Origin of the sequence: Rhizobium lentis (assembly GCF_017352135.1) — a bacterium.
Taxonomy (GTDB): Bacteria; Pseudomonadota; Alphaproteobacteria; order Rhizobiales; family Rhizobiaceae; genus Rhizobium; species Rhizobium lentis.
The window spans coordinates 285,965-343,509 of the sequence record NZ_CP071456.1 but is presented as its reverse complement, the minus strand read 5'-3'; the positions used below and the strand labels follow the sequence as shown (position 1 = coordinate 343,509).

At 61.0% G+C, this 57,545-nt stretch carries 50 protein-coding genes and 4 pseudogenes (2 of these 54 running past the window's edge); 32 read left to right on the top strand and 22 right to left on the bottom strand.

Annotated elements, in window-relative coordinates; genetic code table 11:
• The 3 genes and pseudogenes from J0663_RS27935 to J0663_RS27925 form a co-directional block, all read left to right on the top strand.
• On the top strand, positions 1-2,544 hold the end of the coding sequence (locus J0663_RS27935; RefSeq protein ID WP_207245668.1) for a toxin TcdB middle/N-terminal domain-containing protein. It extends 2,955 nt beyond the left edge of the window; 2,544 of the gene's 5,499 nt are visible here — the last part of the coding sequence; its start codon lies off the left edge, out of view; its stop codon occupies positions 2,542-2,544.
• Entirely contained in the window at positions 2,541-3,488 is a 948-nt protein-coding gene (locus tag J0663_RS27930; RefSeq protein ID WP_207245666.1) for a transglutaminase family protein, read from the top strand. The genes J0663_RS27935 and J0663_RS27930 overlap by 4 nt, the downstream gene beginning before the upstream one ends.
• A gap of 1,287 nt (positions 3,489-4,775) precedes the next feature.
• Positions 4,776-4,919, top strand: a pseudogene (locus J0663_RS27925) (IS3 family transposase); the annotation flags it as partial.
• 11 nt (positions 4,920-4,930) lie between these two features.
• Here J0663_RS27925 and J0663_RS27920 read toward each other — a convergent pair.
• A protein-coding gene (locus J0663_RS27920; RefSeq protein ID WP_207245665.1) for an IS3 family transposase occupies positions 4,931-6,119 on the bottom strand; the annotation gives its coding sequence in 2 pieces (ribosomal slippage) (positions 4,931-5,864 and positions 5,863-6,119; 1,191 coding nt in all).
• Positions 6,120-7,006: 887 nt separating this feature from the next.
• Here J0663_RS27920 and J0663_RS31460 point away from each other — a divergent pair.
• From J0663_RS31460 to J0663_RS31850, 3 genes and pseudogenes are all read left to right on the top strand, one after another.
• Positions 7,007-7,284, top strand: a pseudogene (locus J0663_RS31460) (HlyD family type I secretion periplasmic adaptor subunit); the annotation flags it as partial.
• A 111-nt stretch (positions 7,285-7,395) separates the two neighbouring features.
• A complete protein-coding gene (locus J0663_RS27915) occupies positions 7,396-7,557 on the top strand; it encodes a hypothetical protein (RefSeq protein ID WP_207245663.1) in 162 nt (53 codons plus the stop codon).
• Between the two features lie 44 nt (positions 7,558-7,601).
• Positions 7,602-7,718, top strand: a pseudogene (locus J0663_RS31850) (acyltransferase family protein); the annotation flags it as partial.
• 150 nt (positions 7,719-7,868) lie between these two features.
• Here the strand turns inward: J0663_RS31850 and J0663_RS27910 are convergent.
• Positions 7,869-8,627: an IclR family transcriptional regulator domain-containing protein gene (locus J0663_RS27910; RefSeq protein WP_207245662.1), complete on the bottom strand. Its 759-nt coding sequence runs from the start codon at positions 8,625-8,627 to the stop codon at positions 7,869-7,871.
• A 160-nt stretch (positions 8,628-8,787) separates the two neighbouring features.
• Here J0663_RS27910 and J0663_RS27905 point away from each other — a divergent pair, with 160 nt between their 5' ends.
• From J0663_RS27905 to pcaF, 3 genes are read left to right on the top strand one after another with little or no spacing between them, the layout of a single operon-like run.
• Complete coding sequence (locus J0663_RS27905; RefSeq protein ID WP_207245660.1) at positions 8,788-9,495, top strand: 3-oxoacid CoA-transferase subunit A; 708 nt, start codon at positions 8,788-8,790, stop codon at positions 9,493-9,495.
• Positions 9,492-10,181, top strand: a complete 690-nt coding sequence (locus tag J0663_RS27900) for a CoA transferase subunit B (RefSeq protein ID WP_207245659.1) — start codon at positions 9,492-9,494, stop codon at positions 10,179-10,181. The genes J0663_RS27905 and J0663_RS27900 overlap by 4 nt, the downstream gene beginning before the upstream one ends.
• Before the next feature lie 10 nt (positions 10,182-10,191).
• Positions 10,192-11,397, top strand: coding sequence for a 3-oxoadipyl-CoA thiolase (gene pcaF, locus J0663_RS27895; protein ID WP_207245657.1), 1,206 nt, complete (start codon positions 10,192-10,194; stop codon positions 11,395-11,397).
• A gap of 59 nt (positions 11,398-11,456) precedes the next feature.
• On the opposite strand, the gene J0663_RS27890 is transcribed toward pcaF, so the two are convergent.
• Positions 11,457-12,677: a transglutaminase-like domain-containing protein gene (locus J0663_RS27890; protein WP_246590466.1), complete on the bottom strand. Its 1,221-nt coding sequence runs from the start codon at positions 12,675-12,677 to the stop codon at positions 11,457-11,459.
• Here J0663_RS27890 and J0663_RS27885 point away from each other — a divergent pair.
• From J0663_RS27885 to ligD (J0663_RS27865), 5 genes are all read left to right on the top strand, one after another.
• Positions 12,676-13,890, top strand: a complete 1,215-nt coding sequence (locus J0663_RS27885; RefSeq protein WP_207245656.1) for an MFS transporter — start codon at positions 12,676-12,678, stop codon at positions 13,888-13,890. The genes J0663_RS27890 and J0663_RS27885 overlap by 2 nt on opposite strands.
• A gap of 175 nt (positions 13,891-14,065) precedes the next feature.
• Positions 14,066-14,860 (top strand): SDR family NAD(P)-dependent oxidoreductase, encoded by a 795-nt coding sequence (locus J0663_RS27880; RefSeq protein ID WP_207245655.1) that lies wholly within the window; start codon positions 14,066-14,068, stop codon positions 14,858-14,860.
• A 100-nt stretch (positions 14,861-14,960) separates the two neighbouring features.
• Complete coding sequence (gene glgX / locus J0663_RS27875; RefSeq protein ID WP_207245654.1) at positions 14,961-17,117, top strand: glycogen debranching protein GlgX; 2,157 nt, start codon at positions 14,961-14,963, stop codon at positions 17,115-17,117.
• Positions 17,118-17,132: 15 nt separating this feature from the next.
• Complete coding sequence (locus J0663_RS27870) at positions 17,133-18,140, top strand: DNA topoisomerase IB (protein ID WP_207245653.1); 1,008 nt, start codon at positions 17,133-17,135, stop codon at positions 18,138-18,140.
• Entirely contained in the window at positions 18,137-19,015 is an 879-nt protein-coding gene (ligD, locus tag J0663_RS27865) for a non-homologous end-joining DNA ligase (protein WP_207245652.1), read from the top strand. The genes J0663_RS27870 and ligD (J0663_RS27865) overlap by 4 nt, the downstream gene beginning before the upstream one ends.
• A 12-nt stretch (positions 19,016-19,027) precedes the next feature.
• Here the strand turns inward: ligD (J0663_RS27865) and J0663_RS27860 are convergent, their stop codons facing one another.
• The 3 genes from J0663_RS27860 to J0663_RS27850 form a co-directional block, all read right to left on the bottom strand.
• Entirely contained in the window at positions 19,028-19,750 is a 723-nt protein-coding gene (locus J0663_RS27860) for a glutathione S-transferase (protein WP_207245651.1), read from the bottom strand.
• A gap of 2 nt (positions 19,751-19,752) precedes the next feature.
• Positions 19,753-20,043, bottom strand: a complete 291-nt coding sequence (locus tag J0663_RS27855; RefSeq protein WP_207245650.1) for a DUF3175 domain-containing protein — start codon at positions 20,041-20,043, stop codon at positions 19,753-19,755.
• Positions 20,044-20,160: 117 nt separating this feature from the next.
• Entirely contained in the window at positions 20,161-20,475 is a 315-nt protein-coding gene (locus tag J0663_RS27850) for a plasmid stabilization protein (RefSeq protein ID WP_207245645.1), read from the bottom strand.
• Between the two features lie 174 nt (positions 20,476-20,649).
• On the opposite strand from J0663_RS27850, the gene J0663_RS27845 reads away from it, so the two are divergent.
• On the top strand, positions 20,650-21,021 hold the full coding sequence (locus tag J0663_RS27845; RefSeq protein WP_207245644.1) for a hypothetical protein: 372 nt from the start codon (positions 20,650-20,652) through the stop codon (positions 21,019-21,021).
• 101 nt (positions 21,022-21,122) lie between these two features.
• On the opposite strand, the gene J0663_RS27840 is transcribed toward J0663_RS27845, so the two are convergent.
• From J0663_RS27840 to J0663_RS27820, 5 genes are all read right to left on the bottom strand, one after another.
• On the bottom strand, positions 21,123-23,867 hold the full coding sequence (locus tag J0663_RS27840; RefSeq protein WP_207245643.1) for a hybrid sensor histidine kinase/response regulator: 2,745 nt from the start codon (positions 23,865-23,867) through the stop codon (positions 21,123-21,125).
• Between the two features lie 212 nt (positions 23,868-24,079).
• Positions 24,080-24,253 carry a hypothetical protein gene (locus J0663_RS27835; RefSeq protein WP_207245642.1) on the bottom strand — a complete coding sequence of 58 codons (174 nt, stop codon included), beginning with the start codon at positions 24,251-24,253 and terminating at the stop codon, positions 24,080-24,082.
• Positions 24,254-24,262: 9 nt separating this feature from the next.
• Complete coding sequence (locus J0663_RS27830) at positions 24,263-24,442, bottom strand: hypothetical protein (RefSeq protein WP_207245641.1); 180 nt, start codon at positions 24,440-24,442, stop codon at positions 24,263-24,265.
• A gap of 139 nt (positions 24,443-24,581) precedes the next feature.
• Entirely contained in the window at positions 24,582-24,857 is a 276-nt protein-coding gene (locus tag J0663_RS27825) for a DUF2934 domain-containing protein (protein WP_207245640.1), read from the bottom strand.
• A gap of 142 nt (positions 24,858-24,999) precedes the next feature.
• Positions 25,000-25,641: a UdgX family uracil-DNA binding protein gene (locus J0663_RS27820; protein WP_207245639.1), complete on the bottom strand. Its 642-nt coding sequence runs from the start codon at positions 25,639-25,641 to the stop codon at positions 25,000-25,002.
• A gap of 163 nt (positions 25,642-25,804) precedes the next feature.
• Here J0663_RS27820 and J0663_RS27815 point away from each other — a divergent pair, with 163 nt between their 5' ends.
• Both J0663_RS27815 and J0663_RS27810 read left to right on the top strand, forming a co-directional pair.
• Positions 25,805-27,268 (top strand): phospholipase D-like domain-containing protein, encoded by a 1,464-nt coding sequence (locus tag J0663_RS27815; RefSeq protein WP_207245637.1) that lies wholly within the window; start codon positions 25,805-25,807, stop codon positions 27,266-27,268.
• Between the two features lie 186 nt (positions 27,269-27,454).
• The gene (locus J0663_RS27810) at positions 27,455-28,270 is read left to right on the top strand and encodes an endonuclease/exonuclease/phosphatase family protein (RefSeq protein WP_207245636.1); all 816 of its coding nucleotides are present in this window, start codon (positions 27,455-27,457) and stop codon (positions 28,268-28,270) included.
• A gap of 6 nt (positions 28,271-28,276) precedes the next feature.
• Here the strand turns inward: J0663_RS27810 and J0663_RS27805 are convergent, their stop codons facing one another.
• Positions 28,277-28,855, bottom strand: coding sequence for a hypothetical protein (locus tag J0663_RS27805; protein WP_207245635.1), 579 nt, complete (start codon positions 28,853-28,855; stop codon positions 28,277-28,279).
• Between the two features lie 355 nt (positions 28,856-29,210).
• Between J0663_RS27805 and J0663_RS27800 the strand changes: the two genes are divergently transcribed.
• From J0663_RS27800 to ligD (J0663_RS27745), 12 genes are all read left to right on the top strand, one after another.
• Positions 29,211-30,242, top strand: coding sequence for an ABC transporter ATP-binding protein (locus tag J0663_RS27800; RefSeq protein WP_207245634.1), 1,032 nt, complete (start codon positions 29,211-29,213; stop codon positions 30,240-30,242).
• 163 nt (positions 30,243-30,405) lie between these two features.
• Positions 30,406-31,401, top strand: a complete 996-nt coding sequence (locus J0663_RS27795; RefSeq protein ID WP_375337263.1) for a Fe(3+) ABC transporter substrate-binding protein — start codon at positions 30,406-30,408, stop codon at positions 31,399-31,401.
• Positions 31,402-31,455: 54 nt separating this feature from the next.
• Complete coding sequence (locus J0663_RS27790) at positions 31,456-33,114, top strand: ABC transporter permease (protein ID WP_207245632.1); 1,659 nt, start codon at positions 31,456-31,458, stop codon at positions 33,112-33,114.
• Between the two features lie 176 nt (positions 33,115-33,290).
• Entirely contained in the window at positions 33,291-34,013 is a 723-nt protein-coding gene (locus J0663_RS27785; RefSeq protein ID WP_207245631.1) for a FadR/GntR family transcriptional regulator, read from the top strand.
• Positions 34,010-35,182 carry a PLP-dependent transferase gene (locus J0663_RS27780; protein WP_207245630.1) on the top strand — a complete coding sequence of 391 codons (1,173 nt, stop codon included), beginning with the start codon at positions 34,010-34,012 and terminating at the stop codon, positions 35,180-35,182. The genes J0663_RS27785 and J0663_RS27780 overlap by 4 nt, the downstream gene beginning before the upstream one ends.
• A gap of 35 nt (positions 35,183-35,217) precedes the next feature.
• Positions 35,218-36,477, top strand: coding sequence for an ABC transporter substrate-binding protein (locus J0663_RS27775; protein ID WP_207245629.1), 1,260 nt, complete (start codon positions 35,218-35,220; stop codon positions 36,475-36,477).
• Positions 36,478-36,689: 212 nt separating this feature from the next.
• Complete coding sequence (locus tag J0663_RS27770) at positions 36,690-37,625, top strand: carbohydrate ABC transporter permease (RefSeq protein WP_207245627.1); 936 nt, start codon at positions 36,690-36,692, stop codon at positions 37,623-37,625.
• 3 nt (positions 37,626-37,628) lie between these two features.
• Complete coding sequence (locus J0663_RS27765; protein ID WP_207245626.1) at positions 37,629-38,459, top strand: carbohydrate ABC transporter permease; 831 nt, start codon at positions 37,629-37,631, stop codon at positions 38,457-38,459.
• Positions 38,460-38,464: 5 nt separating this feature from the next.
• Positions 38,465-39,523 carry an ABC transporter ATP-binding protein gene (locus tag J0663_RS27760; protein WP_207245624.1) on the top strand — a complete coding sequence of 353 codons (1,059 nt, stop codon included), beginning with the start codon at positions 38,465-38,467 and terminating at the stop codon, positions 39,521-39,523.
• A 225-nt stretch (positions 39,524-39,748) separates the two neighbouring features.
• The gene (ku, locus tag J0663_RS27755; RefSeq protein ID WP_207245623.1) at positions 39,749-40,648 is read left to right on the top strand and encodes a non-homologous end joining protein Ku; all 900 of its coding nucleotides are present in this window, start codon (positions 39,749-39,751) and stop codon (positions 40,646-40,648) included.
• 12 nt (positions 40,649-40,660) lie between these two features.
• Entirely contained in the window at positions 40,661-41,479 is an 819-nt protein-coding gene (ku, locus tag J0663_RS27750; RefSeq protein WP_207245617.1) for a non-homologous end joining protein Ku, read from the top strand.
• A gap of 3 nt (positions 41,480-41,482) precedes the next feature.
• Positions 41,483-42,544 carry a non-homologous end-joining DNA ligase gene (gene ligD, locus J0663_RS27745; protein ID WP_207245614.1) on the top strand — a complete coding sequence of 354 codons (1,062 nt, stop codon included), beginning with the start codon at positions 41,483-41,485 and terminating at the stop codon, positions 42,542-42,544.
• Between the two features lie 65 nt (positions 42,545-42,609).
• Here the strand turns inward: ligD (J0663_RS27745) and ligD (J0663_RS27740) are convergent, their stop codons facing one another.
• A complete protein-coding gene (gene ligD / locus J0663_RS27740) occupies positions 42,610-45,258 on the bottom strand; it encodes a DNA ligase D (protein WP_207245613.1) in 2,649 nt (882 codons plus the stop codon).
• Between the two features lie 263 nt (positions 45,259-45,521).
• On the opposite strand from ligD (J0663_RS27740), the pseudogene J0663_RS31845 reads away from it, so the two are divergent.
• Positions 45,522-45,639, top strand: a pseudogene (locus J0663_RS31845) (alpha/beta fold hydrolase); the annotation flags it as partial.
• 81 nt (positions 45,640-45,720) lie between these two features.
• Here the strand turns inward: J0663_RS31845 and J0663_RS27735 are convergent.
• On the bottom strand, positions 45,721-46,035 hold the full coding sequence (locus J0663_RS27735) for a DUF982 domain-containing protein (protein WP_207245929.1): 315 nt from the start codon (positions 46,033-46,035) through the stop codon (positions 45,721-45,723).
• Positions 46,036-46,254: 219 nt separating this feature from the next.
• On the opposite strand from J0663_RS27735, the gene pepT reads away from it, so the two are divergent.
• A complete protein-coding gene (gene pepT / locus J0663_RS27730) occupies positions 46,255-47,487 on the top strand; it encodes a peptidase T (protein WP_207245609.1) in 1,233 nt (410 codons plus the stop codon).
• 139 nt (positions 47,488-47,626) lie between these two features.
• Here the strand turns inward: pepT and J0663_RS27725 are convergent, their stop codons facing one another.
• The 5 genes from J0663_RS27725 to J0663_RS27705 all read right to left on the bottom strand — a co-directional run bounded on the left by J0663_RS27725 (position 47,627) and on the right by J0663_RS27705 (position 52,501).
• A complete protein-coding gene (locus tag J0663_RS27725) occupies positions 47,627-48,448 on the bottom strand; it encodes a cell wall hydrolase (protein WP_207245605.1) in 822 nt (273 codons plus the stop codon).
• Between the two features lie 248 nt (positions 48,449-48,696).
• Complete coding sequence (locus J0663_RS27720; RefSeq protein WP_207245600.1) at positions 48,697-49,737, bottom strand: sulfate/molybdate ABC transporter ATP-binding protein; 1,041 nt, start codon at positions 49,735-49,737, stop codon at positions 48,697-48,699.
• Positions 49,738-49,747: 10 nt separating this feature from the next.
• Positions 49,748-50,620, bottom strand: coding sequence for a sulfate ABC transporter permease subunit CysW (gene cysW, locus J0663_RS27715; RefSeq protein ID WP_207245598.1), 873 nt, complete (start codon positions 50,618-50,620; stop codon positions 49,748-49,750).
• On the bottom strand, positions 50,610-51,467 hold the full coding sequence (gene cysT, locus J0663_RS27710) for a sulfate ABC transporter permease subunit CysT (RefSeq protein WP_207245597.1): 858 nt from the start codon (positions 51,465-51,467) through the stop codon (positions 50,610-50,612). Before cysT ends, cysW begins: the two co-directional genes overlap by 11 nt.
• 8 nt (positions 51,468-51,475) lie before the next feature.
• Positions 51,476-52,501, bottom strand: a complete 1,026-nt coding sequence (locus tag J0663_RS27705) for a sulfate ABC transporter substrate-binding protein (protein ID WP_207245596.1) — start codon at positions 52,499-52,501, stop codon at positions 51,476-51,478.
• 357 nt (positions 52,502-52,858) lie between these two features.
• On the opposite strand from J0663_RS27705, the gene J0663_RS27700 reads away from it, so the two are divergent.
• On the top strand, positions 52,859-53,875 hold the full coding sequence (locus tag J0663_RS27700; protein WP_207245594.1) for a porin: 1,017 nt from the start codon (positions 52,859-52,861) through the stop codon (positions 53,873-53,875).
• Between the two features lie 46 nt (positions 53,876-53,921).
• Here the strand turns inward: J0663_RS27700 and J0663_RS27695 are convergent, their stop codons facing one another.
• The 3 genes in view from J0663_RS27695 to J0663_RS27685 are tightly spaced (at most 44 nt apart) and all read right to left on the bottom strand, a layout consistent with a single transcriptional unit that may run on beyond the window.
• Positions 53,922-54,377 (bottom strand): PTS sugar transporter subunit IIA, encoded by a 456-nt coding sequence (locus J0663_RS27695; RefSeq protein ID WP_207245593.1) that lies wholly within the window; start codon positions 54,375-54,377, stop codon positions 53,922-53,924.
• A gap of 44 nt (positions 54,378-54,421) precedes the next feature.
• Positions 54,422-55,114 (bottom strand): response regulator transcription factor, encoded by a 693-nt coding sequence (locus J0663_RS27690; RefSeq protein ID WP_207245591.1) that lies wholly within the window; start codon positions 55,112-55,114, stop codon positions 54,422-54,424.
• Positions 55,111-57,545 carry the 3' portion of a sensor histidine kinase gene (locus tag J0663_RS27685; protein WP_207245590.1) on the bottom strand. Its footprint extends 274 nt past the window's final position, so 2,435 of the gene's 2,709 nt are visible here — the last part of the coding sequence; its start codon lies beyond the right edge, outside the window; it ends in the stop codon at positions 55,111-55,113. Before J0663_RS27685 ends, J0663_RS27690 begins: the two co-directional genes overlap by 4 nt.

The window sequence follows — 57,545 nt, the reverse complement described above, 5'->3', positions numbered from 1 at the left end:
GTGAACACCAGCGGCGACGAGAAGACGACGACATTTACCTTTGCGCCGAACACCTCTGCTTACATCGTCGCGCTGCCGTCTTCGAAGACCGTTCGTCTCGGCGTCGATGCGGCGTCACCGGTCGGCAGTAAAGAGGAGTACCTCTATGACGATGCGACGGCTGTTGCGACACCGCCGGTCAAGGGCAACCTGACGCAGAAGCTTGCCTATATGAGCGTCGGCAGCACACCGCGGGTGTCGCCGACCAGCTATGCTTATGATGCCTATGGCAACCGGATTGCCGAGACCGATGCGCTCGGCAACCGCACAGAATGGGACTACGACGCCACCTATCACCTCTACCCGGTTGCGGAACGGGCGCCGCGCTACTTCGCCAATGGCGCCCTACCGGGTGACAGCCGCTTCGTCAGCACGACCAGCTACGATCTGGTCTGCGGCCTGCCGGCCACGAAGACCGACTGGAACGGCATCGTCGAGACCTACACCTACGACGCCTATTGCCGCCCCTATGGCTATGTGAATGCCGGATCGGGCAATTACCTCAACACCCGCTATGAGAACGAAGGCAACCCGACGACGCAGGCGGTGGTCACCACTTCGCCGCGGACCAACGGGACAGGCGAGGTCTTCAGCCGCACTTATTATGACGGTCTCGGCCGGCCTTGGCAGGTGGAGACGCCCGGGGCGTCTGCCACCGGACCGGTTCGCATCACCGAAACCGCCTATGATGCGCGTGGGAACGTGCAGAAGACGTCACTTGTCCGCTTCAACGCCGAGAGCGAAACGGTACAATGGACGACCAACAGCTATGACTGGCAGGACCGGGTGATCAAGACGGTCAATCCGGACAGCAGCCAGAAGCTCTACCAATATGCGGCGCAGTCGGCACTTGTGACCGACGTCACCAGGCTGCCGGTGTCGCTGACTGTCATGACCGACGAGGAAAACCATCCGCATCGCAGCTATGCCGACGCAGACGGCAATGTCATCGCCCTGCAGTCGCAGCTCGGCGCGAACTGGGTCACGGAAAACCGCACCTACGATCCACTCGGCCGTCTGCTGGGAGTGCGTGATCCCAAGGGCGCGCAATGGACCTACACCTACGACCTGCTCGGCAACCGGCTGACGGCAAGCGATCCGGATCTCGGCAACTGGTCCTATGACTATGACGATGCCGGCCGGTTGATCCGCCAGACGGATGCCCGCGGTGCGGTGACGACGATGGCCTATGACCAGATGGGACGGGTGCTCCGCAAGGAGGTGACGGAGCCGGGGGCGACGGTGCCGACACTGCTGGCTGAGAACCGCTATGACGAGCCTGCCGCCACCGGCCAGTCGCATAATGCCGGGATGCTGACCACGGCGGAGAACGCCAATGCGACGATGACCTACACCCGTTTCTATAACGGCGCCGGCGACAAAGTCATCACCCGGGCGGTCATCGATGGGGTGGCGAGCACGACCAGCGTCGAGCACGGACCGACCGGCAAGACCACGGCGATCGGTCATCAGCCTGCCAACATCGTCGTCGGCAAAAGGACCTTGCCCTGGCTCTACAACGACGCCGATCTGCTTTCCAGGATCCCCGGGCTGATTGACTCGACGATCTACGAAGCCGACGGCCAGACGCAGAGGATCAATTACGTCAATGGCGTGACGACCAGCTTCAGCTATTCGCCGACCCGGCGCTGGCTGGATCGGGTGACGACGGCGAAGGGCACGACGGTGCTGATGGACAATCAGTACACTCGCGACCGGCTTGGCCGGATCACGAAGATCGTCGGGCCCGTCCAGACACCAACCGACAGCTGGGAATATAGCTATGACGATCTCTCTCGCCTGACCAAAGCCGACAATGCCGGTGACAATACGCTCGACGAAGACTATAGCTACGATACCAATCACAATCTTCTCTCACGCACCCGGATCGGCACCTATGTCTATCCGACGACGGCATCGGCGATCCGTCCGCATGCGGCAACGCAGATCGCTGCCAAGGCGATCAGCTATGACGCCAACGGCAACATGGTCTCGGACGGCAGCCGCACGCTGACTTGGGACGGCGCCAACCGGCTGTCGAGCGTCACCCAGAACGGCGCCACGGTGAGCTTCGCCTGTGGACCGGACGGAGCCCGGGTGAAGAAGAGCTGGGGCTTCGGCACGACGCTCTATCCCGACGCCAATGTCGAGATCGACCGCTCGACCCCAGGCACCGACATCTACACCCTCTATCCGCATCCCGACGCCAGGATCGTCGTCACATCAGGCTCGACCACCCAGACCAAGTCCTACCTGCACCGCGATCATCTCGCTTCGGTGCGGCAGGTGACCAACGAGAGCGGCTACCGTGTCGAGCAGACCGGCTATGCCGCCTATGGCGAAGCCACCAATACCAGCTTCCAGACCAAGAAGAGCTATATCGGCGAACGCTTCGATCCTGAAACCGGGCTGATGTATCTCAATGCCAGGTACTACGATCCGGCATTCGGGCGGTTTGTTCCCAAGGACGACCAGGGCCGCGCGGGGGCATCTGAACCACGATGAGAAGGCTTTTTATCCTCGTTGTCGTTGCGCTCACAGCGCTGCATCTGTGCCGGTCGGCGTCGCAGGCGAACTCTGTTGGTCCGCCCGTTACCGATGTCGAGGCGTTGTTCATGCCTGAACGTGACCTCGCTGATATAAAGCTAACTGTGGATCACATGATCGATGCGTCCGTCAGCATCGAGGCGAGTATTGGCCAGATTGATCGGATGGCCGCAGACGTGAGGGCCATGCTTCCCGACAATGCCACCGGTGCGGAGACCCTGGCAACCTTGCTCCGCTATCTCTACGAACCAGGAGATTGGAACGGCGGCTCGGCGTTCAGCTATGACCAGACCGATCCACTCGGCACAAGGCCGATAAACCGCAGGCTGTCGACCTATCTCGAAACCCGACGCGGCAACTGCATTACCATGCCGATGCTGATGATGTTTCTTGGCAAACGGCTTGGCCTGAACATGACACTGGCGCAGGCGCCTCTGCATGTGTTCATCAAATACACCGACGATGACGGCAAGACCTGGAATCTGGAGGCGACAAGCGGCGGTGGCTTTACCCGCGATCTCTGGTATCGGCAAAAACTGCAGATGTCGGACGAAGCCGTGGCGAACGGTGTCTATCTCACGCCTCTATCGCACGATGAAGAGGTAGCGCTGATCGCCTCCACGTTAGTTGAACACGCGCTCGAGAAGGGTGACTTTGAAAGCGCCATCGCGATCTGCGAAGTGCTTCTCAGCCATTATCCCAACTTCGCCTATCTGCTTGCCAAACTAGGCAATGCTTATGGGGGACTGCTGCAGCGTGAGTTGGCGGGTAAATATAACCGCATGCAAGACATTCCCACTGCTCTCCGGGCCAAGGCTGACGAATGGTATCGGCTGAACGGCGAAGCATTTGCCAAAGCCGAGGCCCTCGGCTGGCGGCCGGAAGATGGGCAGTTTCAATAGAGAATGATTTAAGCGAGGCTTTAGTGAGATACCTTTTCAACGGGTTTCTGAGCCGTGTTCTCAGTTTGCTTCTTGTCTGCAGCATTATCGGTGTCTCGTTAGGATCGGTGGCAAATGCCAAATTTGTCTCGCCAGATACCATGGACCCAACTCAGGCTGGTGTGGGTACCAATCGGTATGCTTATGCAGACAATGATCCGATTAACAAGAGCGATTCAAATGGCCACATCTGGGGGGCTGTTGCAGTCGGCATAGGCGCTTTTATAGGATGGCTGGCTGGTGCAAAACCTGCAAACGCTCCCGCTGATCGCTCGCAAGAGCGGCACATGAGCGAAGGGCAGTCGATTGCAAACTCGGCGGCGGCTATAGGGACTGCAAATGTCGGCGGCGGGGTGCTTGGGCGCGCGTGGTCAAGATATAATACAGAAAAGGATCCTGTAACAGCAAAAGATGCCGAACGGTTACAGCAATCAAGTGCAGACCAACCCGCAGTGGGTTCCAACTCAACACCGGGATGGCGAACGCTCACGCCAGCTGGGGCCGGAGCGGCAGAAGGAGCACTTCCGAGCGGTTATCGCACCGTGTCACGATGGGCAAGCCCAGAGGAAGCAGCTGGGTGGATGGCGGAACGAGGAACTGGTATTCCTCGAATTAGGGATACGGATCGTATGTACGTAACAGAGTTGGGCGCTGCAAAGCCCGGTGGCACCGGACCGGTGCGAATAGATTTCGCGGTTCCAGAGCGCGCGCTCCAAGCCGGCGGCAAACCTGAGTGGAGCCAGATATTTCAACCGTCACCGAGCAGTCCAGTTTATAATGTACAGATTCATGTGCCTGAGGGCGTGAGAATTCCGGGGTATTAAAATGAGTTATATAGCTGCAGCGCCTGAATTCGGTCTGATAATTCGGAAAGCTGCGTTGACCGAAAAGGACATCTCCGGTCGAACGCTTACCGAAGCGGTGCACGATATTGATCTAATCGCAGAAAATGATGACCTTCTAACATTCGGGCCTTTATTCGGAGACGAGGCCTTTCAGACAATCATGAGACGTCTGGAGCTTATTGGTCTTACTTATGTCGACGATTATTTTGGACTAGATGTTCTAGTCCCACCCTGGGTAGGGTTGGGCGTTTCGTTGGTTAGATAACTGTGTTCATGATCGCTACCACTCTTCCCAGACCACGAAGCTGAACCGCTTTTCGGCATGCAGTACTTAGCAATGCGGTTTTGAAAACCTTTGGCGCGGGGGCAGAGTGGCAAGCCATCCTGCATCTGATGGACCAGCATAGATGACGGGCGGGCGTGTAAAGCCATCGGCTTATGCCGGATGACGATCCGTTACGAAACCAGGCGCAGCGATGACCAAGAACTTCGCGAGCGAATGAAGGCGCTGGCGCATAAACGCCGCCGCTTCGGATATCGTGACCTGCCACTGAACTTTCATCCAGCGGCGATTAGAGCCCCGGCGGTTTTCGATACGCCATTTGGCGCGGTGGGAGCAACCGGCGGAAACGCGTAGCCTTCATCTTGCGCAGCGTTGGAGCCGGTTGCGGCGATGGTCCCGGCATAGTTGGCCGGGGTCTGATATCCGAGCGATGAGTGCGGCCGGAAGTTGTTGTAATCCTCCGCCCATTCGGAAATGGCGCTGCGGGCGTGGCCGAGACCGAAGAACAGGCTCTCGTTCAGCAGTTCGTCGCACATGCGGCCGTTGAAGGATTCGACGTAGCCGTTCTGCATCGGCTTTCCCGGCGCGATGTAGTGCCATTCGACCTTGTGCTCCTTTGACCAGGCGAGGATCGCGTTCGACGTGAGCTCCGTGCCATGGTCGGAGACGATCATGCCGGGCTTGCCGCGCCGTTCGATAAGCGCCGTCAGTTCGCGGGCGACCCGACGCCCGGAGATCGAGGTGTCGGGGATTGCCGCCAGGCATTCGCGCGTCACGTCATCGACGATGTTGAGCACGCGAAACCTCCGTCCGCAGGCAAACTGGTCGTGGACGAAATCCAGCGACCAGCGGGCATTGGCCTTCGCTTCGACCAGTATCGGCGCACGCGTGCCGACGGCACGCCGTCTGGCTTTCCGCTTGCGGACCGACAGCCCTTCCTCGCGATACAGCCGGTAGATGCGATTGACGCCGGACGGCTCTCCGTCTCGCTTGAGCAGGACGAACAGTCGCCGGTAGCCGAAACGCCGTCGCTCGTTGGCGAGGTCGCGAAGCTTTTTCCGCAGTTCGGCCTCTGACGGTCGGCGCGACCGATAGCGCACCATCTTCCGGTCAGCGGAGATGATCTGGCAGGCCCGCCGCTCCGAGAGGCCCATGACGGCCTTCAGATGCGCGACGGCTTCACGCTGGGCGGCGGGCCCTACCATTTTTTGCAAGAAGCTCGCGGAGTGCGGCGGCATCCAGCATCTGCTCGGCGAGCAGCTTTTTCAGCTTGGCGTTCTCCTCTTCGAGCGCCTTCAGACGCTTCGCCTCAGAAACCTCCATGCCGCCGTATTTGGCTTTCCAATTGTAAAATGTCGCGTCCGAAATCCCATGCTTGCGGCAGAGGTCCGCCACCTTCGCGCCAGCCTCCTGCTCCTTCAGTACCGCAATAATCTGCTCTTCCGTAAATCTCTGCTTCTTCATGCGTCCGTCCTTCAAAGGGCCGGACTCTAATCCAAACTGGAGGAAATTACCCGTGGCAGGTCAAAATCGTTGTCACGCGCGCGCACTTGCAGTGCAAGGGCAGCAAGGTTTATTGCCGATGTTAAGTACGCAGTTCTAAGACCGCATTCGGGTTTCATGCGACCTTCTGAGTGGTCACTCACGGATTTATCATCTCCCGGAATACACCCGTGTAAAATGGTCTTTTTCGCTTCATTTTTTCTGGTAGGTGTAATCGAGAGACATTCGCAGGAGTAGAGCTTTTTCGAGGCTTGCAGGATCAGAAATTTATCAAAAGATACAGCAGCCATATCAGCGGCCCACCTCTGGACATGGTGATATTTTCTGTACTGATCCTGTTTTCTTATGTAGTTGCGCCACATGTACTTGAGGTTGCCAGTCTTATATCGAGATCTGTTCTGGCTTTTTTTCCGAAATACTACTTCGAGCTGCGTGGCTTGCAGAGAATCACCCGGCCAAGTCTCTCTGTATGTGTGCCTTTCATTCGTCTTGATTATGTATACGAGCTTGAAGACGTTGTTCTTCTCGTTTTACATCATCTTGATTCCGATGAGCCGCGAAGTTTTAGTTTACGATCGAAGAGAGGTAGTAAAAACAATTGCAATCTACCTACTAGTCTTCTTTGCCTTTGTTTTTCTGGTTCCGATGCCGATCTATGGCGCCGGCGCCTCGACAACAGTTTTAGGAAATGCGTATTTTCTAACATTTTTCAACATAGTTCTTCTAAAGATGCTGAGTGGTGGAATCTCGGCGACTGTTTTGCTGTGCAAGAGAATCAAGAAACGGGATCAGGAGCTACAAAGTGAATAAGTCGGGTAGAGTAGGAACTTACAAAACTATGCCCGATTGGGACCGACGCCATTCCAGAGCCCGACGCAGAGCAGCTCGAGGGTCGGCCGGCGAAGGAGCTGCAGAGCATCATTCCAACGCCCAACGCTTCCAGAATCTGGTTTTCCCAGTTATCATCAGACCAGATGAGACAGGCATCAATGTTGACGGAACGCGCGTCCCACTCTCCCCCGGCATGTCCGTCACCGTAGAGGTCAAGACTGGCAGCCGCCGCAAACTCGAATGTCTCAACTCACCGCACGCTGAAATCAGTTCCGAGGCGATGCAAGAGCGATGAACGAAAGCAGCATTATGGGCGGTGCTCGACCGTCATTATAGGGAAATCTTCGGGTCTAGAATGAGGCCACTCGCTATTTGAGTCACATCACATTTTTGGTTAGAGGGTAAGGTGGACGTCAACAACGGCGACGCGGCGACCACCATTCCCGTTATGGCAAGCGTGGTCCTTGCCGTGTTCGCGCTGATGTGGTGGTTCCTGCCGCTCATCAGATGGCGGGGCCAGATGATGTATGATCCGTTCGCCGGCTGCTTCCTGGCTCCAGCGCCTTGAATTGTTTCGCGGCTGGAGTCCCAATCCCAAACGGGCTTCGGCCGCAAGCGCTAGGGCTGGCGACGTGGATCGGATACATCTTCTATCCCGTGTACATCCTGCACCACGGTGTGATTGGTGTCTTCAAGCCGCTTGCGGCATCTATTGGTCTGAACGGCCCCTCGCGTTGCTGTTGCCAGTTGGCGCAGTGGTCCGCTTCGCTACATGACCGCAGGTCTCCTAGCCAAAGCCACGGCCATCAGTCGCGTCGGGCCGCATAGTTCGATCACATGCAACGGTAAGAGACCCTCACGCGCAGTTACCCGCCGCTGTCACCGGCGCAGCAGCGGCCGCAACGCCGCCTGCGTTTCCTTCAAGAGCGGCAGATAGCGCTCCTTCATCTCGGCGGCCGGAACGAGGGCGGCCGGCGCGCCGATATTGATCGCCGCGACCGTGTCGCCGCGGTCGTTTTCCACAGGCACGGCGATCGAGCAGAGGCCGATCTCCAGCTCCTGGTCGATGATGGCGTAGCCTTGGGCGCGCACGCGGCGGAATTCGGCAATGAGCTCCTCCGGGTCGGTCCTTGTATTGACCGTGTTCTGCCTGAGTTCGCTGCGGGCAAGGATGGCGCGTGCCTCGCTCTCGGAAAGCGCGGCGAGCAGCACCCGGCCCATCGAGGCGCAATAGGCGGACAGGCGGCTGCCGGGGGTGAGATTGATCGACATGACCCGGCGCTGCGCGGCGCGGGCGATATAGACGATCTCGGTGCCGTCGAGCACCGAGGCCGAGGCGCTCTGGCCGGCGCGTTCCGAGAGAAGATCAAGATGCGGCTGCAACAGCGCCGGCAGCGGGGTGGCTGCAAGATAGGCATGGCCGAGCCGCAGGATCTTCGGCGTCAGCGTGAAGAACTTGCCGTCGTAATCGGCATAGCCGAGCTCGGCGAGCGTCAGCAGCGAGCGGCGCACGGTGGCGCGGTCGAGGTCCGTCAGCTTGGACGCCTCGGCGATGGAAAGCCGCTGGCGCGTTTCGCCGAAAGCTTCGATGACTTTCAGGCCGCGGGCAAAGCCGCTGACGAAATCCGTTTCGCGCATCAGGTCAAGTCTCCAATTCTGAACTCAGTTTGTGCGATATATGAACAAATGTCAAATATCGCACAAAATGCTTGCCGCCGACCCCTGGGAAGCTTTATTTCTGCAGCAGGAGGACGGGAGGTCGGTTTCCCGGGCCTGATCAAGCCAGGAGAGATCCAGCATGGACAAGACAATCGGGAGCACGGCGGAAGCCGTCTCTGAGATCGGTGACGGCGCGACCGTCATGATTGGTGGTTTCGGCGGCTCCGGCGCGCCGATCGAGTTGATCCATGCCCTGATCGACAAGGGGCCGAAGAACCTCACTGTCATCAACAACAATGCCGGCAACGGCCGCATCGGCATCGCCGCAATGATCGACGCCGGCCTGGTCCGGAAAATGATCTGCTCCTTCCCGCGCTCGTCCGATCCACGCGCCTTCACCGACAAATACCTCGCCGGCGAAATCGAGCTCGAGCTCGTGCCGCAGGGCACGCTTGCCGAGCGCATCCGCGCCGGCGGCGCCGGCATTCCGGCCTTCTATACGCCGACCGGCTACGGCACCGAGCTGGCGGAAGGAAAGGTCATCGCCGAATTCGACGGCCGCCATTATGTGCAGGAGCGCTGGCTGAAGGCCGATTTCGCGATCGTCAAGGCGGCGGTCGGCGATGTCCACGGCAACCTCACCTACAACAAGGCCGGCCGCAACTTCAATCCGCTGATGTGCATGGCGGCGGCCAAGACCATCGCCCAGGTCTCCTCCATCGTGCCGGCCGGCGGCATCGATCCCGAGCATGTGGTGACGCCAGGCATCTTCGTCGACCGCCTCGTCGCGGTTCCCAATCCCCAGCAGGAAGAAGAGCTCATCCGAGCCGGAGTGGCCTACGTATGACCGTCGACACCAGAGAAGATATCAAGCTTTCCAACGCGCAGATCGCCTGGCGCGCCGCGCAGGACATTGCCGACGGCGCCTATGTCAATCTCGGCATCGGCTTTCCCGAAATGGTCGCCCGCTACCAGCCGCCCGGCCGCCAGGCAATCTTCCACACCGAAAACGGCATCCTGAATTTCGGCGAGCCGCCGGCGGCAGGCGAGGAGGACTGGGATCTGATCAATGCCGGCAAGAAGGCGGTGACGCTGAAGCCGGGTGCCGCCTTCTTCCACCACGCCGACAGCTTCGCCATGGTACGCGGCGGTCATCTCGACGTCGCCATCCTCGGCGCCTATCAGGTGGCGGAAAACGGCGACCTCGCCAACTGGCGGGTGGGCAGTAAAGGCGTGCCGGCCGTCGGCGGCGCCATGGACCTGGTGCATGGCGCCAAGCAGGTCTGCGTCATCACCGAGCACGTCACCAAGACGGGCGAGCCGAAGCTGGTGGAGAAATGCACCTTCCCGCTGACCGGCGTCGCCTGCATCACCCGCATCTATACGAGCCACGCCGTCATCGACATCGTCGATGGGCGCTTCGTCCTGCGGGAGAAGTTGGCCGCCATGTCGCTGGAGGAGTTGCAGGCCATGACCGGCGCACGACTGCACGTCGAGGGGCCGGTGGCCGATCTCGTCGTCCCCCACCTCTAAAGGACAAGCCATGACTGAAGCCTATATCTGCGATTATATCCGGACGCCGATCGGCCGCTTCGCCGGCTCGCTCTCGCAGGTGCGCGCCGATGACCTCGGCGCCGTCCCGCTGAAAGCGCTGGTGGAGCGCAATGGCGCCGTCGACTGGGAAGCCGTCGACGACGTCATTTTCGGCTGCGCCAACCAGGCAGGCGAGGACAACCGCAATGTCGCGCGCATGTCGGCGCTCTTGGCCGGCCTGCCGATCGCGGTTCCAGGCACGACGATCAACCGGCTCTGCGGTTCCGGCATGGACGCGGTGATGTCAGCGGCGCGCGCCATCCGCGCGGGCGAGGCCGAATTGATGGTCGCAGGCGGCGTCGAAAGCATGTCGCGCGCACCCTTCGTCATGCCGAAGGCCGAGACGGCCTTTTCCCGCGCCGCCGAAATCCACGACACGACGATCGGCTGGCGTTTCGTCAATCCGCTGATGAAAAAGCAATATGGCGTCGATTCGATGCCGGAGACCGGCGAGAACGTCGCCGAGGATTATCATGTCAGCCGCGAGGATCAGGACGCCTTCGCGGTGCGCAGCCAGGCGAAGGCAGCCGCGGCACAGGCGAACGGACGGCTGGCCAAGGAGATCACTCCGGTGACCATCCCGCAGCGCAAAGGCGATCCTGTCGTCGTCGACAAGGACGAGCATCCGCGCGCCACGACGATGGAAGCATTGGCGAAACTTGCCACACCTTTCAAAAAGGAGGGCGGCACGGTGACGGCCGGCAATGCCTCCGGCGTCAATGACGGCGCGGCCGCGCTGATTGTCGCTTCCGAAGCGGCGGCGCGAAAATACGGCCTGACGCCGATCGCCCGCATTCTCGGCGGCGCGGCCGCCGCCGTTCCGCCACGGGTGATGGGCGTCGGACCGATCCCGGCCTCGCGCAAGCTGATGGCACGGCTCGGCATGACCCAGGAACAGTTCGACGTCATCGAACTCAACGAGGCCTTCGCCAGCCAGGGATTGGCGGTGCTGCGCGAATTGGGGATTGCCGATGACGATGCGCGGGTCAACCGCAACGGTGGGGCGATCGCGCTCGGCCATCCCTTGGGCATGTCGGGCGCCCGCATCACCGGCACGGCGGCGCTCGAGCTTGCCGAAACCGGCGGACGTTATTCGCTGTCGACCATGTGCATCGGTGTCGGGCAGGGGATTGCGATCGCGCTCGAGCGTGTTTGAGCGCAAACTGAACGCCAAATATTGAGAGGCGCCGCATCTCCGGATGAGGGTGTCGCGCCTCAGCCCTCCAACACGCTTTCCTGACGCCGTCGCAATGAGTTGAAGACGGTTTGGGGGAGCCGTAGTTTATTATCCTCGGAGAAACGCCGGCTCAACGCGTCGAAATTTGCATCTGGATCGGCCGTGATCAAAGCGACCTCGTCGAAGAAATCCAGTTCGGAATGCGAAAGCGTCGCATTCAATGCGGGTTGTGCTCCCCAAACGTCCCATGGCAGGACTTCGCGACCGTTGAGGGTGGCGAGATCTCGGATCAGGTTACCGGCGATGAACCACAGACCACGAAGCTGCTCAAACTCGATGCCGAAAAGACTCGGATCGAGTTCTCCGCTGCGGCATCTGCGCCAGGCCTCGGACGCGGTCAGGAATCGGGCGCGTGGGACATCATGGATGTCGAAACCAATTCCGAGATTGCGGATGAAAACCTCGTCGAGCTGACTGTCCAGCAGGACCCAGCGGCCATCAGCCGATTTCCAGTATTCACAGACCCAATGATCCTCGAACTTGCCCGGATTGAAGTAGGTGGCGAAGCCTCCGCGGCCACGGGCGGGAATTCCATGCTGGCGAAGGATTGCGACGGACAGCAACATGTAATGGCGGCAGATTCCGACCAGACGCTTCTCGGGCGGCCGGGCGACGGAGAGCGGACGATCGTCGAGCACCAGCAATGTATCGAGCATCTTCTCCATCGGCCGGATGTGGCTTTCGCCGCGGCGCGCTTCGGGAACCCTGTAACCATAGAATGGTTCTGCGGCGTGCTCGTAGATCAGTAAGGCCTGTGCCGTGCGGGCAACGCCGGCCGGATCGGACGGCAGCATGTCGAGGAGCGCAGAATGGCGGCCGGGCGTGCTAAAGGCAGAATGTCTTGCATAATGTTCATGTTGGCGACGCTGCTCGCTGTCATCGCCCGCGCAAAGGGCGGAAAGGGTGGTGGCGTTCATGATAAACCTCGTGCTTGGACTGCCAATACGCCTGTTCTGCCATGGGTTTTGAAGGGGTGCTTGATCCTGGTTGCTGACATTTGCGCCGCCCTCCGCCCTCCATCTCAGGCCGGATCGCCGGCACAATGGGATTGGAGCTTTGTGAAGACAGCGCGGCCGATCAAAAAAGATTGTGAGCGCGCTGTCGAAATCGCAGCAGCTCGAGCGTCTTAAGATCGCGGGCGCGGCGCAAAGAGCCGCCGGCGTCGCGATCACTCTGTCGGCATGGAGGTATGAAGCCATGAGTGTTTCTTATCGTTGGGTCATTGTCGCCGTGGGCGCTTTGATGTCGTGCGTTGCCATCGGCGCGATGTTCTCGCTGGCGATTTTCCAGGAGCCGATCGCGACCGCCACCGGCTGGTCGCATGTCGGGATCGCCAGCGCGATGACACTGAATTTCATCGTCATGGGCGTCGGCGGCTTCCTCTGGGGTGCGGCAAGCGACCGTTTTGGCCCGCGTATCGTCGTGTTGATAGGCTCCGTGCTGCTCGGCCTGGCGCTGGTGCTGGCGAGCCGCGCCGACACACTCCTGCAATTTCAGCTGACCTACGGCATCCTGGTGGGATTGGCCGCCAGCGCCTTCTTCGCGCCGATGATTGCGGCGACAACCGCCTGGTTCGACGAGAACCGCGGTCTTGCCGTGTCGCTCGTCTCCGCCGGCATGGGCGTGGCGCCGATGACGATTTCGCCTTTCGCGCGTTGGCTGATCACCGAGTATGAATGGCGACCGGCAATGTTGATCATTGGTATCGCGACCTGGGTGCTGCTGGTGCCGGCCGGCCTGCTGGTCAAGCGTCCGCCTGCTGAGAGCGTCGATGCGGGAACCGAGTTTGCCGCCGACGGCGCCCGGCCGCAGCTGTCGAAAGTCTTCCGCTCGCCGCAATTCATCGTGCTCGGCCTCACCTTCTTTGCCTGCTGTGCTGCCCATTCCGGCCCGATCTTCCATATGGTCAATTATGCGACGATCTGCGGCGTCGCGCCGATGGCGGCCGTCAGCATCTATAGCGTCGAAGGTCTGGCGGGCCTCGGCGGCCGGCTGCTCTATGGCAGCCTTGCCGACAGGCTAGGCGTGAAGCCGGTCCTGATCGCCGGCCTCTTGGTGCAGGCGGCGGCGCTCGCGACCTATCTCATGGTCAGCGAGCTGACGGAGTTCTACGCGCTCGCCATCGTCTTCGGCAGCGCCTATGGTGGCGTGATGCCGCTCTATGCGGTGCTGGCGCGGGAATATTTCGGCCAGCGCATCATCGGTACCGTCCTCGGCGCAGCGACGATGCTCTCCAGCCTCGGCATGGCCTTCGGCCCTCTCATCGGCGGCTGGATCTTCGACACGTTCGCCAATTATTCCTGGCTGTTCATCGGCTCCGCGATGGTCGGGCTCGGGGCGGCTGCGATCGCGCTCGCATTTCCGCCTCTTGGCCGCCGGGAGCAGGAGGCGGTCTTGGGCGTGTCTTCTTGAGGGGTGGAGATCGCGAGGTCAGCCCCTCATCCGTTTGCCGGCAAGGGTTAGGGTGAGGGGCAGCCAAGCGGTCCGAACCCGCTTTCGTGCATTGCTCTTCTCAAATTTCGGCTGTTAGACTTCCACCGTCTGTTTCATCACCTATGTCCTTGGTTTTCGGGAGGCTGTTTTAGCTATGACAGAACTTGCTCAATTGCTCACATCCATCAGACTGCCGGATCTCTCCGGCAAGGCCGTGCTGATCACCGGCGCCTCGACCGGCATCGGCGCAGCACTTGCCCGCGCCTTTGCGGCCCAGGGGTCGAAGGTCGGGGTGCACTATAATGCCAGCCGCGAACCGGCGGAAAAGCTCGCCGAAGAAATCCGGGCTGCCGGCGGCACCGTGCATCTCATCCAGGGCGACGTCTCCAGGGAAGGGGAGACCGAGCGCGTCGTCGAGGAGACGGCGAAGACCTTCGGCCATCTCGACGGGCTCATCAACAATGCCGGCGGCATGCTGGGCCGCAAGCCGACCTCCGAATATACCGACGCGCATTATGCCGCGGTCATGGACCTCAATGCCCGCTCCGTGCTGGCGGCAACGCGCGCGGCCCATCCCTGGCTGAAAAAGCAGGGTGGCTTCATCATCAACACCACCTCGATCGCCGCCCGCAACGGCGGCGGAAACGGCGCGATCCTCTATGCGGCATCCAAGGGCTTCGTTTCGACTATCACCCGCGGCCACGCCAAGGAATTCGTCGCCGACAGGATCCGCGTCAACGCGGTGGCGCCTGGCGTCATCGCCACGCCCTTCCACGAGCGTTATACGGACGACGAGCAGATGGAGCTGCAACGCCGGTCGATCCCGATGGGCTTCGTCGGCTCACCGGAGGATTGCGTCGGCGCCTATCTCTTCCTCGCCTCGCCAACGCTTTCGGGCTACATCACCGGGCAGATCATCGAGGTCAATGGCGGCCAGCTGATGCCGTAAACACGCTCGCCGGCGCGCCGCATCTCCCTTTTCCCGGCGGGACGGAACTTTCGAACCGCCGTCACGTTTCCCGCTTGGTCTTTTCATCACGCGGGGCGCCATGAGCTTTTCATTTTCGGAACTCGACTTCCTCAAGCCGGAGCTGGGGGCGGAGTATACGGGTTCCGGGACCCATTTCGCCGTCTTTTCGGCGCATGCGGAACAGATCGAGCTCTGCCTGTTTTCACCCGACGGAAAGGATGAGATCGCCCGACTGCCCCTGCCCAAACGCGAGGGCGACATCTGGTCCGGTTATATTGCCGGCATCGGGCCGGGTACGGTCTATGGCTATCGCGCCCACGGCCCCTACGACCCCGGCGCCGGCCACCGCTTCAATCCCAACAAGCTTCTGCTCGACCCCTATGCCAAACAGGTGACGGGCGAATTGCAATGGCACGATGCGCTGTTCGGCTATCGGATCGGTGAGGACGATCTTTCCTTCGACGACCGCGACAGCGCGCCCTTCACGGTCAAGGGCGTTGTTCAGGATCCCGACTTCGACTGGGCGGGTGAGGAGGCGATCCGCCGGCCGTGGCCCGACACCATCATCTACGAGGCGCATGTGCGCGGCCTGACGATGACGCATCCGAAAGTGCCCGACCGCCTGCGCGGCACCTTTCTCGGCATGTGCAGCGATCCGATCATCGATCATCTCGTAAAGCTTGGCATCTCGGCGATCGAGCTTCTGCCGATCCAGTATTTTCTCGACGACCGCTATCTGCTCGAAAAGAAGCTGCGAAACTATTGGGGCTATCAGACGCTCGGCTTCTTCGCGCCGCAGGCGCGCTATCTGTCGAGTGACAGGATCACCGAGATCAAGACCATGGTGAAGAGGTTCCATGCCGCCGGCATCGAGGTCATCATGGATGTGGTCTACAACCATACCGCCGAAGGCAGCGAGAAAGGACCGACGCTGTCCTTCCGCGGGCTTGACAATGCCAGCTATTATATCCTCTCCCCCGACGATCCCCGCCACACCTTCGATACGACGGGAACCGGCAACACGCTGAATGTCGCCAATCCGATGGTGATGCGCATGGTGCTCGACAGCCTGCGCTACTGGGTCGGCGTCATGCACATCGACGGCTTCCGTTTCGATCTCGCCAGCACGCTCGGGCGTCAGGATCTGGAATTCGACCGTCAGGGCCTGTTCTTCGGCGCCATCCGCCAGGATCCGATTCTTGCCGGCGTCAAGCTGATCGCCGAACCCTGGGATATCGGCGCCGGCGGCTATCAGGTCGGCGGTTTCCCGCACCCTTTCCGCGAATGGAACGACAAGTTCCGCGACGACGTGCGCCGTTTCTGGAAGGGCGACGGCGGCATGGTTTCGGAGCTGGCAGCGCGCATTACCGGTTCGGCGCCCCAGTTCAACCATTCCGATCGGGGCGCGACCTCCTCGATCAATCTTCTGTCGGCCCATGACGGCTTCACGCTGATGGATACGGTTTCCTTCGATGGCAAGCACAATGAGGCGAACGGCGAGGATAATCGGGACGGTCATTCGGACAATCACTCCGACAATATGGGCGTCGAGGGCCCGACCGATAACGCCGATATCAATGCCGCCCGGGCGCGGCGCCGGCGCAACATGATGGCGACGCTGATGCTTTCCCAGGGCGTGCCGATGATCCTGGCCGGCGACGAGCTCGGCAACAGCCAGGGCGGCAACAACAATGCTTATTGCCAGGATAATGAGATCGGCTGGACGAGTTGGGACGGGCTCGACGATCCCTTCCTCGATTTCTGCAGGCAGGCCGTCGCGTTCCGCAAGGCCCATCCCGTCCTGCGCCAGGAGCGGTTCCTGACCGGTGAGACCAGCGAGGACGGGCGCATCGAGATCGCCTGGTACAAGCCGGACGGCAATTTCATGGACGATGCGGCCTGGAACGACGACGGCCTGCAGGTGCTCGGCGTCTATCTGTCGAAAAGCGCGCACGCGACCGACACCGAAACGATGGACGACCTGTTCCTCGTCTTCAACGCCGGCGGCGATTGCGAAGTTCATCTGCCTGTCGTGAACGGACTGACGCAGTGGTCACGGGTTCTCGACACCGGGGCGGAGACCGGCGCCTTCGAGGTGCACGATCAGGACAATCCCCTCATGGTCTACACCCAGAGCCTGGCCGTCTTTGCGCCGACAGGCCAGACTCAGCCGCCGGAGGGGGCGACCAAGGCCCAGCGTCGCCGATGGTTTCAGTTTGGCCGCCGCGGCAAATAGCAGGTCGTCAACAGCATGAACGCCGACGCCATCATCGAACTTGGACTGATCTATGTCAGCGATACCGAACCGGGCATCCGCAGGCGCAGGAAAGGCAAGGGCTTCAGCTACGTGATGCCGGACGGCGCGACACTTTCCGATGAGTTGCAGCGGGCGCGCATCGCAGCGCTCGGACTGCCGCCGGCCTACAGGAACGTCTGGATCTGCCTCTACGAGAACGGCCATCTGCAGGCGACCGGCATCGATGCGCGCGGGCGCAAGCAATACCGCTATCATAAGGATTGGCAATCCTTCCGCAGCGCCGGAAAGTTCCACCAGCTGATCGAATTCGGCCGGGCGCTGCCGAAGATCCGCCGCACGGTCCTGCGCCATCTCGACACCGGCGCCGAGGACATCAACGGCGTGCTGGCGGCTTTGACGACGCTGCTCGACGAGGCGCATCTGCGGGTCGGCAACCAGGCCTATGTCAGGGAGAACGGCACCTATGGCGCGACGACGCTGCTGAAGCGGCATCTGAAGATCGTCGACGGGCGGATCGAGCTCAAATTCCGCGCCAAGGGCGGCAAGCGCGTCCAGCGCAGCCTCAAGCATCCCAGGCTGCAGAAAATCCTGGAAGAGATTTCCGACCTGCCCGGCCGCCAGCTCTTCGTCTGGAAGGATGAAAACGGCGCGCTGAAGCCGGTCGATTCCGGCCGGCTGAATGCCTATCTGGCCGAGATTTCCGGCATTCCGATTTCCGCCAAGACCTTCCGCACCTGGGCCGGATCGCTGGCGGCCTTCGGTGTCGCCCGGGAAAGGATCGTCGGCGGTGGCCGGCCGACGGTGAAGGAAATGTCGGAGGCTGCAGCCGAGGCGCTGCACAATACGCCGGCGATCTCACGCTCGAGCTATATCCATCCGGCGATCATTGCGCTCGCCGGCAACGATCATCCTTTGATCGAGAGCGGCACCGAGCCGCTGCGGGGCTTGCGGGCCGAGGAAAACAGGCTACTTGATTTCCTCACACGCGAGATCGAGGAATGAGCCCAAGCAATCCGCCGAAATCGGACGTAGCCCTGACCCATCCCGACCGGCTTTACTGGCCGGATGAGGGCGTGACCAAGCAGGCGCTTGCGGCTTATTACGCCGAGGTCTGGCACTTCATGGCGCCCTATGTCGTCAACCGGCCGCTCGCGCTCTTGCGCCTGCCGGACGGGATAAAGGGACACCAGCGGTTTTTTCAGAAACATGCCTGGAAGGGCATGAATGCGCATATAGAGGAGATCGCCGATCCTCAGGATGGGGACGGCGAAAAGCTGCTGCGGATTTCCGATTTCGACGGGCTTGTGGCGCTGGTGCAATCGGCCGTGCTCGAAATTCATCCCTGGGGCACCACGACCGATCATTGGGAAAGACCAGATATGATCACCATGGACCTCGATCCCGGCGAGGACGTCGCCTGGACCGCGGTGCTGTCAGCAGCGCTTGAAGTGAAGGCACGGCTGGAAGCCCGCGGGCTTGCCGCCTTCGTCAAGACCTCTGGCGGCAAGGGGCTGCATGTGGTGAGCCCGCTTGAGCCGAAGGCCGGGTGGACTGAGGTGAAGGACTTCGCCCATTCGCTTGCCGAAAACATGGCGGCCGATCGGCCGGAGACATATCTGGCAACCGCGACGAAGGCAAAACGCGGCGGACATATCTACATCGATTATCTCCGCAACGGCCGCGGCAACACGGCGGTTGCACCCTATTCGACGCGGGCGCGGGCGGGGGCGCCGGTTTCGATGCCGCTCGATTGGCAGGAGTTGAACGCGGTGAGCGGTCCGGCCGCTTTTACACTCAACAACGTGCCGCAGCGCTTGAAGACTCGGCCGAAGGACCCATGGGGCGATTTCTTCGATGCGGCCGCGCCGTTGGAATGAACGGCTATCACCTCATTCCGTGCTGTCGAGCTCAGGATAATGCCTGAAAATCCCCTCCTCGTTGAAAGCCAGGCGGCGAGGGGAGGCGAGATAGCGGGCGATGTTCGGACGCCTTGCTATCCTATCATGCAGGGCAAGCAGCGCGGGGTATTCCGCCTTGCGTTTCGCCATGGCTTTCGGAAAGGCATAGGTCAGACCCTCGATCACCTGGAACAGCGAGAGGTCGACATAGGTGAGCGCATTGCCGATGATATGATCGGGACCCTTTGGATTCCGCTTCAACACACGCTCGAAATAGCCGAGAAATTTAGGGATCCGTTGGCGGATGAAGGCGGCCGAGCGGGCTTTTGCCTCCGGCTTCTGGTCTTCGTAATAGAGCGACATGTCGATCGGGTGGTGCGTGTCGTGGGCTTCGGCGACGAAGTCGGTGATGGTGAGCTGCAGGCCGTTGACGACATAACGAAGGCTTTCGTCCGCTGGCGCCAGCCCGAGCTTGGGGCCGAGGTATAACAGGATGTTGGCCACATGCGGGATAATGAGGTCGCCGTCCTTCAGGAAGGGTGGGGCGAAGGGAAGGTGCGGCTCGGATTTGCTCTTCATGATGTCGAGCATGGCGCCCGTACCCTGGGGCTGCCGCGTGACGTCGATATAATCCGCGCCGGCTTCTTCCAGCGCCAGACGCACGAATTCGCCGCGGCCTTGAATGCCGTCCCAGTAATAGAGCTCGTATGTCATCCTCAATGCTTCGGCTGACGACCGAAGTCCTTTCGCAATTCGTCCTTGGCTTTTTCCACCGTGCCGCGCCGTTTTTTCGACAGCTGGTCGCCGGCGCGATTGATGTAAAAGGTCAGCATCGACATTGCGGCGCGGAAAGGGCTCGACTTGCGGCGATCGCTCTCCTCGGCGGAGTGCTTGACGGAGCGGGCGATCTTCTTCGGATCGTCCGATTTGAATACGCCTTCCTTCAGGTCCATCGCGTCGCTGTGTTCGGTCACGTCCTGAGACCATTTCTTCTTCGATTTGGCCATGACTGCAAATCCTCGTTGAAGCGCGCCGCGATCTTTCAGTCTCGCGTGACGCGCTTTCGGTCTTTGTTCCGGCATGTCCTGGTCGCAAAACCGCTGCACGGTCTTGCAGGGCATGCTCTAGTGGTGGCTGTGGTGTTCATTGCGCTTGCGCGTGGCGGCGGCCTTCTTGGCGGAGGCGGAGCGTTCCTCTTTCGAGCGCGCGGCGGATGCGGCACCCCCGGCTCGGCCGCCCTTTTCGGAGGATACATGCGTATCCTTCTTGCCGCGGCCGGAGCCGGATTTATTGCCGCCGCCGCTTTCCTTGTTGACCGTCGCCCAGGCACGCCGTTCGGCTTCTTTGTCGGAGACGCCACGCTCCTCGTAGCTTTCCTCGATATGCTCGGCCTTGCGCTTCTGCTTGTCCGTATAGTCGGATTTGTCTCCTCGCGGCATCTTCGCCTCCTCTGGTTTGCAAAAGGATCGACTGCGGATGGTAAGCGAATCCAACCCCCGCGGAGCACGAAAGTTCCCCAATGGTCATTGTCCCGGATTTCGGAACAAAAGCTGGTTTTGTCAGGTTTTCGAGCGAAAGCCTGGATAAGCCGCCTACAGGAAGGAGCCGAGAACATGGAAAAACACATCGTCAAGGCCGATGGAATCGGCGCGATCGACGTGAACGGCCAGGTATCGCCGGTCACCTATACCGTCAGGGTCAAGGAAGGGAAGGGACCCTCCTTTGAGGTCGATATTCGCCTGATGGCGCCGCGCGACTGGTTGTTGCAGAAAGGCTTCAACAGAGATGCCGTGCTTGTCAGCCAGAGCGGCGCCCGCATTCCCGTCTATCACCATGATGGCAATCATCACGATGACGGCCATCATCATGACGGTCGCCTCGATCCCGCCGACGCGGTCTCGATCGAATTGTCGGCGCGCGACGACAGCTGCATCAGCGAGGTCGACCTCAGGCGCAAATATCCCGAATTCGACGGCGCGGGCTAGAGCGGTGTGGCTTTTCACGGCAGCGCAGAACCGTTCGAACCTTTTGTTTTACGCAACTCTCGACAAAGCGCTTTGCGCTGCCTGGGAAAACAATTCTAAGCTCACCCGGAAAGGCGTTCGGCGCGGGGCCGCTGCTGGTCGGCGGTCTTGACCGCCCGGTCGAGCGTGGCGCTGTTGTAGGGTTTGGTCAGCAGCACCGAGCCGGAGAAGCGATCCGCGTCAGGCAGGTCGCTGTCGCCGGTGGCAAAGACCAGGCCGACCGACGGAAGGACCTCCCGCGCCTTGGCGGCAAAGGCAGAGCCCGATATGCCGGGTAGGCCGACATCGACGACGATGATGTCGATCGAGGCCTGGCCAAGGATGTCCACGCCCTGTTCGCCGCTGTCGGCCTCGATGACGTCATAGCCGAGATCCTGCAGGATCTCGGCCGTATCCATGCGGATGAAGGCGTCATCCTCGACGAGCAGCAGCTTCAGCTTTCCGGCCGTTCCGGGACCCCCTGGATCAGAATGTCTTGAGTTGGACACCGGGGTATCAGCCTCCGCCTGACGGCGTTGCGGCCGGTTGGCGAGCACCTGGCGGATCTTGCGGGCGAGCTCCTCGCGCGTATAGGGCTTGGACAGCAGCTCCAGGCCCGGATCGAGCCTGCCGCCATGAACGATCGAGTTTTCGGTATAACCCGACGTGTAGAGCACGGCGATATCGGGCAGCCGCTGACGTGCCATACGCGCCAGCTCCGGGCTCCTCAAGGGGCCGGGCATGACGACATCGGTAAACAGCAGGTCGATATGGGCGCCGCTTTCGATGACGGTGAGCGCGCTTTGCGCATCCTTTGCCTTCAGCACGTAATAGCCGAGATCCGACAGCATTTCGATGACCGTGGCGCGAACGCCTTCGTCGTCCTCGGCGACAAGGATGGTTTCGGTCCCGCCGGTTGCCGGCAGGGTGTCGGCCGCCGTGGCGCGATCCTCACTGCGGAACGAGCGGGCGAGGTAGAGTTTGACGGTCGTGCCTTCGCCGATCTCGCTGTAGATCTTCACGTGGCCGCCGGACTGCTTGACGAAGCCATAGACCATCGACAGGCCGAGACCGGTGCCCTTGCCTTCCGGTTTGGTCGAGAAGAAGGGCTCGAAGGCCTGCTCCTTGACGTCCTGTGTCATGCCGGAGCCGGTATCGGTGACGGCGAGCACCACATATTGGCCGGCCTTCACTTCAGGATGGGTGCGGCTGTAGGTTTCATCGAGGAAGGCGTTGCCGACCTCGATCTTCAGCTTGCCGATGCCATTCATCGCGTCGCGCGAGTTGATCGCGAGGTTGAGCAGGGCGTTTTCGATCTGGACCGGATCGGCGAAGGTGTTCCAGAGGCCGCCGGAGACGACGGTTTCGACTTCGATCTCCTCGCCGAGGGCGCGACGCAACATATCGTCCATGCCGATGACCAGGCGGCCGATGTTGATGACCTTCGGTTCCAGCGGCTGGCGGCGGCCGAAGGCGAGCAGCTGACTTGCCAGCCGCGAGCCGCGTTCGACGGCGGCAAGCGCATTCGAAATGCGCTCCTTGGCCCGGCTGTTCTCCGCCACGTCCTTGCCGAGAAGCTGCAGATTGCCTGAGATCACCTGCAGCAGATTGTTGAAGTCATGGGCGACGCCGCCGGTGAGCTTGCCGATCGATTCCATCTTCTGCGACTGCTGGAGCGCGGCTTCCGCCTGCTGACGATCGGCGATCTCGGCCGCGACGCGGACCTCGAGCATTTCGTTGAGTTTGCGCAACTGATCTTCTATGGCGCGGCGCTGGTCGATCTCGACTTTGGCTGCTCGGAAGAGCCGGATATTGTCGATCGCGACGGCTGATTGGCCGGCGAGGCTGACGAGGCTCGCCTCGGCCGCTTGAGAAAAGCGGCCGGGCGCGCCGTGGCCGAAGAACAAGCCGCCGATGACGCTGCCGTCGCGCGATTTTACCGGCACGGCAAGATAGCTCCTGACCGGCAAATGCCCCTTCGGCATGCCGGCATGCGGTGCATTCTGCCCGTAGCGCGGGTCGAGCAGGATGTCGTCGGAGCGCACGATGCCTTCGCCGCTGAAGGTCGGCTCAAACACCTTGGTATTGCGTGGCATCGGGAATTTTTCGAAGTTCTTCCGGTCGACGCCGGAGAGCGCGTAAAGCATGTAGCTGCCGCCATCGCCATCATCGACATTATAGAAAAAGGCCCCGAATTCGGCACCCGTCAGCGTCACGCCGGCATCGACGACGATCTGGGTGAGACGTTCGACATCGGGCTCGACGGTGATGGCGGCGCCCGCCCGGTTGACGACTGCAAGCGCTTCCGACTTGGCGCGCAGTTCTTCAAGCGCCAGCTTCTCACCCCGCTTGGCCGCCACCTGGTCCGTGACGTCGAGGGTCGCGCAGAGGATGCCGGCGATTGTGCCGTCATCGTCGCGCAGCGGCGTATAGGAGAAGGTGAACCAGGTATCCTCGGTGCGGCCGTCGCGGCGCATCGGGATGAGCAGCTCTTTGAAGAGCTGCGGCCTGCCTTCGAGCGTGCTGGCGACGATCGGCGAGAACTGCTCCCAAATATCCGCCCAGACGTCGCGGAAGGGTCTTCCGAGCGCGGCGGGATGCCGCTCGGGAAAAACAGATACGTAGGCGTCATTATAGAGAAAGGCGAGATCCGAACCCCAGGCGACGAATTTCGGCTGCCGCGAATTCAATACCATTTCGGCAATATGCTTGAGGGAAGCAGGCCAGCTTTCGACCGGTCCGAGACCGACGGCGTCAAAGGCCGGATGCCGCAATAATTCGCCGATTTCGCCGCCGCCTCTCGGCCAGCCGTTGCCGACGCTTCCCATTCAAAACCGCTTCCCTGTCGCCCGCCGCGCCAGCGGCAGCCATTAAAAGTTCTACAGATCCTATGCGCGTCTGAAAAGACGTCCGGTCCGTGGGGGTTTTTCTCGTCCAACCGTCAACATAGAGGCTTGTGATGGCAGGGAAAGGGTTCGGTCGAAATTACGTACCGCCTGATGTTCCCCAGTTTAGCCGTGGTTGGGCGCGGGCTGAGCCGTTATTTTCGGTCGAATTTTTGCGTGGCTGCGAAGGCGCGGCCGATGTCGAAGGAGGGCAGTCGCAGGGGCGTGCGGGAATCGCGGAAAACCAGTCCGACGAGATTGTCGACGACGAGGATGAATCCGAGTGCCAGGCCGAGATAAAGCAGAGCGGCGGTGACGAGGAGCGACATTTCCATACCTCACACGATCACGCCGGACGCGCGGCCGCGGGCTGCGAGAGGCGTGACGAAGAGCATTGCGATCTGCCCGTTCACGGCCGCTTCCGAGGTTTCGCTGTAGACGAATTTTGGACGGTCTCGTTCCCGGCTTGCGGGCAAAGGTTCAACTTTTTTTGGAAGCCTCAAAGCGTGCAGCGTCATCCGGCCTTTGTTTCACCCCCGCGTGGAAAACCCGCCTACACAATTCCATAAAACACAACTAATTCAGACATATGACAAAGAACGGCCGAAGGGCGTCGTGAAGACGCCCTTTTTGTCGATGTGATCGGTAGTCCAGTGTTCAGGACGCCGTCTTGCGGCTCGCAGTCCGCTTGGGCGCCGGCGTGACGCCGCCGTTCGTCTTGGCACCTGTTGCGGCACGCTTCGTGGCCGTTGCGGCGCGTTTGGCCTTGGGTTTGGCTTCTTTGCCGTTGGAAGAGGCAGCAGAGCCTTCGAGCGCTTCGCGCTCGTGCCGTGCCTGGTCCCAATGGATGGAATCTCGCCCTGTCGGATAACCCTCTTCTTCCCAAAGGGCGTATGCACGTTTTTTGATCCACTCTTCCCGAGTTTCTGCCATCGCTGATCTCCAGTCACATAATGCCGTCGTTCGAACGCGATACTGCCTGGATGGTTCCAGAGGAGGGGCGCTGTTTCAAGCGAAATCGAGCTGCAACCGTAAATATTTCGCGTCGCAGCATATCAAGGTTGAAAATCGGCGTTCACCGAGGCTGAAATTCCGCCGCCTTGTGCAAATCTGACACGAAAGCACGGCGCTGCCGTTCCCGCTCCGCCTCGTCGCGGATGCGCAGGAGAAAGGAGGGATGGATGGTGACCAGAACGGGCGGGTGGTTTGCCGGTTGCAGGATATGGCCACGCTCTGGCGTTAATTTCACCTTAGGCCCGAGCAGCGCATAAAGCGCGCTGGCGCCGAGCGCCACGACGAGTTTCGGCTCGAGGATGTTGACCTCCGCGCCGAGCCACCAGGCGCAACGCCGGATCTCACCGGCATTGGGTTTGGCATGCAGGCGCCGTTTGCCTCGCGGCGTGAACTTGAAGTGCTTGACGGCATTGGTGACATAACAGCGCTCGCGGTCGAGTCCGGCCTCTTCGAGGCAGTGATCGAGCAGGTGGCCGGCGGGACCGACAAAGGGTCGGCCCGTCAGGTCTTCCCGGTCGCCCGGCTGCTCGCCGACCAGAACGATCCCGGCGTTCTCAGCCCCTTCGCCGAAGACGATTTGTGTGGCGTTCCTGTAGAGATCACAGCGGGTGCAGCCTTCGGCCTGCTGCCGGAGTTCGGCAGTGCTTTCTGCATCCGCGACGTCGAGCGCCAAAGCGGGACCGAGCGTTGCGACAACCTTCATGACAGCGATCCTTGTCTCACCGGATCAATCGATCCGGGCGGGGATTGTTCCTCGCCGCGGAATGGGGACCTGGCCGGCAAATGAACCCGGCGAAAAATTTCGCGTCATGGGAGAGGGGCGGTGCGATTGAACGCCATCGTTTCGCGGCTATATTTGGCGAGCGATGTTCTATCTCCTGTCGACCTACTGGCCGCATATCCTCTTTGTCGTTTCGATCGCCATGGGGGCCGCGGCGGCGATCCATGCCGCCATGACCAAGGAGGAGGTGCGCGCGGCGATCGGCTGGGTCGGCGTCATCATCCTCTCTCCGATCGTCGGCGCGCTGCTCTATGCGATTGCCGGCATCAATCGCATCCGCCGCAAATCGCTGAGCATCCGCCGCGACTCGCTGCTGCGGGCGGCCGAAATCGACGAGCTCGAGACCTTCGATGCCGAGGCCGAGACGGTGATCAGCCAGTTTGGCCGCCGCTTTGCGGCGCTGCAGACGCTCGGCGACCGGGTGACCCGCAATCCGCTGACATCGGGCAATTCGATCGACGTGCTGGAGACCGGCGACGAGGCCTATGCGGCGATGAAGTCGGCGATCGACGAGGCGACGCGCAGCATTCTGCTCGAAACCTACATATTCGATCGCGACGTCATCGGGCTTCGCATCGCCGATGCGCTGATAGCGGCGGTGAAGCGGGGTGTCACGGTTCGGGTGTTGATCGACGCCGTCGGCGCACGCTATTCGGTGCCGAGCATACTCGGCCATCTCAAGGAAGGCGGCGTCACCGTGGCCGTCTTCAACGGCAATGTCATCATGGGCCTGCGGCTGCCCTATGCCAATCTGCGCACTCACCGTAAGATCCTGATCGTCGACGGCCGTATTGCGCTGACAGGCGGAATGAACATCCGGGCCGGTTTCAGCGAGGAGGCGACCGGCGAGACCTTTGCCCATGACACGCATTTCAGCGTCACCGGCCCCGTCGTGGCCGACCTTTTCGACATAGCCGCCGAGGACTGGCGCTTCACCACCGAGGAACTGTTGATCGAAGAGGCCTGGCGTATCGAACCGCCTGAGCGCAACCCCGGCGATCCGATCCTGATGCGCGTCGTCGCCTCGGGGCCGGACCGCAGCCTCGAGACCAACCACAAAATGCTGACGGGCGCCTTTTCCGTCGCGCGCCAATCGATCCGCATCATGTCGCCCTATTTCCTGCCGGACCGTGAACTGATCGGCGCCCTGGTGACGGCCGCGCGGCGCGGCGTCGAAGTCGATATCGTCGTGCCTGCCGTCAACAACCTTCTGCTGGTCGACCGGGCGATGACCGCGCAATTCGATCAGATCCTCAAGAATTACTGCCGCATCTGGCGCTCGACCGGCAGCTTCAGCCATTCGAAGCTTTTGACGATTGACGGCACCTGGGCCTACGTCGGCTCTTCCAATCTCGATCCGCGTTCGCTCAGGCTGAATTTCGAGGTCGACCTCGAAGTGCTGAACGAGGGTTTCGCCGCCGAGATCGACGAGCATATCGAGGAAACCCTAAAATCGGCAACGCCGGTGACGCTGGACGGCTTGCGCGCGCGGCCCTTCCCGGTGCGGCTGATCGAGAAGGTGCTGTGGCTGGGATCGCCCTATCTCTAAGGCATGTCGCTCAAAACTGTGCAGCTGTTTTGGGAGGACGACATGCATGAAAACAAAATTTGGCGCTCGCATGATTTAAAGTCGACGCAACGCGCCTTTTTTGCGCCCGGACATGGCAAGTTCCGCTCGGCCGCCTATACTGCGGAGTGAGTAGCCTTTCGATCAACGAAACAAGTGTGCCGTTCGATGCACGCCAAAAAAGACAGTCTTCCCGCCAGCATTCTCGCCTCGATCCGGAGCAGGAAAAAGCGGCTCGACGCGGCGCATATGGAGGCACGGCCGCGCGGCGCCGGCACGCTGATCGCCTCCTACAACGTGCACAAATGCGTCGGGACCGATCGCCGCTTCGATCCGGAGCGCACCAGCCGGGTGATCCATGAAATCGGCGCCGACGTGATCGCGCTGCAGGAGGCCGATACCCGTTTCGGCGAGCGCACCGGCATTCTCGACCTCGGCAGGCTGGAGCGGGAGACGGGGCTGATCCCCGTGCCGGTGGCCGGCATGGCAAAGGCGCATGGCTGGCACGGCAATGTCGTGCTGTTCAAGAAGGGACTGGTGCATGACGTCCATCAAGTCAAGCTGCCGGGGCTGGAGCCGCGCGGGGCGCTGGTCGCCGAGATCGAGCTCGAAGAGGGCGGGGTGCTGCGCATCATCGCCGCGCATTTCGGCCTGCTGCGCCACAACAGAGCCCAGCAGGCCCGCACATTGGTCGACCTCATCAACGACCGGCACGAGATGCCGACCATTCTGCTCGGCGACCTCAACGAATGGCGTCTTGGCGACCGCTCCTCGCTCAACACCTTCCAATCCGCCTTCGGCGAGCTGCCGCCGGCCGTACCGAGCTTTCCCGCCGGTCTGCCGCTCCTGGCGCTCGACCGCATCATCGCCAACCGCAAGGGGATCATCACCGAGGTCGAAGCGCATGATACGCCGCTGGCGCGCATCGCCTCCGATCATTTGCCAATCAAGGCGCTTGTCGACCTGAAGCCGGCGGGCGGTTAGCAACATTCATTTGGAGCGGAAAAAACCGACGAGACGGCGAAACCGCTCGGCGGCCCGCAGCTGCGGATCGATGATTTCGGGTGAAGAAGGCGCAGTCAGTCGCTCAAGCCGAGGCAAGAGGAACGCAGCCCATTCGTCAAGATCGCTTTTGCTGAAATAAGGCAGCCAGACGTCGGCGGGAGCCTCCCATTGTCGCATATTTGCACGCGCGAGATCGCCGAGCTTGACCAAGACGGTTCCGCCGTTATCTCCGACAACTTCGATTTCCGGATCAGGATCGGGCCTGGGAAGCCGCGCGATGATCTGTTCTTCCAGAGCTTGGCCAACCGCGCGATCCGTCTCGTCCAGGCGACGAAGTATTCTTGTGTCGCCGGCGGAACCGGTGCCCTCGGTCAGGTTGATCGTAAATTTGGCGCCCATGACGGCGTTCGAATATTGCGAGACCTGCAGCCAACAAGCCCTTCCGCCCCTGGCAAAGCTGCACTTGCCGGCCGCTTGCGTTTCCCAGCCGAGCTCCCGAAACTTCGGAGCCAGCAGCGACCGCATATGCCGGTGAAAGTCTTTGCTTTTGAGGTAGTCGCGCATGCTTCTGTCTCCAGGGGCTGTGCTTCGCGCCGCAACATCTCACGGGGCTTTTGAAGGCACAAGGAAGCCTGCGTGGTGGAAAGGCGTCTATCGGCGCTGACGCCCGAAAGCCATGTGATGCGACTTCGGAAGGTTGCCGGTGATCCCCTGCTGTATTCTCGGCATAGCTGATGGTGGAACAGCGTCGCGCCCTCGTCGCCGAAATCGAGCTCGAACAGGGCGGGGTGCCGCGATTTTGAGCAGCAGATCTCTCATCTGTTTGCGAGACAGATTGCGCTTGTCCCGACCTGCCTCGGTATGTTCTAGGAGTGTTCCAGGACTTGCACTGAAACCACCGGCGGGCATGAAAGCTGCAATGAGCGAAATCGCAGTACGAATGGAAAAGGTTACCCGTCGCTTCGGCACCACTCCAGCCGTGCGCGATCTTTCTCTTCATATTCGGCGCGGAGATGCGGTTTCTCTCGTCGGCCATTCCGGTTGCGGCAAGTCTACGCTGCTGCGCATGATCGCCGGTGTCGAGATACCTGAATCAGGCCGCATCTTTCTCGAAGGCCGCGAGGTCGCAAGTTCGGCTAATTTTGTCGAACCGGAGGCTCGTGGCGTCGGCTTCGTCTTCCAGGACTATGCTCTCTTTCCGCATCTGAGTGTCCGCGACAATATCCTCTTCGGTCTCAAGCGACATCCGAAGAGGGAAGCAGCGGCGCGGACAGAGGAGCTGATCAGCAAGGTCGGAATCGAGCATCTAACGCATCGCTATCCGCACACCCTCTCCGGCGGCGAACAGCAGCGTGTTGCGCTGGCCCGCGCCCTGGCACCCCGGCCGAGTATCGTGCTGATGGACGAGCCCTTTTCCAATCTGGATCAGGGTCTGCGCGGCAAGGTGCGCAGCGACACCTTGAACCTGTTGAGGACACTTGGCACGACCGTGATCATCGTGACGCATGATCCCCAGGAAGCACTTTCCGTCGGCGACCAGGTGGTCTTGATGCGCGCAGGTGAAATTGTCCAGTCCGGCTCAGCCTACGATCTGCACGACCGCCCAACTAATGCTTACGCGGCAGAGTTTTTTTGCGCGTCCAGCAAAGTTCCCGGCGTTTACCGGGGCGGATGGATCGAGACGGCGATCGGTAACTTCGCCTATACGCTCGATCGTCCACCGGCAAGTTCGGTGACCGTTTATATCCGGCCGCATGCAATTGCGCTGTCACCCGGCTCGGGAATCCCCGCTCGCATCGAGAACCGTGTTCTGCATGGTGAATTCGAGCAGATCACGTTGATGGTTGATGGCCTCGATGTGCCGCTTAATGCGAGAGCCTTGGAGCGGCTGCCCATCGATGCCGAGAATATTGAGATCTCAGTCCTCCCCGAGCGGCTGCTGGCTTTTTGACAGCCCGCCTGCGAGCGCATTCTGCTGGCACTTTCATCAAGTTTCCGTGATATTTGGCTTGAAGTTCCAGAGTAAACTTGACTTTCAGGGTCATGAACTGTTGCAAGCAATGCGCATTCATTCGCGGAGGGACATAATGAATTCGCGCTCGATCCTTACATCCATGCTGCTTGCCGCTTCGGCGCTGATGTCGCCTGGAATCGCTGCCGCCGCCGAAATCAATCTCTATACGACCAGAGAACCGGCCCTGATCGCACCTCTTCTGGGGGCATTCAGCAAATCGACCGGTACGAAGGTCAATACCATTTTCCTGAAGGACGGCCTCGCGGAGCGTGTCGCCTCCGAAGGCGCCAGCTCGCCAGCTGACATCCTGATGGCCGTCGATGCCGGCAACCTTGTCGATCTGGTCGATAAAGGCGTAACGCAACCGGTCGAATCGCCTGTCCTGAACTCGGCCATCGCGGAACAGCTGCGTGATGCCAAGGGCAACTGGTTTGCACTATCGATGCGCGCCCGCGTGCTTTATGCCGCCAAGGATGCTGACATCAGCACATTTAACTACGAGGAGCTCGCCGATCCCAAATGGAAGGGCAAGATCTGCATACGCTCGGGCCAACACCCCTATAATACGGCACTGTTTGCCGACTACATCGCCCATTACGGCGCGGAGGAAACCGAGAAATGGCTGACCGGTGTCAAGGCCAATCTCGCCCGCAAGGCAGCCGGCGGTGATCGCGATGCGGCTAAGGATATCCTCGGCGGCATTTGCGATATCGGTATCGCAAACTCCTATTATGTTGGCCTCATGCGGTCCGGCAAGGGCGGTGAAGAGCAGGTCAAATGGGGCGAGGCCATCAAGGTCATCCTTCCGACCTTCAAGAATGGCGGCACGCAAGTGAATATCAGCGGCGCGGCAATCGCCAAGCATTCGCCGAACAAGGCTGAAGCCGTCAAACTTCTCGAATATCTCGTCTCCGACGAAGCGCAGAAGATCTATGCCGAGGCCAATTACGAATATCCCGTGAAAGCGGGCGTCGCGGCCGATCCGATCATCGCGTCCTTCGGTGAACTCAAGATCGACAGCAAGCCGCTGTCCGAAATCGTCAGCCATCGCAAGCAGGCGAGTGAACTCGTGGACAAGGTCGGCTTCGACAACTAAGGACAAGGAAGGCGCCGCTGAGAGGCGCCTTCCCTCCCGAGAATGGATCCAGTGATGATTACCAGCCAGGCGCCCGCCCGCTCTGCAAAGCGCCCTGGCGGGGTATGGCTGACGATTGCCGGTATTATCGCGCTCATCGCCATTCTGCCGATCGGGGGATTGATTCTCGAAGCTTCGAAAGGCTCGGCGGGTCTTTGGGGACATCTTTTCGCGACCGTCCTGCCGGTCGCGCTTCTCGACACCGTCATCCTCCTTGCGGGAGTCGGTGTCATCACTGCCGTGGTTGGCACGACGACGGCATGGCTGGTGACGGCTTATGATTTTCCCGGCAGGCATGCTCTCGAATGGATGCTGCTTCTGCCGCTGGCCGTTCCGACCTATATCGTCGCCTATGCCTATCTGGATATATTGCATCCGATCGGCCCGGTGCAGGATGCCGTGCGCTGGCTGCTCGGCTATGAGAGTCCGCGCCAGTTTCGCCTTCCAGACGTCCGTTCCAAGGCCGGCTGTATTTTGCTTCTCGGAATCGTCCTCTACCCCTATGTCTACATCCCCACCCGGGCGATGTTCCTCACCCAATCCGGAAATCTGGTCGATGCAGCGCGCACGCTCGGCACGTCTCGCCGCGCGGTCTTCTGGCGGGTCGCCCTGCCGCTCGCGCGCCCGGCCGTTGCCGTGGGTATCAGCCTTGCTCTGATGGAAACGTTGAACGATATCGGTGCCGCCGAATTCCTCGGTGTTCGGACAATCACCGTCTCCATCTATACGACCTGGATCACCCGCTCCGATTTATCAGGAGCGTCGCAGATCGCCCTTGCCCTTCTTCTAATCGTCGTCGCCATTGTTGCGGTAGAGCGATGGGCGCGACGCAAGCAGCGCTACTCAATCGATGTGCGCCGGATGCGGAGTTTCCAACCGCGGCGGGTGTCCTTGGGAAAGGGCATAATGCTGTTTCTGGGCGGTCTTCTGCCGGTCATCCTAGGGTTCGCCGCGCCCGCGCTCTATCTCTTGATCGAAGCGGCAAAACGCTATCGGTTCGCCGGCATATCCTCTCGCATCATCGATGAGGCCGTGAACACGCTCGTTATAGCCACCCTGGCGACAACGGCGACCGTCATCCTTGGGCTTCTCGCTGCCTACGCTACCCGCCTGCGCCCCGGTCAGCGGTCCTCCTGGCTCCTGCGCTGTTCCACAATGGGTTATGCTGCTCCCGGAACTGTGGTCGCCATCGGCGTGCTGATCGTGCTTGGCGGGCTCGATCAGCTTATCGATCGGGCCGCTCTTTCCTTGTTTGGTGTGTCGACTGGCCTGCTCCTTATGGGATCGGGTGCTGCCGTCATTTATGCGCTCATCGTGCGGTTTCTGGCGATCTCGGCCGGCAGTATAGAAGCCGGTCTCTCACGCATTTCCCTCTCGCTTGATCATGCTTCGCGTTCGCTGGGCCAATCCACCGCAGGCACCCTGCGATACGTGCATTTGCCGCTCTCGAAGGCGGCAATCTCGGCTGCCGCCCTGCTGGTCTTCGTCGATTGTGTGAAGGAACTGCCGGCGACGCTGCTCCTGCGCCCGCTCAATATCGAAACTTTTGCAACTCATCTCTATGGAGAGGCCGCGAGAGGCACTTACGAGGAAGCCTCGATTGCAGCGCTCGCCATCGTGCTGATCGGCATTCTGCCGGCCATGTTGCTGTCGCGAATCGGACGTATCCGCTAGCAGGCCGACCACGACCCTCAGGCAAAGCTCAGACGGTAAATTGCGCACCCTGCTCCGGCAATTTGGAGGGCGGGACTAGAAATCCACGTCGCGGGCTTGACGTATTGCACCACTTGCGAAATGCTAAGATGTCAGACCAATTTCCAGTCTGGCTGCCTGATAGAAAATGGGGAACCATGAAGGCAAATCGCAGCGAGAGGCCGGTGATCCGGCCGCTTCCCGTTATCGACCGCGCGCGTCAGGTGACCGATGCGCTTGCGGATTATGTGGAGGAAGCGCGGCTGCAGGCGGGCGACCGGCTGCCGGCGGAGCGGGAGCTGATGGCGGCGCTTGCGGTGGGACGTTCGACCATTCGCGAGGCGATCCGGCATTTCCAGGCACTCGGCGTCATCGAAACCCGCAAGGGCAGCGGCACCTATCTCCTGAAGCCGGTTTCCAGGGCGACGATCCATATGCCGCTGTCCTTCGACGCGCTGCATCTGCGCGACGCGCTGCTGCAGACGCTCGAGGTCCGCCGCGGCATCGAATGCGAAGCGGGCATGGTCGCAGCCCGGCGGCGCACCGAGAAGGACCTTGTCGTCATCGAGGAGAAGCTCAACGAGATGGAGCGGGTGCACTTGGAGAAGGGCACCTCCGGGCCGGAGGATCTCGCTTTCCATCTCGCCGTCTATGACGCCACCCACAATCCGCTGTTTCGCCAGCTGCTCGAGCAGATGCGCGAGACCTTTGAGCGCTTCTGGGAGCATCCGTTCGACCGGCAGGATTTCGCCCGCCGGTCCTTTCCCTTTCACCGCACGCTTTTCAACGCGATCGTCGCCCGGGACGCGGAGGCGGCGCGGGCGGAAACATTGAAAATTCTCGACATCGTCGAAGAAGACATCAAGGAAATGTCCAAATGAGCAACGGCGCAGATCCGTTCGATCTTGCTTCCCTCATCACCGCCCATGACGACGGCAACTTTGCCGACGCCGTCGTGCCGCCGATCTTCCAGACTTCGCTTTTCACCTTTTCCGATTACGACGAGATGATCGCCGCTTATCGCGGCGAGAAGGTGCGGCCGACCTATACGCGCGGCCTCAACCCGACGGTGCGCGCCTTCGAGGAAATGCTGGCCAAGCTCGAAGGCGCGGAGGACGCGCTTGGCTTTGCGAGCGGCATGGCGGCGATTTCCTCGGCCGTGCTGAGTTTCGTCGAGCCGGGCGATCGCATCGTCGCCGTTCGACACGTCTATCCCGACGCCTTCCGCCTGTTCGGCACCATTTTGAAGCGGATGAAGATCGAGGTTACCTATGTCGACGGCCGCGACGAGGAGGCGGTGGCGAGGGCGCTGCCCGGCGCCAAGCTCCTGTACCTGGAAAGCCCGACGAGCTGGGTGATGGAGGCGCATGACGTCGGGGCGCTCGCAGCACTCGCCAAGCGGCACGGCGTCGTCTCGATGATCGACAACAGCTGGGCGAGCCCGTTCTTCCAGCGGCCGTTGACGCTCGGCGTCGATCTCGTCATCCATTCCGCCTCCAAATATCTAGGCGGCCACAGCGATGTGGTGGCGGGCGTCGTCGCCGGTTCGAGGGAAATGATCGCGCGCATCAAGGCCGAGGCCTATCCCTATCTCGGCGGCAAGCTTTCGCCTTTCGACGCCTGGCTGTTGATCCGCGGCCTGCGGACGCTGCCGCTGCGGATGAAGGCCCATGAGGCCTCCGCCCTGGAGATCGCCAAACGCCTGCAGAAGCTCCACGTGGTGGAGACGGTCTGCCACCCCGGGCTTGCCAACCGTCTGCCGGCCGGGCTCAACGGCACCTCGGGCCTGTTTTCGTTCATTTTCCAAGAAGGCGTCGATATCCGCGCCTTCGCCGATCGCCTCAAGCTCTTCAAACTGGGAGTGAGCTGGGGTGGGCATGAAAGCCTGATCGTACCGGGCGAGGTGGTGCTTCAGCAGAAGGCGCAACCCAATTCCGCGCAAACCTTTGGAATCCATGCGCGATCCGTACGCCTCCATGTCGGCCTCGAAGGAACCGAGGCCCTGTGGAGGGACATCGAGGAGGCGCTCGCCGCCGCCTCACGATCCTGAAACCTCGAGAGAAACCTAAAAAGGGGGAACTGAGCATGAAAAAACTAATAATCGCCACGCTCTTTGCTTCGATGATGGCGGGCACGGCCTTTGCCGATACGACGCTGAAGCTTGTCGAAGTCATCACCAGCCCGGAGCGCACCGAAACGCTGAAATCGATCGTCGGCAAGTTTGAGGCCGCCAATCCCGGCACCAAGGTCGACATCATCTCGCTGCCCTGGAACGAAGCCTTCCAGAAATTCGCGACCATGGTGTCGGCAGGTGATGTTCCTGACGTGATGGAGATGCCGGACACCTGGCTGTCGCTCTATGCCAATAACGGCATGCTCGAAAGCCTCGAGCCCTATCTCGAAAAGTGGGAGCACACTGGGGAATTGACGCCGCGCGCCCTCGAACTCGGCCGCGATGTCAAGAACACCGCCTATATGCTGCCCTACGGCTTCTATCTCAGAGCGATGTTCTACAACAAGAAGCTGCTTTCGGAGGCCGGCGTGGCCCAGCCGCCGAAGACGCTGGACGAGTTCACCGCCGCGTCCGAAAAAGTCTCCAAGCTGCCCGGCAAATACGGCTACTGCATGCGCGGCGGCCCGGGCGGCCTCAACGGCTGGATGATCTTCGCCGCCACGATGGCGGGCGACAATACATACTTCAAGGAAGACGGTACCTCGACGATGAACAGCCCCGGCTGGGCCAAGGGCATCGAATGGATGGTCGATCTCTACAAGAAGGGCTATGCGCCGAAGGACAGCGTCAACTGGGGCTTCAACGAAGTCGTCGCCGGCTTCTATTCCGGCACCTGCGCTTTCCTCGACCAGGATCCCGATGCGCTGATCGCCATCGCCGAGCGCATGAAGAAGGAGGATTTCGGTGTCGCGCCGCTGCCGAAGGGTCCTGACGGCAAGTCCTTCCCGACCATCGGTTATGGCGGCTGGTCGATGTTTTCGACGAGTGGCAACAAGGATCTCTCCTGGAAGCTGATCGCCACCCTCGAAGGGCCGGAAGGCAATATCGAGTGGAACAAGCGCATCGGCGCCCTGCCGGCCTATACGGCGGCAGAGAAGGACCCCTTCTATGCCGGTGACCAGTTCAAGGGCTGGTTCGAGGAACTGGCGGATCCGAACACGGTGCCGACGGTCATGCCGACCTATCTGGAAGAGTTCGCCTTCTTCAAGGATTCGCTGGCGATCAAGACCTCGCAACAGGCCCTGCTCGGCGATATCTCGGCGAAGGACCTGGCCGACCAATGGGCGGACTATCTGACCAAGGCGCAGCAGAAGTTCTTGTCGAAGAAATAGCTAACGGGCGTCGAGCTGGAGGCCCCCTCATCCGCCTGCCGGCACCTTCTCCCCGCTGGGGAGAAGGGAATATGCCGCAACGTTTCCGTCCCCTTCTCCCCTCGAGGAGAAGGTGGCCCGAAGGGTCGGATGAGGGGGCTCCGACCTCCCACTTCAGAAGTATACTCAGGCAAGAATCTCCAACCGGGTAAGACAATGGAAACTGCAATTCGATGACCATTTCCGCCGATATGCTCGACATGCGCCGCGACCGCAGACCATGGCTGCGTCGTCTTGCCGATGCCTCGGAGCCCTATCTCTACAGCGCGCCGTCCCTGATCCTGATCATCGCGGTGATGCTTGTGCCGCTGACGCTCGGGCTGTCCTATGCCTTCCGCGACATCCAGCTGCTCAACCCCTTTTCCGGTGGCTTCGTCGGCCTCGAGCATTTCCGCGAGCTTGCAAGTGATGCGGCCTTCTACGGCGCGCTGAGGAATACGCTCTGGTGGACCGGCGCTTCCGTAGTCCTGCAATTTGCCTTCGGGCTGATCCTGGCCCTGTTGCTCGACAAGCCGTTCCCGGGCCGGGCGCTCGCGCAGGCGCTCGTCTTCCTGCCCTGGGCGGTGCCGTCCTTTCTCGCCGGCCTGAACTGGGCCTGGCTGTTCAACCCGGTCATCGGGCCGATCCCGCACTGGCTTTTCGGGCTCGGGCTGATGCAGGAGCCGGGCAACATCCTCTCCGATCCGAATTATGCGATGTGGGGCCCGATCGTCGCTAATGTCTGGTGGGGTATTCCCTTCTTCGCCATCACGCTGCTTGCTGCCCTGCAGGCCATCCCGCGCGATCTCTACGAGGCGGCGTCGATCGACGGCGCCGGCTGGTTCCAGCGCTTCCGCTCGATCACCCTGCCGTTTCTCGCGCCGACGATCGCCATCACCGTGCTCTTGCGCACCGTGTGGATCTCCAATTTCGCCGATCTCATCGTCGTGATGACCAATGGCGGTCCGGCCGACCGGACGCAGATTGTCGCCAGTTACATCTTCACGACCGCCTTCAAGCGGCTTGATTTCGGTTATGCCTCGGCGATCGCGCTGGTGCTGCTGGCGCTGCTGCTCGCATATTCGATGCTGATCATCCTGCTGCGGCAGACGCTGCTGAACAAGGATTGAGACATGAGACGATCCGTCATCCCCACGATCGCGCACCGTCTGGCAATTCTCTGCTACATCGCCTTCGCGCTCTTTCCGCTGTTCTGGCTGCTCAAGGTCTCGGTGACGCCAAACGATCTGCTCTATACCGAGGGCGTGCGCCTGTGGCCGTCGCGCACGAGCTGGGATCATTATGCTTTCGTGCTGCAGCACAGCGCCTTTCCGACCTTCTTCAAGAACAGTCTGATCGTCTCGGCCTCGACGGCGGTGACCGTGACGATCTGCGCCTCACTCTCGGGCTACGCGCTGTCGCGCTTCAATTTCCGAGCGAAATACTGGATCGTGGCGCTGATGCTGCTGACCCAGATGTTTCCGCTCGTCATGCTGGTCGCCCCGATCTTCAAGATCCTGTCGCCCTTGCATCTGACCAACAGCCTGACCGGGCTCGTCATCGTCTACACCGCCTTCAACGTGCCCTTCGCCACCTTCCTGATGCAGTCCTTCTTCGACGGCATTCCGAAGGACCTCGAAGAGGCGGCGATGATCGATGGGGCGACGCAGTTCACGGCGTTTCGCCAGATCATCCTGCCGCTGACGCTGCCCGGCATCGCCGCGACGCTCGGCTTCGTCTTCACCGCCGCCTGGAGCGAATTGCTGTTTGCGCTGATGCTGATCAACGGCAATGACGCGGCGACTTTCCCGGTCGGGCTTCTCACCTTCGTTTCGAAATTCTCGGTGGATTTCGGGCAGATGATGGCGGCGGGCGTCATGGCGCTCATTCCGGCCGGCCTCTTCTTCCTGCTCATCCAGCGTTATCTCGTCCAGGGCCTGACGGCCGGCGCGGTCAAGGGTTAAACAGAATGGCATCGATCGATATCCAGAATATCCGCAAAGCCTATGGCCACGTGCAGGTGCTGCACGGCGTCGACCTGTCGATCAGGGACGGCGAATTCGTCGTGCTCGTCGGCCCCTCCGGCTGCGGCAAGTCTACGCTGTTGCGCATGATCGCCGGATTGGAGGATGTCACATCAGGCGAAATCCGCATCGCCGGCGGTCGGGTCAACGAGTTGCACCCCAAGGACCGCGACATTGCCATGGTGTTCCAGTCCTATGCGCTCTATCCGCACATGAACGTCGCCGGCAATATGAGCTACAGCCTGAGGCTGCGGAAGACCGCCAAGGAGAAGATCACAAGCGCGGTGGCTGCCGCCGCAGCCAAGCTCGGCCTTGACCCGCTGCTCGAACGGCGGCCGAAGGCGCTTTCGGGTGGCCAGCGCCAGCGCGTCGCCATGGGCCGCGCCATCGTGCGCCAGCCGAAAGCCTTCCTGTTCGACGAGCCGCTCTCCAATCTCGACGCGCGCCTGCGCGAGCAGATGCGCGCCGAAATCAAGAAGCTGCACGGCGAGCTGAAGGCGACCTCGATCTACGTTACCCATGACCAGATCGAGGCGATGACTCTCGCCGACCGGATCGTCGCCATGCATGGCGGCGTCGTCCAGCAGGTCGGCAGCCCGCTGGAACTCTACGACCGCCCCGCCAATCTGTTCGTTGCCGGTTTCATCGGCTCGCCGGGTATGAACTTCCTGGAGGCCAGCTATACCGCAGGCGGCGTAAAGCTGCAGGACGGAACGATCGTGCCGCTGGCGAAGCCGCTGCGGCTTTCAGAAGGCGCGAAGGTGACGCTCGGCATTCGGCCGGAGCATGTGCTGATGACGAATGACGGAACCGGGCTTGCCACCGATGTGGAACTCGTCGAACCCACCGGCTTCGGCATCATCCTGCATCTTGCCCTGCATGGCCTGCCATTCAAGATCTTCACGCTCGACCGGGAAGCGCTGAAGGCGGGGCCGAAGATCAATGTCGCCTTCCCGCCCCAATATCTGCACGTGTTCGATGGCGAGGGACGACGCGTCGACTAGGGAATCGAGCCCAGAATCACGCCTCAGGCGTCCCTGTCTCTGGTTGTTCCTATCGCAAAGACACCTGGCTAAAAAAAGATCAATCGGATTCAAGGGGATAGGCGAGACTCGGAAAACGCGTGAATCATTCTCTCTAAGCTATTGAAATTTGATTCGTTTTGATTCGGAACCAATCGTAAAGTGATTCGGTTGACTCGCACTGGTTGCGGCAGGAGCGCGTACGAAATGGTTGCCCCGAGAGCGAATTGGAAAGGCTTTATCAAGTTCGGAGAGGTGGCTTTCCCGGTGGCGCTCTATACCGCCGCCTCCACATCCGAGCGTATCGCATTTCATACTCTGAACAGGAAGACCGGCAACCGCGTCCGCCGGGAATTTGTGGACGGCGAGACCGGCGATCCGGTCGAACGCGAGGACCAGGTCAAGGGTTTCGAGATCGAAGATGGGCGCTACGTCGTCCTCGAGCCCGAGGAGGTCGCGGCCGCCATACCTGAAAGCGACAAAACGCTGAAGGTGGAGGCCTTCATTCCTTGTGACGAGGTCGACGACGTCTATTTCGACAAGCCTTATTATCTGGCTCCCGACACGATGGGCAGCGACGCTTTCAAGCTCCTCAGGGATGGCATGAAGAAGGCCAAGGTCGCGGCTATCGCCCGGACGGTGCTGTTCCGGCGCCTGCGAACCCTCCTCATCCGCCCCCATGGCAAGGGGCTGATCGGCTCCACTTTGAACTTCGATTACGAGGTCCGCTCCTCCGAGAAGGCTTTCGAGGAGATGCCGGATCTCAAGATTGAAGGCGAGATGCTGGAGCTTGCCAAGCACATCATCAACACCAAGAAGGGCGAGTTCGATCCGAAGCAATTCGACGACCGTTACGAAGCCGCCGTCGCCGAATTGGTAAAGGCCAAGATCGAAGGCCGCAGCTTGCCAAAGAAGAAGGCGCCGCCGGCTGCGAAACCCAACGACCTGTTACAGGCGCTGCGCGAAAGCGCCGGCATGGCGACGCCGGCCAAAACGAAGCGCACCGCTGCAAATGCCAATGCCGGAAAGAGCAGGCAGAAGGCCGCGCGCGCGTCGACGACGAAATCACGCAGCCCCGGTGGCGCCCACCAGCGCCGCGCCGGGTGATCGGAGGTTGCCATGGCAATCCGGCCATACTGGAAAGGTTACCTGAAGCTGTCGCTTGTCACCTGCCCGGTGCAGATGATGCCGGCCACGTCCGAAAACGAGAAGGTGCGCTTCCACACGCTCAATCGCGCAACCCAGAACCGAGTGATCAGCCACTATGTCGATGCCGTCACCGGCAAGGACGTGAAGGATGAAGATGAAGTGAAAGCCTATCAGCGTGGCGAGAACGAATATGTCATGCTGGAAGACGAGGAACTGGAGAACGTCGCGCTCGAAAGCACCAAGACGATCGATATCGAGGTCTTTACACCGCGCAACGGCGTCGACTGGATATGGCTCGACACGCCCTATTATCTTTCGCCTGACGATCCGGTCGGCCAAGAGGCATTCTCGGTGATCCGCGATGCGATGGCGGCCGAGGACATGGTCGGGATCTCGCGGCTGGTGATTGCCCGCCGCGAGCGCGCCGTGATGCTGGAGCCACGTGGGAAGGGCATCGTCCTTTGGACCCTGCGTTACGGTGACGAAGTCCGCGGCGCCGATAGTTATTTCGAACGTGTCGACGATCAGCCGGCGGACAGCAAGATGATGCCGCTCGTTCAACAGCTCATCAAAAAGCAGACGCAGCACTGGAACCCGAAGATGGTATCCGATCCGGTGCAGGATAGGCTGCTTGATCTTATCGAATCCAAGAAGAAACAGATGAAAAAGCCTGTCGGAGCCAAGTCCAAGGGCAAGGGAAAAGTCGAGCCGGCTCCCAGCAACGTCATCAACATCATGGACGCCCTGCGTAAATCCGTCGATGCCGAGAACCGACCTGGCAGACATTAAGCGATGACCAAACCACGGCGCCCTTCCGCCCCCCTCCTTCGCGACTCCGGTTCTTCCATACAATCGCGACCTGTCCGTCGCCGTGATCCCGACCAGCCGAACCTGCCGTTCGATGCAATGCCGTCCAGAGTGGAGCCATGCCTGGCCTTGCTGAAGCAGACGGTGCCGCAAGGGCCGGACTGGCTCTATGAGGTGAAGTGGGACGGCTACCGATTGGCGCTCCACATCGAGCCGAAAGGTATTCGCATTCTCACCCGTGGCGGCCATGACTGGACCCACCGTTTTCCAAATATCGCCGCAGGGGCAAAGGAGCTCGGTGTAACACGCTGCATTCTCGACGGAGAAGCTGTCGTCCTTGATGAAGAGGGTCGCTCGGACTTTGGAGCGTTGCAGCGCTCGCTCGGCGGAAGGGGCGGCAAACGGATTTCGACCGAATCCGTCTTCTACGCCTTCGATCTATTGTATCTCGACGGTCACGACCTGACGCGCACCGAGCTGTCGGTCCGCCGCCACCTTCTCGAAGATCTGATTCCTGAGACCGACGCTGGCGCCATTCGGTTCTCGCAAGACCTGGATTTGGGTGGCGAGGAACTGCTCGAGCACGCATGCGATCGCGGCCTGGAAGGCATCATCGCAAAGCACAGGGACAGCCCTTACCGCAGTGGTCGTCTGGGGGACTGGCAGAAGATCAAGTGCGTTCAGAGCGAAAGTTTCATGATCGTCGGGTACGAGGAATCCGCCAGCAACCGCGGCGGACTCGGCAGTCTTTTGCTTGCGGGTCGAAACGGTCACGACTGGATCTATGTCGGCTCTGTCGGCACAGGCTTCAATCGAACGGAGGCGGAATATCTGCGCAAGACATTGAACCGCCTCCAGACGAAAAAACCTGTTGTGCCGCTCAAAGGAAAGCGCCTCGTCTTTTCGCAGCCAACCCTGATCGCCGAAGTCGAATTTCGCGGCTGGACGCATGAGGGCAGCCTGCGACACCCCTCCTACAAGGGCCTCCGCGAAATCCAGGATAACGCAGCCGTCTTTGATATGACTGATGCCCCTGCGATTCCGTGAAATCCCGCAACGCGATCAAGATCTCGCAAGAGCCAACTGCCACCTATGCCGCAATACTCGCCCTGTCAGGCGGCATGTTTGCCGGTTCGGCCGAGCTTCTTGATCGCCTGCTCCAAGGGACGCTGTCCCTCACAATAATCCTTCCAGGCGGACGACTTCGATAGCAGGGCAGGCACGGTTCGGATCGTGAACCTTTTCGGGTCAAGATCCGATTTCACCTGCGTCCACGTCAGAGGCATAGACACCGTGGCGCCCGGGCGGGCTCGGGGGGAGAGCGGAGCGACCGCCGTCGCCATGCGATCGTTGCGCAGGTAATCAAGGAAAATGCGACCGCCCCGCAGGCTCTTGGTCATTTTGATCAGATAGAGATCGGGGTTGTTTCGGGCCATCTGCTGGCAGACGTCGTGCGCGAAGGCCTTTGCTTCGGGCCATGACAACGGTTTTCGTTTGTTGACAGCAAGCGGGGTTACGACATGCAAGCCCTTGCCGCCCGTCGTCTTGCAGAAGCTGGTCAATCCGAGGTCTTCCAGCCGATCGCGCATTTCGCGGGCAGCGGCAACGACCGTGGAAAATGGGACGTCGGGACCGGGATCAAGATCGAATACCAGGCGGCCAGGCACTTCCGGCTGCCCGGGTTCACAGTTCCACGGGTGGAGCTCGACAGCCGCGATCTGGGCAACCGCAGCAAGTCCTTCGATGCGATCAATCTGCAGATATGGCTTCTTGTCGCCAAATACCTTGATCAATTCGAGCAGTTTGGATTGCCCCGGCATCGCATGACGCTGGAAGAACTGCTCGCCACCAACTCCATCCGGAGCACGGATGATGGAGCAGGGCCTGCCCTTGAGGTGCTCGATCATCCAGTCGCCGACCGCCTCGTAATAGCGGGCCAATTCTTCCTTTGTTACCGGATCACCACCGTTGACGTCCGGCCACAATGGCTTGTCCGGGTTTGAAATGAGCACACCCATGACATCGGCCTTCTGGCCCCTGCGGCGCGCTGGTGTTTGTATGGCCCTCGGGGTCGGCTCTACAACTTCGGTTCTCGAGGATCTTAGCGGTCGCTCCGCCTCGACTTCCCTGGCAGCCTTGTCCTCGCGCAAGCCTTTAAAGGCCGCCTGCCGGACGAGGCCATCGGCGGTCCAGCCCTCGAATTCGATCTCGGCGACAAGCTCCGGCTTCACCCAGACCACCTCAGCCTGCTTCTTCGGAGCGCCGATACCGGTGAACGGCGACTTCGCCGTCTCCAGCGCCTTCAGCTTCGGAAGCAGCGTTTCAACCTTCCTGGCGCCATATCCGGTTCCGACACGGCCGACATAGACGAAATGATCCTCGCTGAAGACGCCGACGAGAAGCGAACGAAACTTGCCGTTGGTCTTGGCATAGGCGCCGATGACCACCTCGTGCCCCGCACGGCATTTCGATTTCGCCCAGCTTTCCGTTCGCCCGGACTGATAGGCGGCATCGGCCTTTTTCGACACGATGCCTTCCAGCGATAGCTTGCATGCCGACCTGAGCACGGCGTCGCCGCCGCCTGTAAAATGCTCGACGTAGCGGATGCGAGGGTCATTGCCGGCCTCCGTGAGGAGTTCCTGCAATCGCATCTTTCGCTCCGTGAGGGGCTTGAGGCGGAAATCCTCGCCGCCGTCATAGAGCAGATCGAAGGCGAAGTAGACGAGGTCGCCGGTCTTGCCTTCCGACAGCGCCGCCTGAAGCGCGGCGAAGTCGGGCGCGCCGTGCTCATCGAGAGCGCATATCTCACCATCGATTATGCAGTCTGGAAGCGCGGACGCCGCCCCGGCGATCTCGGGGTACTTGGCCGTCCAGTCGAGACCTTTTCTGGTTTTCAGCGTCGCCTCGCCGTCGATCACCCGCATCTGAATGCGATATCCATCGAACTTGATCTCGTGGATCCAACCGTCCCCGCCGGGCGGCCGCTCCAGCTTCTGGCAGAGCTGCGGCGCGATGAAGCCCGGAAGATAAACCGCCGTTGCGGCGCCGGCGCGCTTTCCGCCTTTCGCCTCCGACTGCCGCTCCTCTGCGGCCAGTCCGTGGTTGCTGTCCCAGACGGCATCCGCCTGCACCTTGCCGCCCTCCACCATGAAGGGCTTCGGTTTACGCCCCTTGCCGGCTGCGATCTCTTCCATGCTGCGTCCTGAAGCCACCGAGGTGACGTTCTCTTCCAGGATGGAAGCACCGTTCTCCTCCACCGAGAACTCGTCGTGATGCTTGATCAACAGCCAATTGGTGCGCTTGCTGCGCTCGCGATCGTTGCGCATGCGCACAAGCACGAAGCTGCCGTGCAGGCGCTCGCCTTCGAGGGTGAACTTGAAGTCGCCCTTGGCAAGCGCCTGTTCAGGGCTCTTCTTTCCCTCCGGCTCCCAATAGCCGCGATCCCACAACATGACCGTGCCGCCGCCATATTGGCCTTTCGGAATCGTGCCTTCGAAGTCGCCATAATCGAGCGGATGATCCTCGACCTCGACGGCCAGGCGCTTGTCGTGCGGATCGAGCGATGGACCTTTGGTGACAGCCCAGCTCTTGAACACGCCGTCTAGCTCGAGCCGCAGGTCGTAATGCAGACGTGTCGCATCGTGCTTCTGAATCACAAAGCGGCGGCGGTTGCTCTTTTTGATGCGCCGTTCACCGCTGGGCTCAGCGGTCTTCTGGAAATCGCGTTTCGATCGGTAGCTCGATAGCTTGTCGCTGGCCATGGCTGTTCCCGGACATTCGCTCCACAACGAAATTGCGCACATCGTTGTTCCAACGCCGGGCGACCTGCCATATTCCTGAAAGGGAAGGGGCATGGCCATAAATTCCATCGATGCCGGCGGCAATCATGATTTTGGTTGTCAAGGACAGCAACGACCTGTCCCCGCGCCATCGTATGATCGCGTATCTAAGCACTGCTAAGCCACATTTTGTAACAGAACAGACCCCGACCGGAAACATGTGTGATACTTCGACCGCCTAACGCTTCATGGCACCTGAGAGCTGGAGCCGATATCAGGCGGAGCGAGGCGGCCATTTCGCTGCGCGGGAGCAACCTCAACTCTTTGCTCAAGAATTGCGCTGCTTTCAAATCCATTCGCTAACCCGGCTATCGTGCCGGCGCGGCTCCCGCCGGGGCCGCGCATGTCTCGAAGTTCGTAACGCCACCTCCGGGGGCTCCGCCCTTAGCGGAGTGCAGCGGCACGCCTGGGTCGCACCGGACGGCTGGCGGCCTGCATCTGCCAGGGAGCCACGACTGCCGGCATGCCGGCCTCGACGCACGCAGCCATGAAAGCCTCCCGTGCAATCAGCGGCGCAATAACCCGGTTGAGGGCGCCGCGACAGGTTTTGACGGCGCGCCTGTGGCGCTCCCCGTGGCCGAGTGGCCATTCATTTTCCAAGAAATCCAAGGCATCATAGACGCCGGTAAAAGTTCGTTCCAGGCCGCACTGCAGCCGGACCGTCACTGGACGAGTCCAGAGCACATCGTTCAGCGGCATTTTTTTCCTCCTTTCGATGCCAGCTTGATCCCGAAAAAATATTGGAAATGGCGAGCGCTTGTTCAAGACCGCAGCGATATCCTGACCCGCCTTTGAGCGAACCAGACTATCCTGTGCTCCGTCGATGGAGCTGCCGGCGTATTCGCCGACCGGAGAAATCTTTTGCCGCATCACCCGGGAGGGCTATATCCTCGGGGGATCTCACTGGACTGGATTGATATGACCGACACCGTTCTCGACCGCTTTCTCCGTTATGTCGTTATCGACACGCAATCCGATCCGTCCTCGTCGACGCAGCCGACCACCGGCAAGCAGAAGGATCTCGGCCGGCTGCTGGTCGACGAACTGCTGAAGATCGGCCTTGCGGACGCCCATCTCGACGAGCACGGCTATGTCTATGCGACCATTCCGGCCAATAGCGACAAGACGGTGCCGGTCATCTGTTTCTGTTCGCATATGGACACGGCGCCCGATTTCAGCGGCACCGACGTCAAGCCTGAGGTCATCAGGAATTATGCTGGTGGTGATATCCGGCTTTCCGGCGATCCGAGCCGAGTGATTCGTGTTTCCGAGCATCCCGAACTGATGAATCAGATCGGCAACGACATCGTCACGACCGACGGCACCACCTTGCTCGGCGCCGACGATAAGGCGGGGCTGGCGGAAATCATGACGGCGGCGGCGATTCTCGTCGGCAATCCCGATATCCGGCACGGGACGATCAAGATCCTGTTCACGCCCGACGAGGAGGTCGGGCGCGGGGTCAACAAGGTCGACCTGAAGAAGCTCGGTGCCGACTTCGCCTATACGATGGATGGCGAGACATCAGGCCATATCGAGGACGAGACCTTTTCGGCCGATGGCGTCGAAATCAGCATATCGGGCGTGGCGATCCATCCCGGTTTCGCCAAAGACCGCATGGAAAACGCCATCAAGATCGCCGGCGCCATCATCGATCGTCTGCCGAAGGAGATTGCACCCGAGACCACCGAGGGCAGGGAAGGTTTCATCCATCCGGTCGGGGTGACCGGCTCGATGGAGAAAGCGGCGCTGAGCTTCATCATCCGCGACTTCACCGACAAGGGGCTGGCGGAGAAAGAGGCGATGCTGGAAGCCATCGTCAAGGAGGTACTGGCTGCCTATCCCGGCTCGACCTACCATTTCCAGGTGAAGGAACAGTATCGCAACATGAAGCTGGTGCTCGACCGTCATCCGGAGATCGTCGACAATGCCATCGAAGCGGTGCGCCGGGCCGGAATGACGCCGGTGCGCGGCAGCATTCGCGGCGGCACGGACGGCTCGCGCCTCTCCTTCATGGGGCTGCCATGCCCGAACATCTTCGCCGGCGGCCATGCCTTCCACTCGCCGCTCGAATGGGTGAGCCGGCAGGACATGGAAAGAGCGGTTGCAACGATCGTGGAACTGGCGAAGGTTTGGGAGGAACGGGCTTAGAGGCGCTTGCCTCTAGAGCATTTCCGTTTTTCTTCGAATCACGGAAATGCTTTATCTCTTTGTTTTCACGCAATTCCGGACGCAAAACCGTTACACACTTTTGCTGGAATTGCTCTAAGCGTTCTTGGGAACGGCTGGTTCAGCCGCCCGTCATTGGCATGCCTCCACGCAGCATGACGCTGTCATAGGCGGGGCGGGGGGTGGGGATCGCGATCCGAATTCCCGGCTCAGGCTCGATCGAAGGTTCAGGCGCCGTCACTGGCGCCGTGATCTGCATCGGTGCCGTGCTTGCCGTGGCCATGGGGTCGGGCGCCGGCAGCGGAACGGGAACGGCCGAGGGGATCAGCGCCTCGAATTGCGGCGGCAGCATGCTTTCGCCCGGCACATAATTCATCGCCACCTCATAGGAAGGCAGCGGCGGCGGCGTTTGAAGCATGCCGTTGGAATCGCGCTTCTCGTAGAAGGCGTTGCCGCCGGCAACCGTCACATAATGCATGTTGTTGTAGGGGAATTTCAGCCCGTCGGTGTGGAAGAACATCGCATCCTTCACCGCTGGATGGCGTGCGCCCTTTAGCAGGATCGCATCGGCCGCGGTGGCAAGCTCCGGTTCGGCCTGCGGCTTGACTTCGCGCGTCATGACGCCGGGCGCAAACTGCTTCTCCTGAGCGACGACGCCGCAGATCGATGGAGGATAGGCGCCTGATGTGAGCCTGTTCATGACGACGGTTCCGACGGCCATGTAACCGTCCTCGTCGGAATGCTGCGATTCGAAATACATCGCGCGCTTCAAGCAGTCGCGATCCTTAGCGGTATAATTAAAAGTGACTTTCGGTTGAGCCTGTGTTGTCTTGGTCTTTGCCGGCGCCGTCGCCGGCTTCGGTGTTGTGGTGCAGCCTACAGCCGCCAGTCCTACGAATAAAATCCCGATCAGGGATTTTCCAAAGGAAATCTCCGCCCTCAACGCCAGGTGCCTCCTATGGGATTAGTCCAGCCCTTTATGATTAACGCGCACAATCTTTTACTCGTCATATGACTGAAATACAAACAACCTAAGATCACAAAAAGCCGAAGCGACTATCGCTGAAAGCGATTCCGGCCGTGATCCCTGCGACCGCCCGCTGCATAATCCCCGAGACTTAAGGAATTATTTAACTACTCAAACAGTTACGGCGCCATGTGCGCATTGGAAAAGCCGCGTGCTGCTCGACATCAGTCGCGGAACAGCTTCCAGCGCGTCGGTTTGAACGCGACGCGGTGACGGTCGAGCCTGTCGGCTTCACTCGGCGGGAGTTCGATTTCGATGTGCGGACGGTCGTTGCCGATATCGAGCTCGATATGGCGGGTGCCGGCCACGCGGCGGCTAGAAACCCGCTGGCCGGTAATGCAGTTTTCCGCTGATTCGCAGAGTCTGACGTCATGCGGGCGGAAATAGAGCTGAGCGGCGCCGTCCGGCTCGCCCTCGGCGTTCAGGCCGAGCGAGCGGCCGTCGAAGCGGATGTCGCCATCGGTGATTTCGACCTGCAGGCAGTTCGACTGGCCGATGAAGCCGAAAACGAAGGGAGAATTCGGATTGTCATAGACCTCATCCGGGGTGCCGACCTGTTCGATCGCGCCCTGGCTCATCACGACGACGCGGTCGGCAAGCTCCAGCGCCTCGTCCTGGTCATGGGTGACGAAGACTGTGGTGTGGCCGGTGCGGTCATGGATCTCGCGCAGCCATTTGCGCAGGTCCTTGCGCACCTGGGCATCGAGAGCGCCGAAAGGTTCGTCGAGCAGCAGCACGTTGGGCTCGACGGCCATGGCGCGGGCGAGCGCCACGCGCTGGCGCTGGCCGCCGGAAAGCTGAGCCGGATAACGTTTCTCAAGGCCGGCAAGCTGCACGAGTTCGAGCAGTTCCAGTGCCCGCTGGCGGATATCGGCCTTAGGCGGCCGCCGCGCACCGTTTCTGACCTTCAAGCCGAAGGAGACGTTATCGAGCACCGTCATATAGCGGAAGAGCGCATAATGCTGGAAGACGAAGCCGATATTGCGCTGCTGCACGGTCTTTTTCGAGGCATCTTCGTCGCCGAAAAAGATCTGCCCCTCCGTCGGGCTCTCGAGACCGGCGATCAGGCGCAGCAATGTCGTTTTGCCTGAACCGGAGGGACCGAGCAGGGCGATCAGCTCGCCGGATCGGATGTCGAGCGAGACATCGTGCAACGCCGGAAAACGATCGAATTCCTTGCGGATGTTTTGAACGCGTACTTCCATTCCAATTCCTTCAGTGCCGCCGGCTGGCGGAGATCTCCGCGCTATAGCGCATTTCCAGCAGCGTCTTCAAAACAAGAGTCACGAGCGCGAGCAAGGCCAAAAGCGTGGCGACCGCAAAAGCGCCGGTGAAATTATATTCATTGTAGAGAATTTCCACCTGTAGCGGCATGGTGTTCGTCTGGCCGCGGATGTGGCCCGACACCACCGAGACGGCGCCGAACTCGCCCATGGCGCGGGCGTTGCAGAGCAGCACGCCGTAGAGCAGGCCCCATTTGATGTTCGGCAGCGTCACGTACCAGAACGTCTGCCAGCCGCTGGCGCCGAGCGAAAGCGCTGCCTCCTCATCGGCCGTGCCCTGTTCCTGCATCAGCGGGATCAGTTCGCGGGCGACGAAGGGGAAGGTAACGAACATGGTCGCAAGCACCAATCCCGGTACGGCGAATAGGATCTTGATGTCGTGAGCGCTGAACCACTGGCCGAGCGAGGCATTGGCGCCGAACAACAGCACGAAGACCAGGCCCGAAATGACGGGCGAGACCGAGAAGGGCAGGTCGATCAGCGTCGTCAGGAACGCCTTGCCCTTGAACTCGAACTTGGCGATCGCCCAGGCGGCGGCGACCCCGAAGATAAGGTTGAGCGGCACGCTTATGCCGGCGACGATCAGCGTCAGGCGGATCGCCGAAAAGGTCTCGGCATCGCCAAGAGCCTCGAGGAAGGGTCCAGCGCCTTTGCGGAAGGCCTCGACGAAGACGGCGGCAAGCGGCAGCAGCAGGATCAGCAGCAGAAAGACGAGCGAAAGGAGGATCAGGCTGTAGCGCGCGATCCGGTGTTCCGTCGTCACTGAACGCACCTTCGCGGGTTGAACGGTTGCATCAAGCGCCATAGCCGTACCTCCGCCTGCTCCAGCTTTGAATAAGGTTGATGACCAGCAGCATGGCGAACGAAATCACCAGCATGATCGCTGCGATGCCGGTCGCCGCCGCATAATTATACTCTTCGAGTTTGATGATGATCAGCAGCGGCGCGATCTCCGATTTGAACGGCAGATTGCCGGCGATGAAGATGACCGAGCCGTATTCGCCGACGCCGCGGGCGAATGCGAGCGCAAAGCCGGTGAGCACTGCCGGCGCCAATCCCGGCAGCAGCACGCGGAATATCGTCTGCAGGCGGTTGGCGCCGAGCGTTGCCGCCGCCTCCTCCACTTCCTTGTCGATTTCCTCCATGACCGGCTGCACGGTGCGCACCACGAAGGGCAGCCCGACGAAGATCAGCGCCACGACGATGCCCGCCGGTGTAAAGGCGATCTTGATGCCGAGCGGCGTCAGGAATTGGCCGATCCAGCCGTTCGGCGCGTAGAGCGTCGTCAGTGCGATGCCGGCAACGGCGGTCGGCAGCGCGAAGGGCAGATCGACCATTGCGTCGATGACGCGTTTGCCGGGAAAGCGGTAGCGCACCAGCACCCAGGCGAGGATGATGCCGAAAACGGCATTGACGACAGCGGCGACGAAGGCGCTGCCGAAGCTGATGCGCAGCGCGTTCAACGTGCGCGGATCGAGCGCGATCGACCAGAATTTCTCCCAGCCGAGCGCGCTCGACCGGAAGGCAAGGCCGGAGAGCGGAATGAGAATCAGAAGGGTGAGCCAGGTCAAGGTAAGGCCGAGCGCCATTCCGAAACCCGGAATGACGCTCGGCCGCCTGAACCGCCACCGCGTGGGGCTATGTGCTTTCATGAAATCTATTATTGGGCCGGCTTGTAGATTTGGTCAAATACGCCGCCATCGCCGAAGAATTTCGGCTGCGCTTCTTTCCAGCCGCCGAAGTCCTCGATGGTGGCCAGCGTCAGCTTCGGGAAGCGGGCGATGTCGGCCGGGTCGGCGGCTTCAGGCTTAATCGGCCGGTAATAATGCTTGGCGGCGATCTTCTGGCCTTCATCGGAATAGAGATAATTGAGATAGGCTTCGGCGACCTTGCGCGTGCCCTTCTTGTCGACATTGCCATCGACGACGGCGACCGGCGGGTCGGCCCGGATGGAGAAGGTCGGCGTCACGATCTCGAACTGGTCGGGGCCTAGTTCCTCAAGCGAAAGATAGGCTTCGTTTTCCCAGGCGAGCAGCACGTCGCCGAGGCCGCGCTGGACGAAGGTGGTGGTGGCGCCGCGCGCACCGGTATCGAGAACCGGAACGTGCTGTAGCAGCCTGGCGACGAAGTCCTGCGCCTTGGCGTCATCGCCGCCATTCGCCTGCTTTGCCCATGCCCAGGCGGCCAGGAAGTTCCAGCGGGCGCCGCCCGAGGTCTTCGGGTTGGGCGTGATGACCTGGACGTCGTCCTTGACCAGATCGCCCCAGTCCTTGATGCCCTTTGGATTGCCCTTACGCACGAGAAACACGATCGTCGAGGTGTAGGGCGTCGAATTGTTCGGCAGCTTGCTCTTCCAGTCGGCCGGGATCTTGCCGGTCGCCTTGGCAATGGCATCGATATCGCCTTCGAGCGCCAGCGTGACGACATCGGCGTCGAGGCCGTCGATGACGGAGCGCGCCTGAGCGCCCGAACCGCCATGAGAGGCCTTGATCGTCACCGCTTCACCGTTGTCCTTCTGCCACTTGGCGGCAAAAGCGGCGTTGAAATCCTTGTACAATTCTCGGGTCGGATCATAGGAAACGTTAAGAAGCGTCTGATCTGCGAATGCCGGGGCAATGCTTCCCATCGCGAAGCTGCCTGCCATGACCGCCGCCGCAAGAAGCCGGGTGAGCCGTTGTGTCTGCATAGGAACCCTCCTGTTGTCTTCTTAACTCTATCAAGTCAGTCGTATAATGAAACGAAGGTTCTTCCTGTTCCGGCCGGGTCGATAGAATGCCATTCCATATAAGCGCGGTTCTTGAAATGGATGTGCCGGAGTTGGCCGCGGCCAATCGCACTTGCGCCGCCGCCTGCCGCAGAAGCGTGTTTTTTCGGCCACAGTTCCTTCACATCAGACGCGAGCGATGCTGATTTTTGCCCAGATTTTGCCGCGATGACACTTGCCGATTCCTATATGGCGACGGTGCGGTTGTATTTGCCGACCGCTACGTGGGGGCATCCTTGAAATGCGCCTCGCATTCCAAACCTGTTAGGGCCATTCAAAATGAATATCAGAACTATCCTTTTTGCCTCCGTTGCCGCCCTTGCCGCGGCCTCCGGAGCACGCGCAGCCGACGCCATCGTGGCGGCGGAACCCGAGCCCGTGGAATATGTTCGCGTTTGCGACGCCTACGGCACGGGGTATTTTTATATTCCGGGAACGGAAACATGCCTTTCCATCGGCGGTTACATCCGTACCGAAGTGCGCTTCGGTGACGATATCTCCGGCGATTCCGACGTAAACTTCTGGACGCGTGGCCAGGTCACCTTCCAGGCCAAGAACGACACCGAGTACGGCACGCTCACCGGCGTCCTGACGCTGCGTTACAATGCCGACAACGCCTCCGATCAGGAAGCTCTGCTGGACGAAGGCTATCTCGACATCGCCGGTTTCCGCGTCGGTAAGCTCTACAGCTGGTGGGATGACGACATGAGCGGCGAGACCGATACCCTCGCCAGCAACGAGACGACCCACAACTCGATCCGCTATCAGTACGAGAACGGCGCGTTCGCGGCCGGCCTCTCGATCGACGAGCTGGAGGAAGACTATGCCACCAAGCCGGGCGAAGGCCCGAACAACTTCGGTGTCGCAGGTCAGGTCTCCTACAAGGCCGGCGCCATCAGCGCTTACCTGCTTGCCGGTTATGATGTCGACACCAGCGAAGTCGCTGTCCGTGGCATCGTCTATGCCGATATCGGACCGGGCACGCTCGGCATCGCCGGCATCTGGGCAAGCGGCGCCAACTACTACTATGAAGAGTCCGAGTGGACGATCGCCGCCGAATACGCCTTGAAGATCAACGACAAGTGGAAGATCACTCCCGGCTTCCAGTATTTCGAAAACATTGCTCTCGAGGCTGACGGCAACGGCTTCACCGGCGGCAGCGCCTACACGACGGGCGTCACGATCGACTACCAGATCGTTGAAGACCTGCGTTCGAAGCTCAGCGTGCAATATCATGATGAGGACGAAGGCGACGACGAAGTCTTCGGCTTCCTGCGCTTCCAGCGCGATTTCTAAGGCTGCCTGACAAGAATGAGGGCGCGGCCTCCGGGCCGCGCCTTTTTCATGCCCGCGAATCGGCGATGAAATCGGAATAGAATTCGTCGACCGTCCTTGCCTTGCGCATGGCGGCGAGCACGCCGTCCGATTGCAGTTGCCGGGCGATGGCAGCAAGCACGTTCAGATATTCGCCGCGATTGTTCTCCCCGAAAAGCAGCACAACGGCGATGTCGGTCGCAATATCGTCGATCGCCTCGAAATCCAGCGGCTGCGCGAAGCGGATGAGAAGGCCGCGCGGGCTGCTCATGGCGTCGATCGCCGCATGCGGGATGGCGATACCATTGCCGATTCCCGTGGAGCCGAGCCTCTCACGCGCTTCGAGTGCCTTCAGGATGGCCTGGCCGTCGACGGAGAAGGCCTTGCCGGCCTTGTCCGCTATGGTCTGCAGCGCGCGCCATTTTGTCGACATCGACACGCCGATGAAGGTGTGTTCCGGCCGGATGATGTTGGGAAGGTTCATGTCATTCTCGATACTGTTCGGGCAGCGGGAGGGAGAGGAGGATGTCAGTCCGGTTCCCTGAGCCGGTAGCCGACGCCGGTCTCGGTGGTGATATAGTGCGGCTGGTCGGGGCTTTGCTCGACCTTTTGCCTGAGTTGCCTGACATAGACGCGCAGATACTGCACGTCCGCCGCCGGACCCCATATCTGCTTCAAAAGAAACTGGTGTGTCAGCACCTTGCCGGCGTGCTGGGCGAGCACGCGCAGGATGTCGTATTCTTTCGGCGACAGTTTTACTTCCTTGTCGTCTACCCGGACGATGCGCTTGACCAGATCGATCGACAGTCCGCCGGTCTGGAAGATCGCCTTTTCTCCCTGCTGTTGAAGGCGGTGGCGCAGCGCCACGCGGATGCGGGCGCCGAGCTCGTTGATGCCGAAAGGCTTGGTGACGTAATCGTCGGCGCCGCTTTCCAGCGCCCTGACGATGCCGGCCTCGTCGGTGCGGCTGGACAGGATGACGACGGGCATGGACAGCCCTTCGTCGCGCCACTCCTGCAAGAGGTCGTGGCCCGGTTTGTCGGGCAGGCCGAGGTCGAGCACGATGAGATCGGGCATATCGTCGGCAACCGATTGGCGGGCGGCGCTAGCATTCGGCGCCTCCTGCACCTCGTAGCCCTGCGCGGTCAGGCCGACGCGCAGCAGCTTGCGGATTGGAGGCTCGTCGTCGACGACGAGGATTTTGACGGCTGAACCGGTCATTTGAGTTCATCCAGTTTGGGAATGTCATTGGGTATCGGCAGGCGGATGGTGAAGACGGCGCCCGTGCGGCCTCTGCGGTTGCCGGCGGCGATCGTGCCGCCCATCGCCTCGATGAAGCCGCGGCAGATGGACAGGCCGAGGCCGGTGCCGGCGCGTACCTGATCGCCCTTGCGCACGCGGTAGAAGGTGTCGAAGACCCGGGTGAGATCGGCCGGCGGGATGCCCGGCCCTTCGTCCGAAACCTGCACGACGACGTTGTCGGCGTCCGCCCAGCCCTCGATGTGGATAACCGATCCTTCGGGCGCGTATTTCGCGGCATTGTCGAGCAGATTGAAGATGACCTGCTCGAACAGGACGGGATCCACCCGCACCATCGGCAGGTCGGCGGGGATGCTCATCTCGGTCTTGTGGCGCTCGAGGATCTTTGTGGCGCGGGCCAGTGCGCTGCCGACGATATCGCCTGCATAGTGCAGAGCGGAGTTCGGCTCCATTGCACCGGATTCTATCTTGGTCATGTCGAGCAGGTTGGCGATGAAGCGGTTGAGCCGCTCGGACTCGTCGACGACGGTGGAGAGCAGGTCGTTGCGGTCCTCCTCCGGCATCGAGGCAAAATAATCGCGCAGCGTGCCGGCGGCGCCGAGGATGGCGGCCAGCGGCGTCTTCAGATCATGCGAGATCGAGGTGAGCAGGGCAGAACGCAGCCGGTCGGCCTCGGCCGCAAGCCGTGCCCGGTCGACATCGGCGACAAGCTGGACCCGTTCGATCGCCAGGGCCGCCTGGTCCGCCAGCGCATCGAGCAGGCGCTGCTGCTCCGGCGTCAGCAGCGGCCCGTCGCGGCGGTCGCTATCGAGGCCGATCACGCCGACGGCGGTGCGTCCGGTTCGAAGCGGCACGTAGAGGCGCTTGGCGCCGGGCAGGGTATCGGCGCCGCGGCCGGCGGCGTGATTGTGCTCCCATGCCCAGCGCGCCGCGGCGATATCGGCCTCGTCGAGCGTATCGTCGGGCGGATAGCCGGCCTTGACGGCGATACTGCCCTCTTCCGGCAGCAGCAGCACGACGCGGACCTTCAACATCGAGGCGAGCTGGAAGGCGGTCGCCCAGAGCACGTCGTCGAGCGTGCCGGTACCCGCGAGCTTCTTCGAGAAGAGATAGAGATCCTCCGTCGTGCGCGCCCGCTGCCGGGCGGCTGCGGCTTGGCGCTGCACGGTTGCGGTAAGGTTGCTGGCGATGATGGCGACGCCTAGGAAAAAGAACAGGGCCAGCACGCTTTCAGGGTCGCTGATCGTCAGCGTGTAGCGCGGCGGCAGGAAGAAGAAGTTGAACGACAGCGCGCCGAGAATGCAGCTGTAAAGCGCCGGCCGCAGGCCATGGATGACTGCGGAGGTCAGCACCGCCATCAGGAAGACAAGAGCGAGGTTGCGCACGTCGAGCACCTGGTCGAGCACGACGCTGACCGCGAGCGCAATGGCCACGTAGACGGTCGCCAGCAGATAGGCTCTTAAATCCAGCGGTGGCGCGGTCGGGGCGGCCCTGACGCCGCGGGCGATCGTGCCATCCTTCTCGTTGCCCGAAATGACGTGGACGCTGATTTCGCCGGTCTTGCGGATCAGCTCGTCGGTGATCGAATGGCTCCACCAGTCGCGCCATGTCGGCTTTTTCGGAGCGCCGATGACGATATGGGTGACGTTGTTGGCGGTCGCATGGCGAACCAGTTCCTCGGCCACTTCGCGGCCGGGAATGGTGATCGCCTCGCCGCCCAGCTGTTCGGCAAGGCGCAGCGTCGCGGCGACCGTGTCGCGCTCGGCTTCGGTCAGGCTGATGGAGCGGTTGGTTTCGATGTAGACGGCGGCCCAGGGCGCACGCAGCCGCGAGGCCATGCGCGAGGCATATCGCACCAGCGAAGCCGAGCGCGGGTGATGGTCGACCGAAACGAGCACCCTTTCACCCGCCGCCCAGGGGCCGGAAATGGCATGCGCCTGCATATGGGTGAGCAGCTGGTCGTCGACGCGTTGGGCGGTTTTGCGCAGGGCAAGCTCCCTGAGCGCCGTCAGGTTGCCTGGGGTGAAATAGTTGGTCAGCGCCCGTTCCGCCGTTTTCGGCATGTAGACCTTCCCGTCATGCAGGCGCTTGATGAGATCGTCAGGAGTCAGGTCGATGATCTCGACGTCATCGGCAAGGTCGATGATCGAGTCCGGCACCGTCTCGCGTACGCGGATGCGGGTGATCTGCGAGACGACGTCGTTCAGGCTCTCGACATGCTGGATGTTCAGCGTTGTATAGACGTCGATGCCGCGATCGAGCAGTTCCTTGACGTCGAGATAACGCTTCGGATGACGGCTGCCCTCGGCATTGGTATGGGCGAGCTCGTCGACCAGCACGAGACCGGGCCGGCGGGCGAGGATGCCGTCGAGATCCATTTCCTCGAGCGTCT

Coding starts and splice junctions, on each gene's coding strand:
- J0663_RS27860 (WP_207245651.1), bottom strand. CDS start 19,750: ATGACATACGAGCTCTATTACTGGGACGGCATTCAAGGCCGCGGCGAA.
- J0663_RS27700 (WP_207245594.1), top strand. CDS start 52,859: ATGAATATCAGAACTATCCTTTTTGCCTCCGTTGCCGCCCTTGCCGCG.
- J0663_RS27800 (WP_207245634.1), top strand. CDS start 29,211: ATGAGCGAAATCGCAGTACGAATGGAAAAGGTTACCCGTCGCTTCGGC.
- ku (WP_207245617.1), top strand. CDS start 40,661: ATGGCAATCCGGCCATACTGGAAAGGTTACCTGAAGCTGTCGCTTGTC.
- J0663_RS27910 (WP_207245662.1), bottom strand. CDS start 8,627: ATGCGCGAAACGGATTTCGTCAGCGGCTTTGCCCGCGGCCTGAAAGTC.
- J0663_RS27720 (WP_207245600.1), bottom strand. CDS start 49,737: ATGGAAGTACGCGTTCAAAACATCCGCAAGGAATTCGATCGTTTTCCG.
- J0663_RS27840 (WP_207245643.1), bottom strand. CDS start 23,867: ATGGGAAGCGTCGGCAACGGCTGGCCGAGAGGCGGCGGCGAAATCGGC.
- J0663_RS27775 (WP_207245629.1), top strand. CDS start 35,218: ATGAAAAAACTAATAATCGCCACGCTCTTTGCTTCGATGATGGCGGGC.
- J0663_RS27845 (WP_207245644.1), top strand. CDS start 20,650: ATGGAAAAACACATCGTCAAGGCCGATGGAATCGGCGCGATCGACGTG.
- J0663_RS27780 (WP_207245630.1), top strand. CDS start 34,010: ATGAGCAACGGCGCAGATCCGTTCGATCTTGCTTCCCTCATCACCGCC.
- J0663_RS27815 (WP_207245637.1), top strand. CDS start 25,805: ATGTTCTATCTCCTGTCGACCTACTGGCCGCATATCCTCTTTGTCGTT.
- J0663_RS27890 (WP_246590466.1), bottom strand. CDS start 12,677: ATGGCTTCATACCTCCATGCCGACAGAGTGATCGCGACGCCGGCGGCT.
- J0663_RS27735 (WP_207245929.1), bottom strand. CDS start 46,035: ATGCCGCTGAACGATGTGCTCTGGACTCGTCCAGTGACGGTCCGGCTG.
- J0663_RS27810 (WP_207245636.1), top strand. CDS start 27,455: ATGCACGCCAAAAAAGACAGTCTTCCCGCCAGCATTCTCGCCTCGATC.
- J0663_RS27885 (WP_207245656.1), top strand. CDS start 12,676: ATGAGTGTTTCTTATCGTTGGGTCATTGTCGCCGTGGGCGCTTTGATG.
- J0663_RS27805 (WP_207245635.1), bottom strand. CDS start 28,855: ATGCGCGACTACCTCAAAAGCAAAGACTTTCACCGGCATATGCGGTCG.
- J0663_RS27770 (WP_207245627.1), top strand. CDS start 36,690: ATGACCATTTCCGCCGATATGCTCGACATGCGCCGCGACCGCAGACCA.
- J0663_RS27820 (WP_207245639.1), bottom strand. CDS start 25,641: ATGAAGGTTGTCGCAACGCTCGGTCCCGCTTTGGCGCTCGACGTCGCG.
- J0663_RS27825 (WP_207245640.1), bottom strand. CDS start 24,857: ATGGCAGAAACTCGGGAAGAGTGGATCAAAAAACGTGCATACGCCCTT.
- J0663_RS27765 (WP_207245626.1), top strand. CDS start 37,629: ATGAGACGATCCGTCATCCCCACGATCGCGCACCGTCTGGCAATTCTC.
- J0663_RS27880 (WP_207245655.1), top strand. CDS start 14,066: ATGACAGAACTTGCTCAATTGCTCACATCCATCAGACTGCCGGATCTC.
- pcaF (WP_207245657.1), top strand. CDS start 10,192: ATGACTGAAGCCTATATCTGCGATTATATCCGGACGCCGATCGGCCGC.
- cysW (WP_207245598.1), bottom strand. CDS start 50,620: ATGGCGCTTGATGCAACCGTTCAACCCGCGAAGGTGCGTTCAGTGACG.
- J0663_RS27855 (WP_207245650.1), bottom strand. CDS start 20,043: ATGGCCAAATCGAAGAAGAAATGGTCTCAGGACGTGACCGAACACAGC.
- J0663_RS27760 (WP_207245624.1), top strand. CDS start 38,465: ATGGCATCGATCGATATCCAGAATATCCGCAAAGCCTATGGCCACGTG.
- ligD (WP_207245613.1), bottom strand. CDS start 45,258: ATGGCCAGCGACAAGCTATCGAGCTACCGATCGAAACGCGATTTCCAG.
- J0663_RS27900 (WP_207245659.1), top strand. CDS start 9,492: ATGACCGTCGACACCAGAGAAGATATCAAGCTTTCCAACGCGCAGATC.
- J0663_RS27790 (WP_207245632.1), top strand. CDS start 31,456: ATGATTACCAGCCAGGCGCCCGCCCGCTCTGCAAAGCGCCCTGGCGGG.
- cysT (WP_207245597.1), bottom strand. CDS start 51,467: ATGAAAGCACATAGCCCCACGCGGTGGCGGTTCAGGCGGCCGAGCGTC.
- glgX (WP_207245654.1), top strand. CDS start 14,961: ATGAGCTTTTCATTTTCGGAACTCGACTTCCTCAAGCCGGAGCTGGGG.
- J0663_RS27870 (WP_207245653.1), top strand. CDS start 17,133: ATGAACGCCGACGCCATCATCGAACTTGGACTGATCTATGTCAGCGAT.
- J0663_RS27850 (WP_207245645.1), bottom strand. CDS start 20,475: ATGCCGCGAGGAGACAAATCCGACTATACGGACAAGCAGAAGCGCAAG.
- J0663_RS27695 (WP_207245593.1), bottom strand. CDS start 54,377: ATGAACCTTCCCAACATCATCCGGCCGGAACACACCTTCATCGGCGTG.
- J0663_RS27795 (WP_375337263.1), top strand. CDS start 30,406: ATGCTGCTTGCCGCTTCGGCGCTGATGTCGCCTGGAATCGCTGCCGCC.
- J0663_RS27690 (WP_207245591.1), bottom strand. CDS start 55,114: ATGACCGGTTCAGCCGTCAAAATCCTCGTCGTCGACGACGAGCCTCCA.
- ligD (WP_207245614.1), top strand. CDS start 41,483: ATGACCAAACCACGGCGCCCTTCCGCCCCCCTCCTTCGCGACTCCGGT.
- ligD (WP_207245652.1), top strand. CDS start 18,137: ATGAGCCCAAGCAATCCGCCGAAATCGGACGTAGCCCTGACCCATCCC.
- ku (WP_207245623.1), top strand. CDS start 39,749: ATGGTTGCCCCGAGAGCGAATTGGAAAGGCTTTATCAAGTTCGGAGAG.
- J0663_RS27785 (WP_207245631.1), top strand. CDS start 33,291: ATGAAGGCAAATCGCAGCGAGAGGCCGGTGATCCGGCCGCTTCCCGTT.
- J0663_RS27835 (WP_207245642.1), bottom strand. CDS start 24,253: ATGTCGCTCCTCGTCACCGCCGCTCTGCTTTATCTCGGCCTGGCACTC.
- J0663_RS27930 (WP_207245666.1), top strand. CDS start 2,541: ATGAGAAGGCTTTTTATCCTCGTTGTCGTTGCGCTCACAGCGCTGCAT.
- J0663_RS27830 (WP_207245641.1), bottom strand. CDS start 24,442: ATGACGCTGCACGCTTTGAGGCTTCCAAAAAAAGTTGAACCTTTGCCC.
- J0663_RS27705 (WP_207245596.1), bottom strand. CDS start 52,501: ATGCAGACACAACGGCTCACCCGGCTTCTTGCGGCGGCGGTCATGGCA.
- J0663_RS27905 (WP_207245660.1), top strand. CDS start 8,788: ATGGACAAGACAATCGGGAGCACGGCGGAAGCCGTCTCTGAGATCGGT.
- pepT (WP_207245609.1), top strand. CDS start 46,255: ATGACCGACACCGTTCTCGACCGCTTTCTCCGTTATGTCGTTATCGAC.